This is a genomic window from Gangjinia marincola, from assembly GCF_039523415.1.
GTDB lineage: Bacteria > Bacteroidota > Bacteroidia > Flavobacteriales > Flavobacteriaceae > Gangjinia > Gangjinia marincola.
The window spans coordinates 115,344-173,014 of sequence record NZ_BAAAFG010000015.1 but is presented as its reverse complement, the minus strand read 5'-3'; the positions used below and the strand labels follow the sequence as shown (position 1 = coordinate 173,014).

General features: G+C 38.1%; 54 protein-coding genes and 1 tRNA gene (2 of these 55 cut by a window edge). 27 read left to right on the top strand and 28 right to left on the bottom strand.

Annotated elements, in window-relative coordinates:
* Together ABD000_RS08620 and ABD000_RS08615 are read right to left on the bottom strand one after the other, a co-directional pair.
* Positions 1-618: the 5' portion of an aspartyl protease family protein gene (locus ABD000_RS08620; protein WP_343766048.1), read on the bottom strand. Its footprint begins 366 nt before the window's first position; only the first 618 of its 984 coding nucleotides appear in the window; it begins with the start codon at positions 616-618; its stop codon lies beyond the left edge, outside the window.
* A 496-nt stretch (positions 619-1,114) separates the two neighbouring features.
* Positions 1,115-1,187 (bottom strand) — tRNA-Phe (locus ABD000_RS08615).
* A 132-nt stretch (positions 1,188-1,319) separates the two neighbouring features.
* Here ABD000_RS08615 and ABD000_RS08610 point away from each other — a divergent pair.
* The 8 genes from ABD000_RS08610 to ABD000_RS08575 all read left to right on the top strand — a co-directional run bounded on the left by ABD000_RS08610 (position 1,320) and on the right by ABD000_RS08575 (position 9,735).
* Positions 1,320-2,057 (top strand): type III pantothenate kinase, encoded by a 738-nt coding sequence (locus ABD000_RS08610; RefSeq protein ID WP_343766046.1) that lies wholly within the window; start codon positions 1,320-1,322, stop codon positions 2,055-2,057.
* Positions 2,054-3,289: a BamG family beta-barrel-assembly machinery protein gene (gene bamG, locus ABD000_RS08605; RefSeq protein WP_343766044.1), complete on the top strand. Its 1,236-nt coding sequence runs from the start codon at positions 2,054-2,056 to the stop codon at positions 3,287-3,289. Before ABD000_RS08610 ends, bamG begins: the two co-directional genes overlap by 4 nt.
* A gap of 19 nt (positions 3,290-3,308) precedes the next feature.
* Positions 3,309-4,673: a hypothetical protein gene (locus tag ABD000_RS08600; RefSeq protein ID WP_343766041.1), complete on the top strand. Its 1,365-nt coding sequence runs from the start codon at positions 3,309-3,311 to the stop codon at positions 4,671-4,673.
* A 1-nt stretch (position 4,674) separates the two neighbouring features.
* Positions 4,675-5,259 (top strand): LPS export ABC transporter periplasmic protein LptC, encoded by a 585-nt coding sequence (gene lptC, locus ABD000_RS08595; protein WP_343766038.1) that lies wholly within the window; start codon positions 4,675-4,677, stop codon positions 5,257-5,259.
* On the top strand, positions 5,252-5,458 hold the full coding sequence (locus tag ABD000_RS08590) for a hypothetical protein (RefSeq protein ID WP_343766035.1): 207 nt from the start codon (positions 5,252-5,254) through the stop codon (positions 5,456-5,458). Before lptC ends, ABD000_RS08590 begins: the two co-directional genes overlap by 8 nt.
* Positions 5,455-6,744 carry a hemolysin family protein gene (locus tag ABD000_RS08585; protein WP_343766033.1) on the top strand — a complete coding sequence of 430 codons (1,290 nt, stop codon included), beginning with the start codon at positions 5,455-5,457 and terminating at the stop codon, positions 6,742-6,744. The genes ABD000_RS08590 and ABD000_RS08585 overlap by 4 nt, the downstream gene beginning before the upstream one ends.
* A 92-nt stretch (positions 6,745-6,836) precedes the next feature.
* Positions 6,837-8,951 (top strand): peptidylprolyl isomerase, encoded by a 2,115-nt coding sequence (locus ABD000_RS08580; protein ID WP_343766031.1) that lies wholly within the window; start codon positions 6,837-6,839, stop codon positions 8,949-8,951.
* Between the two features lie 103 nt (positions 8,952-9,054).
* Positions 9,055-9,735 (top strand): DUF6624 domain-containing protein, encoded by a 681-nt coding sequence (locus tag ABD000_RS08575; RefSeq protein WP_343766028.1) that lies wholly within the window; start codon positions 9,055-9,057, stop codon positions 9,733-9,735.
* An 8-nt stretch (positions 9,736-9,743) separates the two neighbouring features.
* On the opposite strand, the gene ABD000_RS08570 is transcribed toward ABD000_RS08575, so the two are convergent.
* Positions 9,744-10,661: a GYDIA family GHMP kinase gene (locus ABD000_RS08570; protein ID WP_343766026.1), complete on the bottom strand. Its 918-nt coding sequence runs from the start codon at positions 10,659-10,661 to the stop codon at positions 9,744-9,746.
* Positions 10,654-11,973 carry a hydroxymethylglutaryl-CoA reductase, degradative gene (locus ABD000_RS08565; protein ID WP_343766023.1) on the bottom strand — a complete coding sequence of 440 codons (1,320 nt, stop codon included), beginning with the start codon at positions 11,971-11,973 and terminating at the stop codon, positions 10,654-10,656. The genes ABD000_RS08570 and ABD000_RS08565 overlap by 8 nt, the downstream gene beginning before the upstream one ends.
* 190 nt (positions 11,974-12,163) lie before the next feature.
* On the opposite strand from ABD000_RS08565, the gene ABD000_RS08560 reads away from it, so the two are divergent.
* The 3 genes from ABD000_RS08560 to ABD000_RS08550 all read left to right on the top strand — a co-directional run bounded on the left by ABD000_RS08560 (position 12,164) and on the right by ABD000_RS08550 (position 16,574).
* Positions 12,164-14,341 (top strand): S9 family peptidase, encoded by a 2,178-nt coding sequence (locus ABD000_RS08560; RefSeq protein WP_343766020.1) that lies wholly within the window; start codon positions 12,164-12,166, stop codon positions 14,339-14,341.
* Between the two features lie 33 nt (positions 14,342-14,374).
* Positions 14,375-15,967, top strand: a complete 1,593-nt coding sequence (locus ABD000_RS08555) for a peptide MFS transporter (RefSeq protein ID WP_343766017.1) — start codon at positions 14,375-14,377, stop codon at positions 15,965-15,967.
* Between the two features lie 67 nt (positions 15,968-16,034).
* Positions 16,035-16,574 (top strand): thioredoxin family protein, encoded by a 540-nt coding sequence (locus ABD000_RS08550; protein ID WP_343766013.1) that lies wholly within the window; start codon positions 16,035-16,037, stop codon positions 16,572-16,574.
* 25 nt (positions 16,575-16,599) lie between these two features.
* Here ABD000_RS08550 and ABD000_RS08545 read toward each other — a convergent pair whose 3' ends face one another.
* Genes ABD000_RS08545 through surE form a run of 5 tightly spaced genes read right to left on the bottom strand, consistent with a single transcriptional unit; the run spans position 16,600 to position 21,405 of the window.
* The gene (locus ABD000_RS08545) at positions 16,600-18,618 is read right to left on the bottom strand and encodes a ComEC/Rec2 family competence protein (RefSeq protein ID WP_343766010.1); all 2,019 of its coding nucleotides are present in this window, start codon (positions 18,616-18,618) and stop codon (positions 16,600-16,602) included.
* Positions 18,619-18,647: 29 nt separating this feature from the next.
* The gene (locus ABD000_RS08540) at positions 18,648-19,169 is read right to left on the bottom strand and encodes a C40 family peptidase (RefSeq protein ID WP_343766007.1); all 522 of its coding nucleotides are present in this window, start codon (positions 19,167-19,169) and stop codon (positions 18,648-18,650) included.
* Positions 19,170-19,221: 52 nt separating this feature from the next.
* Positions 19,222-20,340, bottom strand: a complete 1,119-nt coding sequence (lpxB, locus tag ABD000_RS08535; RefSeq protein WP_343766004.1) for a lipid-A-disaccharide synthase — start codon at positions 20,338-20,340, stop codon at positions 19,222-19,224.
* Position 20,341: 1 nt separating this feature from the next.
* Complete coding sequence (locus tag ABD000_RS08530) at positions 20,342-20,623, bottom strand: hypothetical protein (protein WP_343766002.1); 282 nt, start codon at positions 20,621-20,623, stop codon at positions 20,342-20,344.
* Positions 20,620-21,405: a 5'/3'-nucleotidase SurE gene (gene surE, locus ABD000_RS08525; protein ID WP_343767297.1), complete on the bottom strand. Its 786-nt coding sequence runs from the start codon at positions 21,403-21,405 to the stop codon at positions 20,620-20,622. Before surE ends, ABD000_RS08530 begins: the two co-directional genes overlap by 4 nt.
* Before the next feature lie 152 nt (positions 21,406-21,557).
* Between surE and ABD000_RS08520 the strand changes: the two genes are divergently transcribed.
* From ABD000_RS08520 to ABD000_RS08505, 4 genes are read left to right on the top strand one after another with little or no spacing between them, the layout of a single operon-like run.
* On the top strand, positions 21,558-23,681 hold the full coding sequence (locus ABD000_RS08520; protein ID WP_343765999.1) for a carboxy terminal-processing peptidase: 2,124 nt from the start codon (positions 21,558-21,560) through the stop codon (positions 23,679-23,681).
* Positions 23,682-23,689: 8 nt separating this feature from the next.
* Positions 23,690-24,796 carry an ABC transporter permease gene (locus ABD000_RS08515; RefSeq protein WP_343765996.1) on the top strand — a complete coding sequence of 369 codons (1,107 nt, stop codon included), beginning with the start codon at positions 23,690-23,692 and terminating at the stop codon, positions 24,794-24,796.
* A gap of 1 nt (position 24,797) precedes the next feature.
* Complete coding sequence (locus ABD000_RS08510; RefSeq protein ID WP_343765992.1) at positions 24,798-25,604, top strand: DNA/RNA non-specific endonuclease; 807 nt, start codon at positions 24,798-24,800, stop codon at positions 25,602-25,604.
* A 36-nt stretch (positions 25,605-25,640) separates the two neighbouring features.
* Complete coding sequence (locus ABD000_RS08505; protein WP_343765989.1) at positions 25,641-26,033, top strand: HIT family protein; 393 nt, start codon at positions 25,641-25,643, stop codon at positions 26,031-26,033.
* On the opposite strand, the gene ABD000_RS08500 is transcribed toward ABD000_RS08505, so the two are convergent.
* Positions 26,020-27,186, bottom strand: a complete 1,167-nt coding sequence (locus tag ABD000_RS08500) for a sensor histidine kinase (RefSeq protein WP_343765986.1) — start codon at positions 27,184-27,186, stop codon at positions 26,020-26,022. The genes ABD000_RS08505 and ABD000_RS08500 overlap by 14 nt on opposite strands.
* 94 nt (positions 27,187-27,280) lie before the next feature.
* Between ABD000_RS08500 and ABD000_RS08495 the strand changes: the two genes are divergently transcribed.
* From ABD000_RS08495 to aat, 4 genes are all read left to right on the top strand, one after another.
* Positions 27,281-28,144 (top strand): flavin reductase family protein, encoded by an 864-nt coding sequence (locus ABD000_RS08495; RefSeq protein WP_343765983.1) that lies wholly within the window; start codon positions 27,281-27,283, stop codon positions 28,142-28,144.
* Between the two features lie 10 nt (positions 28,145-28,154).
* On the top strand, positions 28,155-29,159 hold the full coding sequence (locus tag ABD000_RS08490; protein ID WP_343765981.1) for a T9SS type A sorting domain-containing protein: 1,005 nt from the start codon (positions 28,155-28,157) through the stop codon (positions 29,157-29,159).
* 8 nt (positions 29,160-29,167) lie between these two features.
* Complete coding sequence (locus ABD000_RS08485; RefSeq protein ID WP_343765978.1) at positions 29,168-29,542, top strand: DUF3127 domain-containing protein; 375 nt, start codon at positions 29,168-29,170, stop codon at positions 29,540-29,542.
* 242 nt (positions 29,543-29,784) lie between these two features.
* A complete protein-coding gene (aat, locus tag ABD000_RS08480; protein WP_343765976.1) occupies positions 29,785-30,426 on the top strand; it encodes a leucyl/phenylalanyl-tRNA--protein transferase in 642 nt (213 codons plus the stop codon).
* A gap of 7 nt (positions 30,427-30,433) precedes the next feature.
* On the opposite strand, the gene ABD000_RS08475 is transcribed toward aat, so the two are convergent.
* Complete coding sequence (locus ABD000_RS08475; RefSeq protein WP_343765974.1) at positions 30,434-31,009, bottom strand: DNA-3-methyladenine glycosylase I; 576 nt, start codon at positions 31,007-31,009, stop codon at positions 30,434-30,436.
* A gap of 62 nt (positions 31,010-31,071) precedes the next feature.
* Between ABD000_RS08475 and ABD000_RS08470 the strand changes: the two genes are divergently transcribed.
* Positions 31,072-31,683: a thioredoxin family protein gene (locus ABD000_RS08470; protein ID WP_343765972.1), complete on the top strand. Its 612-nt coding sequence runs from the start codon at positions 31,072-31,074 to the stop codon at positions 31,681-31,683.
* Here ABD000_RS08470 and ABD000_RS08465 read toward each other — a convergent pair.
* From ABD000_RS08465 to ABD000_RS08445, 5 genes are read right to left on the bottom strand one after another with little or no spacing between them, the layout of a single operon-like run.
* Positions 31,665-32,354 (bottom strand): hypothetical protein, encoded by a 690-nt coding sequence (locus tag ABD000_RS08465; protein ID WP_343765968.1) that lies wholly within the window; start codon positions 32,352-32,354, stop codon positions 31,665-31,667. The two genes, ABD000_RS08470 and ABD000_RS08465, sit on opposite strands and share 19 nt — an antisense overlap.
* Complete coding sequence (gene truB, locus ABD000_RS08460; RefSeq protein WP_343765966.1) at positions 32,351-33,079, bottom strand: tRNA pseudouridine(55) synthase TruB; 729 nt, start codon at positions 33,077-33,079, stop codon at positions 32,351-32,353. The genes ABD000_RS08465 and truB overlap by 4 nt, the downstream gene beginning before the upstream one ends.
* 8 nt (positions 33,080-33,087) lie before the next feature.
* Positions 33,088-33,885, bottom strand: coding sequence for an undecaprenyl-diphosphate phosphatase (locus ABD000_RS08455; protein ID WP_343765963.1), 798 nt, complete (start codon positions 33,883-33,885; stop codon positions 33,088-33,090).
* A complete protein-coding gene (locus ABD000_RS08450) occupies positions 33,885-34,190 on the bottom strand; it encodes a DUF3098 domain-containing protein (protein WP_343765961.1) in 306 nt (101 codons plus the stop codon). The genes ABD000_RS08455 and ABD000_RS08450 overlap by 1 nt, the downstream gene beginning before the upstream one ends.
* A 2-nt stretch (positions 34,191-34,192) precedes the next feature.
* Positions 34,193-35,071 (bottom strand): cell division protein FtsX, encoded by an 879-nt coding sequence (locus tag ABD000_RS08445; RefSeq protein WP_343765959.1) that lies wholly within the window; start codon positions 35,069-35,071, stop codon positions 34,193-34,195.
* A 136-nt stretch (positions 35,072-35,207) separates the two neighbouring features.
* Between ABD000_RS08445 and ABD000_RS08440 the strand changes: the two genes are divergently transcribed.
* Positions 35,208-38,741 carry a leucine--tRNA ligase gene (locus ABD000_RS08440; protein ID WP_343765957.1) on the top strand — a complete coding sequence of 1,178 codons (3,534 nt, stop codon included), beginning with the start codon at positions 35,208-35,210 and terminating at the stop codon, positions 38,739-38,741.
* A gap of 349 nt (positions 38,742-39,090) precedes the next feature.
* On the opposite strand, the gene tyrS is transcribed toward ABD000_RS08440, so the two are convergent.
* Positions 39,091-40,386, bottom strand: a complete 1,296-nt coding sequence (tyrS, locus tag ABD000_RS08435) for a tyrosine--tRNA ligase (protein ID WP_343765954.1) — start codon at positions 40,384-40,386, stop codon at positions 39,091-39,093.
* 75 nt (positions 40,387-40,461) lie between these two features.
* Here tyrS and ABD000_RS08430 point away from each other — a divergent pair, with 75 nt between their 5' ends.
* Positions 40,462-41,472 carry an NAD-dependent epimerase/dehydratase family protein gene (locus ABD000_RS08430; RefSeq protein WP_343765951.1) on the top strand — a complete coding sequence of 337 codons (1,011 nt, stop codon included), beginning with the start codon at positions 40,462-40,464 and terminating at the stop codon, positions 41,470-41,472.
* Here ABD000_RS08430 and ABD000_RS08425 read toward each other — a convergent pair whose 3' ends face one another.
* Genes ABD000_RS08425 through ABD000_RS08415 form a run of 3 tightly spaced genes read right to left on the bottom strand, consistent with a single transcriptional unit; the run spans position 41,473 to position 44,043 of the window.
* Positions 41,473-41,985 carry a DUF4296 domain-containing protein gene (locus ABD000_RS08425; protein ID WP_343765948.1) on the bottom strand — a complete coding sequence of 171 codons (513 nt, stop codon included), beginning with the start codon at positions 41,983-41,985 and terminating at the stop codon, positions 41,473-41,475.
* A 7-nt stretch (positions 41,986-41,992) separates the two neighbouring features.
* Complete coding sequence (locus ABD000_RS08420) at positions 41,993-43,327, bottom strand: dihydroorotase (RefSeq protein ID WP_343765945.1); 1,335 nt, start codon at positions 43,325-43,327, stop codon at positions 41,993-41,995.
* A complete protein-coding gene (locus ABD000_RS08415; protein WP_343765943.1) occupies positions 43,324-44,043 on the bottom strand; it encodes a polyprenol monophosphomannose synthase in 720 nt (239 codons plus the stop codon). Before ABD000_RS08415 ends, ABD000_RS08420 begins: the two co-directional genes overlap by 4 nt.
* Positions 44,044-44,119: 76 nt before the next feature.
* Here ABD000_RS08415 and ABD000_RS08410 point away from each other — a divergent pair, with 76 nt between their 5' ends.
* Positions 44,120-44,779 carry a DUF4271 domain-containing protein gene (locus ABD000_RS08410; RefSeq protein WP_343765939.1) on the top strand — a complete coding sequence of 220 codons (660 nt, stop codon included), beginning with the start codon at positions 44,120-44,122 and terminating at the stop codon, positions 44,777-44,779.
* A 28-nt stretch (positions 44,780-44,807) separates the two neighbouring features.
* Positions 44,808-45,554 (top strand): uroporphyrinogen-III synthase, encoded by a 747-nt coding sequence (locus tag ABD000_RS08405; protein ID WP_343767295.1) that lies wholly within the window; start codon positions 44,808-44,810, stop codon positions 45,552-45,554.
* 69 nt (positions 45,555-45,623) lie between these two features.
* Here ABD000_RS08405 and pckA read toward each other — a convergent pair whose 3' ends face one another.
* Together pckA and ABD000_RS08395 are read right to left on the bottom strand one after the other, a co-directional pair.
* Complete coding sequence (pckA, locus tag ABD000_RS08400; RefSeq protein WP_343767293.1) at positions 45,624-47,231, bottom strand: phosphoenolpyruvate carboxykinase (ATP); 1,608 nt, start codon at positions 47,229-47,231, stop codon at positions 45,624-45,626.
* Between the two features lie 74 nt (positions 47,232-47,305).
* Complete coding sequence (locus ABD000_RS08395) at positions 47,306-47,695, bottom strand: DUF423 domain-containing protein (RefSeq protein ID WP_343765937.1); 390 nt, start codon at positions 47,693-47,695, stop codon at positions 47,306-47,308.
* 60 nt (positions 47,696-47,755) lie between these two features.
* On the opposite strand from ABD000_RS08395, the gene ABD000_RS08390 reads away from it, so the two are divergent.
* The gene (locus ABD000_RS08390; protein WP_343765935.1) at positions 47,756-49,126 is read left to right on the top strand and encodes a saccharopine dehydrogenase family protein; all 1,371 of its coding nucleotides are present in this window, start codon (positions 47,756-47,758) and stop codon (positions 49,124-49,126) included.
* Positions 49,127-49,184: 58 nt separating this feature from the next.
* Positions 49,185-49,655 carry an Lrp/AsnC family transcriptional regulator gene (locus tag ABD000_RS08385; protein ID WP_343765934.1) on the top strand — a complete coding sequence of 157 codons (471 nt, stop codon included), beginning with the start codon at positions 49,185-49,187 and terminating at the stop codon, positions 49,653-49,655.
* A 384-nt stretch (positions 49,656-50,039) separates the two neighbouring features.
* Here the strand turns inward: ABD000_RS08385 and ABD000_RS08380 are convergent, their stop codons facing one another.
* The 3 genes from ABD000_RS08380 to ABD000_RS08370 all read right to left on the bottom strand — a co-directional run bounded on the left by ABD000_RS08380 (position 50,040) and on the right by ABD000_RS08370 (position 53,544).
* On the bottom strand, positions 50,040-50,726 hold the full coding sequence (locus tag ABD000_RS08380; protein WP_343765931.1) for a zinc metallopeptidase: 687 nt from the start codon (positions 50,724-50,726) through the stop codon (positions 50,040-50,042).
* 161 nt (positions 50,727-50,887) lie between these two features.
* Positions 50,888-51,865 (bottom strand): LuxE/PaaK family acyltransferase, encoded by a 978-nt coding sequence (locus ABD000_RS08375; RefSeq protein ID WP_343765929.1) that lies wholly within the window; start codon positions 51,863-51,865, stop codon positions 50,888-50,890.
* Positions 51,866-51,945: 80 nt separating this feature from the next.
* Positions 51,946-53,544: a lamin tail domain-containing protein gene (locus tag ABD000_RS08370; protein WP_343765927.1), complete on the bottom strand. Its 1,599-nt coding sequence runs from the start codon at positions 53,542-53,544 to the stop codon at positions 51,946-51,948.
* A gap of 240 nt (positions 53,545-53,784) precedes the next feature.
* Between ABD000_RS08370 and ABD000_RS08365 the strand changes: the two genes are divergently transcribed.
* Positions 53,785-54,195, top strand: a complete 411-nt coding sequence (locus tag ABD000_RS08365) for a hypothetical protein (protein ID WP_343765924.1) — start codon at positions 53,785-53,787, stop codon at positions 54,193-54,195.
* Between the two features lie 44 nt (positions 54,196-54,239).
* On the opposite strand, the gene ABD000_RS08360 is transcribed toward ABD000_RS08365, so the two are convergent.
* The 3 genes from ABD000_RS08360 to ABD000_RS08350 form a co-directional block, all read right to left on the bottom strand.
* Positions 54,240-55,145 carry a YihY/virulence factor BrkB family protein gene (locus tag ABD000_RS08360; RefSeq protein ID WP_343765921.1) on the bottom strand — a complete coding sequence of 302 codons (906 nt, stop codon included), beginning with the start codon at positions 55,143-55,145 and terminating at the stop codon, positions 54,240-54,242.
* Between the two features lie 118 nt (positions 55,146-55,263).
* A complete protein-coding gene (locus tag ABD000_RS08355; RefSeq protein ID WP_343765919.1) occupies positions 55,264-57,420 on the bottom strand; it encodes a hypothetical protein in 2,157 nt (718 codons plus the stop codon).
* A gap of 116 nt (positions 57,421-57,536) precedes the next feature.
* Positions 57,537-57,671 carry the 3' portion of a TonB-dependent receptor gene (locus ABD000_RS08350; protein ID WP_343765916.1) on the bottom strand. Its footprint extends 2,685 nt past the window's final position, so the window shows 135 of its 2,820 coding nt (coding positions 2,686-2,820); the start codon falls outside the window, past its right edge; it ends in the stop codon at positions 57,537-57,539.

The window sequence follows — 57,671 nt, the reverse complement described above, 5'->3', positions numbered from 1 at the left end:
GCCATTGAGTACAATGGTATGTCCTTTTAAATTGAAATGTAGGCTATCTGTAATTTTTTCGGCATATACTCTTTTATTTAAACGATCACCATTTGGGTTCACTTTTGTAAGTGTAATTTGATTTAAATAAAGATCAATAAATACCTCATAGTCTCTCAAAACAGTATATCCAATAATTCCGAGAAGGTTAATTTTTTTTGTTTTTTCAATATGAGAAAGATCAATAATATCTGATCTTTTGTTTTTTAAGCTAAAGTTATTGAGAATAAATTCCTGAAGATATTTTTCTCTCAGATCTTCAATTTGATTCAAAACTCCGGCACTTTTTCTATTGACCGTAGCGGTTGAATATTCATTAGAAAAATGAACACTATTTAAAAGAAGCGCCTCACTGCCAGTATCAATTATAAAATCCCCTTTTTTATTCAAAAGCTCTGCCTCAATTACAATGAGGTGATCAACTAACTTAAACGGTATGCGTGCGGTGTGTTCGTTGATTATTTCTGCTTCAGGAAAAACTATTCCTGTATCAATTGTAAAGACATTATCGTTATGCTTAACAGCAATGGCATCAACCCAAAAACAACTTAAAATAATACAGGCGAGGACAGATCTCATATAAATAAGACATTACTTCATCCTGTAAGTTACGTTTTTAAGAATAAAATTGATGTTAAAAGATATGTATCACCTTATTGTACCAAACGCCTAACTAATGTTAGACGCGTAGAATATTAGTATTAGTGGTACCTCCAGCCCTCGATCCCGAAGCGTCGGGACGGGGGAACTAGGGACTATTTTTGTGTCAATATATCATCTAAAATTTTAGGATCATCAATGATTTTTTAACAAAGGCTTTGCTTTTCATTCGTTTGATGAATTTTTCGAGTAAAATGGCATCTTCTTTACAACTGCAGTTGTAATCAAGCACCATTTTCCAATCATTAGCTTGTCGAGTAAAATTAGACTTAAAGTAATGCGTATTGTGTTAATGTAGTCTTGGTTTTGGATCAATAGATTCTCCTACATAAAATCGGTTTAGTTTCCTAGAATATATTACGTAGAGATAGTGAGACATATAAAATAAAAAAGCCCGAACGTTAATTCGGGCTTGTGGTACCTCCAGGAATTGAACCAGGGACACATGGATTTTCAGTCCATTGCTCTACCAACTGAGCTAAGGTACCCCACTACATTTCTGCTTAAAAGTTTATTGGCTTTCAGCGTAGGCGGGTGCAAATATAACGGCATTTTACAAAACCCGCAATAACATTCTCTAAAAAAATCATTTCGTAGTTTTGACCCCTTAATCCAAAGAAATGAATCTGGTCATTGACATAGGGAATTCGCGTGTAAAACTAGGAGTATTTAAAGACAATACGCTGATTTATAAAGAAACCTGCAACATAATTAAACTACATGCAGTCGTTAGTAATGTACAGCAAAAATACCCCTTAATTAAATTTGCACTTGTTTCCAGTGTGGTTAAAAAACATGATGAGCTACTTAAAATGCCTCCTACAATTGAAAAAGTATTCTATTTAGACTCTGATACATTGGTTCCATTTAAAAATGAATATGAAACCCCAAAAACATTAGGTAAAGATCGAATTGCCTTGGTTACGAATGCGTTTTATACCTACGAAAATAGAAACTGTTTAATCATCGATGCGGGCACCTGCATTACCTATGACATTCTTACTGCAGAGGGAAAGTATAAAGGAGGAGCTATTTCGCCGGGAATTTTGATGCGATTTAAAGCGCTAAACAATTACACTGGTAAATTACCGTTAGTAGATCACATTGCAGAATTAACTGTCAAATTGACTGGAAACTCAACGGAAAAAAGCCTGAGAAGCGGAGTCTTAAACGGAGTTTTATTTGAAATAGAAGGGGTTATTAACGCCTACAAAGAAAAATATCAGGATTTAACAGTGATTTTGACCGGTGGAGACCAGCATTTTTTGTCTAAAAACTTAAAAAATAGCATATTTGCCACCTCAAATTTTTTACTGGAAGGTCTAAATCACATTTTAGCATACAATACGAATTCATGATCAAAAAAATAATAGTGCTTTTTATCATCTGTAGCTCCTTAAACAGTGTAGCACAAGAGCGATCATCTTCACCTTACTCCTTTTTTGGAGTTGGCCTTCAAAAATTTAAAGGCACCGCAGAAAATCGTGCCATGGGTGGATTGAGCATATTTTCAGATAGCATACATTTAAATTTACAAAACCCCGCAGGATATGGGCGTCTCAAATTAACAACATTTACTGTCGCCGCTACACACAAAGAATTATCTCTGGAGCAGGTAGACGTAACAGAGACCAGTTCTAATACTTCACTAAATTATCTTTCATTGGGATTTTCTGCTGGTAAGTTGGGCTTTGGATTTGGGCTCATTCCTACCACTGCTGTTGGATATGACATTAGTAATGCAGATGGCAGTAATCAATATTCGGGAGAGGGAGGATTGAACAAATTGTACCTGGGTGCAGGATATGCTATAAATGATGATCTTACTATTGGATTTGAGACAAGTTATAACTTTGGAAACATTCAAAACAGAAGAATAACAGTTATTGAAGATATTTTATACGGAACACGTGTAATCGATCGATCAGATTTACGCGGGTTATCATTTAACTTTGGTGCCCAGTACAAAAAAACGATAAAAGGATTCGATTTTCACACCAGCGTTTCTTTTGCCCCAGAAGCTTCCTTAACTTCTGAAAATATAAAAAATACGGCAACTGTAGTCGTTATCAATGATATAGAAGGAGTGACTGATGAAGATGAACGTCAATTGGATGATACAGATCTTACTCTTCCCTCTAAATTAAGTCTTGGCGCAGGGATAGGTAAAGCAAGAAAATGGTTCGCCGGAGCAGAATTTACACTTCTTGGAGAGGGAAGTTTTAATGCTAATTCTGGATTCAATCCTAATTTTGAACCAACATTTACCACAGGGAATAGTGTAAAAGTTGGAGGATACTTTATCCCGAAATTTAATGACATTACAAATTACTTCAAACGCATCGTATACCGTGCGGGAGCGAGATATGAACAATCTGGTTTAGTGATCAATGGAGAGGACATTAATGAGTTTGGCATATCTTTTGGACTAGGTCTACCCGCTGGACAAACATTCGCAAATACCAACCTCACGGTTGAGTACGGTCAGCGAGGAACAAATCTTTCTGGTTTAATTTTTGAAGAGTTTGTAAATGTATCCTTAAGTTTATCCTTTAATGATAGATGGTTTCAAAAAAGAAAATTTAATTAATATGACTAACATAAGTACCATGAAAACAAAATTGTTATTAGTAGTGTTAGCCCTAGTTGCTATAAGCGTACCTACAAGCGCACAAGAAGATTGTAATGTGACATTATCCATTTTTAGTGAAAGTGCTAAAGTGAAGAATTACGATGCGGCATTACCGATCTATAAAAAATTGATAGAAAAATGTCCTGCAACAAGTATGGCAACCTATCAATATGGGGAACAAATGTTTAAGCATTACATCAAAAACTCAGATGGTTCTCAAGCGACAGAATATGCAAAAGACTTAATCAAAAACTACGAATTAAGATTAGAGCACTTCCCTGCAAAAACAAAAAAAGGGGATTATCTTTCTAAAATAGCACAAGTCGAGTTTGACAATAACATAGGTACTAAAGAAGAGGAATTTAACCATTTTGCAAAAGCCTGGAAAGAGGACAAGGAAAACTTCAACAGTCCTAAAGCATTATATACATATTTTTCGTTAATGGTTGATCTTTATGATGCGGGCAAAAAAGAGCTTCAAGAAGTGTTTGACCTTTATGATGGTATTTCTGAAAAGATCGAAAATGAAGAAGGAAAATTAGCGAAACAACTTTCTATGTTGTCTGAGAAAGAAGAAGCGGGCACTACTTTAACGTCAAAGGAAAAAAGAACATTAAAAAATTCTGAGATTTATCTAAATAACTATGATCAGGTAAGTGGTGGTATCAACGGTAAATTAGGACAGCGTGCTGATTGCGAAAACCTAATCCCACTTTATGAAAAAGATTTTGAAAACAAAAAGACTGATGTAGAATGGTTAAGACGTGCTGCGGGTAGATTGAATTCAAAGGATTGTGAAGACCCATTATTCTTTAAGTTAGTACAGGCACTACACAATGTAGAACCTTCGGCAGAATCAGCACTTTATCTTGGAGTATTAGCAAATAGAGATGGTAAGAGATCTACAGCACTAGATTACTATAATCAAGCGGCAGATTTACAAACAGATGAGAGTAAAAAAGCGGATATTTATGGAAGAATGGCTGGGATCTATAAAAAACAAGGTAGCTATGGTAAGGCCAGAACCTATTATCAAAAGCAATTAGCGATTAAGCCTTCTAAGGGAGAGGCCTATTTGCAGATCGCAAACATGTATGCTTTGAGTGCTAACAACTGTGGTAATACTGTATTTGAGAAAAGATCTGTTTACTGGTTAGCGGCAGATTATGCAGCTAGAGCAGCGCGAGTAAAGCCTTCGCTAAAGTCTACGGCAAACCAGTCTATTGCAAACTACCGTGCTAAAGCACCTAGTAAGGCAGATATCTTTCAGGAAAACATGGCAGGCAAAACGATAAATATTGGATGTTGGATTGGTGAAAAAATTCGCGTGCCTAACTTATAAAATGAATCTAATATCTAGATATGCATTAAAAAGCATTGTAGTGATTACGATCACTACGATGCTTTTTGCATGTACGGGAAAGCTCAGCGAAGTTAAAAACTGGGAATTGGGTCAAGATCGACCTCAAACTTCAGGTAAAGGGATTTTCTTAGTATATACAGATAGTGGTAAGGTACTGGTTAATCTAAAAGCCGAAAAATTGTTGGATTATACCAACCAGGATTTTCCGTATCGAAAATTTCCCGATGGAGTATTTGTGGAGTTTTTTGATGAAGATGGAAAAAAAACCACAATTAAATCAAATTATGCCATCGTGTATGACAGTAAAGATTTGATTGATTTACAAGGAGATGTCGTGATTACGACCAGTGATAGCGTAGTACTCAATGCAGATCAACTCTATTGGAATCAATCAAAAAATTGGGTCTTTACAGATGTTCCCTATGAAGTTACCTTTTCTAACGGTGCACGAAATAAAGGAGAAGGCTTTGATGCTAACGAAACCTTTGATACTTTTAATTCCAGATCTAATGTAGGTATACAGATCGTAGAAGATAAAGAGAACCAAGAAGAAGAAAATGAATAGATACCTTAAGTTTTTTGAATATGCATATATAGTGTTTGCTATTCTTTCTATCGTAGAAGTAGTTCGTAGTTGGGGTGTGGATCAGGATCGTGTCTATATCTTCATGTTTTTCACAGTACTATTTACCTTTTTGTTTTTCTTTAGAAGAAGATTTAGAAAAAAATTTGAAAAGCGTAAACGCGAACAACAAGGTCAATGACTACGGCAATCCTCATTATAATCGCCTCACTCTTATTCTCGGCATTTTTTTCGGGGATGGAAATTGCTTATGTTTCTGCAAATAAGATTCACATTGAAATAGAAAAAAAGAAGGATGATTTTCTGGCAAAGATTTTACAAAAAATCACCAAAAAGCCTTCTAAATTTATAGCCACCATGTTGGTGGGCAATAATATTGCTTTAGTGGTCTATGGATTTTATATGGGCGATGTATTAATGCATTGGTTAAGCGGCATTGAAACTTCTTCGGTCATTATAGAATACGTTATTAGGGATCTTTCCTTATTGACGCAAACCATCATATCCACTATTGTTATTTTGCTGACGGCAGAGTTTCTTCCGAAGGTATTTTTTCAAGTATATTCCAACACCTTAGTAAAGGTTTTTGCATTACCTGCCTATTTTTTCTATGTCCTTTTTGGGCTAATTTCAAGTTTTGTTATTTGGATATCAGATGTAGTACTTAAAGTGCTGTTCAAAACAAAAGGCGATGATGTACAGCTCTCGTTTAGCAAAGTTGAACTAGGAAATTACATCACAGAGCAAATGCAAACGGTAGAAGAAACCGATGAGGTTGATAGTGAAATTCAGATTTTTCAAAATGCCTTAGAATTTTCAGAATTAAAATCCCGCGAGGTCATGATACCGCGAACAGAGATCGTCGCGGTTGATATCCATACTCCGCCTGATGAACTTACCCAAAAATTTATTGAGACCGGCTTATCTAAGATTTTAATATTTAAAGAGTCAAACGACGATATTATCGGATACATCCATGCATTTGAGATGTTCAACCGTCCCCAAAAACTTGGAAAAATACTGCTCCCTGTTGTTTTTGTGCCAGAAACAATGCTCATTAAAGATGTGCTTGACGTGTTGACGAAGAAGCGTAAAAGCATCGCTGTGGTGGTCGACGAATATGGTGGTACCAGCGGGATGATGACTGTTGAAGATATCGTAGAAGAACTCTTTGGTGAAATTGAAGATGAGCACGATGCGGTCGTATTAATTGAAGAGAAACTGGCAGATGATCATTATAGATTTTCAGCACGGCTTGAAGTGGATTATATCAACGAAACTTACAAATTAGATTTGCCAGAAAGTGAACATTATGAAACACTGGGCGGAATGATTGTTGATCACACCGAAGAAATTCCACAGCAAGGTGAACAAGTTAATATTCAGGAAATTCGAATAAAAATCGAAGAAGTATCCAATACTAAAATTGAACTGGTCACCGTAAGAATTCCAGAAGCTGATCAGTAAAACTTGACTACTACATATTTCCTCTTTTTTGGGTTTTAATATTGCTATAAAAACCTTATTTTCGCCCACCTTATAAAAGAAACAAAAGATCAATGGCAGTTTTAAATAATATCAGAAAACGTTCCTTTGTATTAATCATGGTAATCGCATTGGCTCTCTTTGCGTTTATCCTGGCAGATTTATTTAGAAATAGTGGAGCTATTTCAGAAAAGTCAGGCAACCTAATTGGGTTAGTAGGTGATGAAGAAATTTCTCGCGAAGAGTTTGCACGCCAGGTTGAAGCTGCTAACCAGGGAGGTAGAGCAGGTTCAACAACGCAAACAGTAAATCGTGTTTGGGATGCTACGGTACGGCAGTTAGTATTAGAAAATCAATTTGAAGAATTAGGAATTCAAGTTGGTGAAGCGCAGATAAATGCGATGTTACAACAGCAATTAGCAGGGAACCCCAATTTTTCAAATGAAGCAGGCATATTCGATCAAAATAAACTAAGAGAATACGTGAGTACACTTAAAGCTACTTCGCCAGAAGCCTATCAAAGCTGGTTGCAATATGAAGAGAACGTAGCGACTAATGCCAAGTCACAGATTTATTTTAATATGATCAAGGCCGGAATTGGAGCGACACTCTTTGAAGGGGAGCAAGCCTATCAATTAGAGAATAGCAGCGTTGACATTGAATATGTACAATTGGGATACGATACCATCAATGATGAGGAAGTAGAAGTTACTAAAGCCGAAATTGAAGCATACCTTAAAAAAAATGTTGAGCGCTACAAAGCTGAAGCAACCCGAGATATTCAATACGTTTATTTTGAAGATAAGCCTTCGTTAGACGATGATAATCAAACAAAAGCAGGCGTTGAGAGCGTATTAAAAGATAAAATAGAGTATAATGATGTAACAAAACTCAATGATACAGTTCAAAGCTTTGTTGATGTTGGTGACGTAGAGTCATTTGTTAATGAATATTCTGATGTGAAGTATGATGGTAGATTTAAATTTAAAAAAGACCTGCCTAGAGCATTTGCAGATACTATCTACGCACTTGAAGAAGGAGCATTATTTGGTCCGTATAAAGACAACGGTAGCTGGAACGTATCTAGAATCGTAGAAACTAAACAATTGCCGGATTCTGTTCGTTCAAGTCATATCTTAATTGCATATCAGGGCGCAGTGCGTTCTCAAGCAGAGCGTACTAAAGAAGAAGCTGAACAATTAGCGGATAGCCTTTTCAATATAGTAAAAGCGAATAAACGTAAACTAGCAGAACTGGCACCTCAATTTAGTGACGATAGTTCTAATAAAGATAAAGGCGGTGATCTAGACTTTACAGCATATGGTAGAATGGCTCCAGAATTTAATGACTATATCTTTGAAAATAAGATTGGAGACCTTGATTTAGTCGAAACAGTTTTTGGGTACCATATCATTAATATTACCGATCAAAAGAATTTACAAAAAGCACTTAAAGTTGCAACGGTTTCTAGAGCTATTGAATCTTCAGAAAAAACAACCAGTGACCTTTTTACAGAGGCGACATCTTTTGAGATGAGCGCGAAGAAAGACGGTTTTACTGAGGCTTTAGGAGAAGAATATAAAGCCAGACCGGTTAAAGGAGTGAAATCTTTAGACGAGAATATTCCAGGTGTAGGCGCGCAGCGTAATATTGTACAGTGGGCCTTTAACGAAGAAACTAAGGTTGGAGATATCAAGCGATTTGATGTCAATGGCGGGTATGTTGTTGCACAAGTTTCTGCGGCTAAAGAAAAAGGCACACAAAATGCTGATGATGCTGCACTTTTGGTTACACCTATTTTAAAAAATAAGAAAAAAGCAGAGCTACTTAAAAAGCGTATGTCAGGAAAGAGTCTTGAAGAAATTGCTAAGGACGAAGGTGCTAATATTAAGGAGTCCAAATCCCTCAACTTAACAAACCCGTCTTTATCAGGGTCTGGATTTGAACCAAAAGTTGCAGGAGTTGCTTTTGGTCTAGAAGAAGGAGAAATGAGTAATGCTATTGAAGGTACTCGCGGTGTCTATAAAGTGAAAGTTGTTAAGAAAACTGTTGCTCCTGGTTTGGATAACTACCAAGTCTATGCAGTACAACAAACTAACAAGCGTACAACACCAGCAGTTACGAATAATGTGGTTAATGCATTAAAAAAGACGATTGAAATCGAAGATAATAGAGCTAAATTCTATTAGAAAATCAAGATATTCACCTAATCAGCCCTTTTAATTTTAAAAGGGCTTTTTTTATGTTAGACGTGATAATAATATGCAACATATGTAATAAAATGAAGTCTTTTTGAAAATTAATAACATCATGATCAGATTAAAACATATATTTTTTTTGACATTGATAGGGTTACATTTCGTTGCTCTTGCGCAAACAAATTCCCTTAAGGATGTTCAAACTGAATTAGATTCGATTTATACACATGATCAAACGATTAGATTTGAGATCATGAAAATGCAAAAGGAAGGGAAATTACAAACTGATGAGTTTATAGCGTTAGTCACTAAAATGAAGAGGACAGATGCTGACAACCTAAATAAAATAAAGGCTATTTTAGACAGATATGGCTGGCCAAATGATCTCACTGACCAAGGAAATCAAACCATTTTTTTAGTCATTCAACATGCTGATATTGCGACGCAACGTGAGTATCTGCCATTAATTAAAAAAGCAGTTGAGGATAAAAAAATACTTCCGTCAAACTTAGCTATCTTAGAAGACCGAATTGCTTTGCGCAGTGGTGAGAAGCAAATTTACGGCAGCCAGGTTGTCATCGATCAAAATACAGGAATAAAGTACGTAGCTCCTTTAATTGATCCAGATGGGGTGAACCAAAGACGAAAAAGTGTAGGTCTTCCAACGATGGAGGAATACCTAAAGCAATCTTTTCAAATGTCTTGGAGTTTAGATCAGTATAATAAAGACTATATAAAGGCTAATGAAGTTGCACAAAAAATGATAAACCAGTAAGAATATTCTCATAAAACCATATCACAATATTCCACAACGGTAGGATAACCACGCTTCTTAAAATACGTACGGGCGTTTTCATTTCCTGTTGCTAATATAAAATCACCACCCCATCCTCCCAAACTTTTAATGCTTCCATAGGAGTAGTCTTTAAACAAACGTTCCTTTACTGTAGTTAGATTTAAAAAATTAGATAAGATGATTTCGTGATCAATGATAATTTCATTGAAACGCGCTAAGGAATGACATTGAGCAAATTCTTTGGTTAATGCTGTCAGTTGCGTTATAGCTTTTTCTCGTTTTTCTATGGGTTGGCTGCGATAATATTTAATAGCCTCACGACTACTTTTCTTTTGATTAAGATGAACAAAAAAAAGCTTGTCCTTAAAAATAGGATCAAAATTTACGCTCTCCACTACGGGCTTTTTTTCTTGTAAAGAAAAAAAGATAGGATGATTATATTTTGCGCTGGCAATGTCATAACCACTACCTGTAAAGGTTTTTTCTAGAAGCACATAAGCGTCTATTTCTGCCCACTGGGCAAAATTATTTAACAATGTAGAGGATGAACCTAAGCCCCAGTCTTTAGGAAATTGTAATGTTGAAATGAACTCCCAGCCGGTTGAGCTTTTAAAGACACGATCATTCATTGCATACATTGTTTTGAAAATATCAAAGAGACGCTTTACCTCTTTTGATGGATTTTCATCTCTCAAGGTTATGATTTTGTCTTCAAAGCTAAAGATGACTTCCAACCAAAGGCTTTGATCATGCAGAAAACTACTCCACTTAATTATAGGTTCATTTAACTTATTTACGGCTAAAGACTGCCCTTTTTTTGTGGGAATAGCTAAAGCGGTTGCGCCATCAAGCACAAGATATTCTGCGGTGAGTAATAATTTACCATTACTGTAAAATTTATTCACCACGAAGTTGCTTTAGTTGTTCCACCACGGTATTGTGACTCACGTTATGTTTTGTGAAATATTGAATAAGCTGGTCTTTTTCTATAGAAGTTGCATCAAATTGATTCATGATATTCATGAGATGCATTTTCATATGGCCTTCTTGAATTCCAGTGGTGGTGAGCGATTTTAAGGCGGCAAAATTTTGTGCTAATCCGGCAACAGCAACGATTTTCATAAGTTCATTGGCACTTGGATTTTTTAGAACATGCATTGCCATTTTGACTAAGGGATGTAAACTTGTTAATCCTCCAACAGTACCCAGTGCTAGTGGTAAATCAATCCAAAAATGAAAGATACCATCTTCATCAATTTCTGCATCGGTTAAGCTACGGTATTGACCATCTTTTGCAGCATACGCATGAACCCCCGCTTCAACAGCTCTAAAATCATTTCCTGTTGCAAGTATTACAGCGTCAACACCATTCATGATGCCTTTATTATGAGTAACGGCTCTGTACGGTTCTACTTGGGCGATGTTTACTGCTTGACAAAACTTTTCAGCAAACTCTTTGCCTTTATAGTCCTTAAAATTTAATTCTGAAACAGGACAGGAAACACTGGCTCTCACCAAACAGTTAGGAACATAATTAGAGAGAATGCTCATTACTACTTCGATCTGTTTTTCTTTAGAAGAAAAATCAGAATAATGTTGAGCATTTTCGACCAGGGTTTTAGAAAACTGTTCCAAACAGGAATTAATAAAATTAGCTCCCATTGCATCTTTGGTCTCAAAAGTACAGTGCAACTGAAAGTAATTTGCTAAGGCTTCGGTTTTATCAACCAGCTCAATATGAGTAATACCACCACCCCGCTTTCTCATATTCTTTGTGAGAGCTTCGGTATCATCAAAAAAGTGTTTTTTGTGTATTTTAAAGAAAGTCTTAAGCTTTTCTTTATTTCCCTGATACATAAAATGAACTTGACCAACTTTTTCAGTAGAAATCACTTCGGCTTTAAATCCACCTCGTTTCAACCAAAATTTTGCAGCGTTGCTTGCCGCAGCCACGACAGAGCTCTCTTCAATCGCCATTGGGATGGCGTAGAGCGTATCATCAATTAAAAAATTAGGAGCGATTCCTAGTGGCAGGTAATAATTTGTTATGGTGTTTTCTATAAACTCATCATGAAGTTCTTGGAGTTCCTTATCATCATTCCAATATTGACGTAGAATTTTAGAAGCATTGGGAAAATCCTGAAGGTAATTGGTGATGAGCCAATTGATTTTTTCTTCTTTGGTGAACTTAGAAAAACCGTTGACAGGCTTGGTCATAAATACATCTCTATTAAGATACAAAGATACAACCGCAGAATTGTTTATGTATCTAAATATTTAGTACAAAATAGATGGATTGAGATGGAAAGCATCTTTACTTAACATATTCTTTAGATTTAACAGCTAAACCAGCTATATTATGAGGAATTTTCAGTAAACTTGGCTGGCAAAATTTTAAGCAAACTTCATGATAAAATCTTTTTTACGCGGAATTTTTATTTTCCTCATCACTACAGTCACTTTTGCTCAGGAAAAAGAGCTCACGTTAGAAGAAATTTGGGGAGGTGTATTTAGACAGGAGCGTTTGCAATCATTACGATCTCTTGATAATGGAAAAGAATATGTGGTGCAGGAATCTGATCGTGCGACGCGAACGATGAGCATAGAAGCCTACAGCTACGAAACAGGAGAAAAGACCAGAACCATTCTAACGACCGCAGATATTGACGGATTGAATTTCTTTAGTGCTTATCGCATGAGCGAGGATGAGAATCGTATCCTATTAGCCACTGATTTAGAGCAAATTTACCGTAGATCCAGCCGCGGTATCTACTTTATCTACGACTTAGCATCTAAGAAACTTATCCAAGTAAGTGATCGAAAAATACAGGAACCTACGTTTTCTCCAGATGCAACAAAAGTGGCATACGGTTTTGAAAATAATTTATACATTTTTGATGTTGGCTTACGACAAACTACCCAAGTTACAAATGATGGAGTAGTCAACAAAGTCATCAATGGAATTACTGATTGGGTGTACGAAGAGGAATTTGCCTTTGTTCGTGCGTTTGATTGGAATAAAAATGGAACCAAACTGGCTTTTCTTCAATTTGATGAGACCAATGTTCCAGAGTTTTCCATGGACATGTACGGTAACTATGGAAAAGATTTGTATCCTTCTCAATCTGTCTTTAAATATCCCAAGGCAGGGGAGAAAAATGCCGATGTAAGCCTTCACCTCTATGATTTGTCAAGCCAAAAGATAAATGAAGTAAATCTCTTGAAGGAGTATGAATATGTACCGCGTATTGAATGGACTAATGAAAACGATGTGCTTAGTGTACAGGCGATGAATCGCTATCAAAACGTACTGGATTTGATTTTTGTGAATGCCAAGACGATGACACCCACGATAGTTTTGTCTGAAAAAGATGAGGCATATATTGATGTAACTGATAATCTTACCTTTTTAAATGACAATAGCTTTATTTGGACAAGTGAACAGGATGGATGGAATCATATTTATCACTACAATAAGAAAGGAAAACTTTTAAACCAAGTAACTAAGGGACTTTGGGAAGTAACCAACTACTATGGATTTAGTCCAAAGACAGGTAGAATTTATTTTCAAAGTACCGAGAATGGTTCAACCAATAGAGACGTCTTTTCTGTTAATGCTAACGGAAGCAATAAAGTACGTCTTACAACAAGAACGGGAACTAATCGCGCAGATTTTAGTAGCGACTTTAGTTACTTTATTAATACGTTCACGAGTGTAAAAAATCCACCTGAATACACCTTGCACTCCGGAAAAAACGGAAAATTAATCCGAAAAATAAAAGACAATTCAGCGCTTATTAACCAGTTGAAGCCGTATAACCTAAGCAAGAAAGAGCTTTCAACCATCAATGTAAATGGTAATGAGCTCAACATGTGGATGATCAAACCGACAGATTTTGATCCGACTAAGAAATATCCATTGTTCATGTACCAGTACTCCGGTCCCGGATCTCAATCAGTATCTAACAGTTTTGCTTCTGCCAATGATTATTGGTATCAAATGCTAGCGAATCAAGGGTATATTGTGGCTTGTGTGGATGGAAGAGGTACCGGACTCAAAGGAGCCGAATTTAAAAAGGTTACTCAAAAGGAACTGGGAAAGTTTGAGGTCGAGGATCAAATTCAAGCTGCACGCCAATTAGGTGCGATGGATTTCATTGATGAAAACCGAATCGGAATCTGGGGCTGGAGTTACGGTGGTTTTATGGCGGCAAATTGCCTGCTTAAAGGGAATGATGTATTTAAAATGGCGATTGCAGTGGCACCGGTAACAAGTTGGAGATTTTACGATACGATATATACAGAACGTTATATGACGACCCCACAGGAGAATCCAAGCGGCTACGATGAAAACTCACCCATCAACCATGTTGATAAATTAAAAGGGGATTTTTTAATTGTACATGGTTCTGGAGATGATAACGTACACGTGCAAAATACCATGCAGATGATAGAAGCCTTAATTCAAGCGAATAAGCAGTTTGATTGGGCGATTTATCCCGATAAAAATCACGGAATTTACGGAGGCAATACACGACTCCATTTATACACAAAAATGACCAATTTTATCAAAGAAAACTTATAATTACTACGCATACGCTATAAATAATCACACCTTATGGAATTTAAATTTGGAGGTTCAGCAACGAATCAAAAAACAGTTTTAGGTCACCCTTCAGGACTTTTTGTCCTTTTCTTTACAGAAATGTGGGAACGCTTTTCCTACTATGGGATGCGTGCTCTTTTAGTCCTTTTCTTAACCGCGTCAATCTTGGATGAAGGCGGATGGGGTTGGGAACGCTCTGATGCAACCTTATTGTATGGTTGGTATATTGGATTAGTGTATTTGACACCAATCGTTGGAGGCTGGATTGCAGATAAATTCTTAGGCTACCGACGGTCTGTGGTCTTGGGAGCATTTATTATGACCTTAGGCCATGCTTCTATGGCTCTTGAGATAGTAACTGATTTGTTCTTCTATTTAGGATTAGTGCTACTTATTTTAGGGAATGGCTTATTTAAACCAAATATTTCTTCTATTGTAGGGAAACTCTACAAGTCCAACGGAAAAGAAAAAGATGCAGGATACACAATATTCTATATGGGGATTAATGCAGGTGCTTTTTTAGGGATTCTTTTATGTGGATATATAGGAGAAAAAGTAGGTTGGCATTATGGATTTGGATTAGCCGGAATATTTATGTTCTTTGGAATGTTACAATTTTACTTTGGTCAAAAGATTTTTGGCAAAATAGGTCTCTCACCACAACAACTTGTCGATTTTGACGATGCACTAGAAGATTCGGTTGAGGATACCTGGGAGCAAGTGGAAGAGGTTGTAGAAGGAGTACAAAAATCTAAAGTTGATCGTGATCGGATAACTGTAATCGCGGTTTTTGCATTATTTACAACCTTCTTCTGGTGGGCGTTTGAGCAGGCAGGGAGCTCCATGACTATTTTTGCAGCAGATTATACCGATCGCGCTCTTGAGGGATCTGCAGCGACTACTTTTACCGTTATAAATTCCATTATCACATTAGTTCCTTTACTAGTCATTACTTGGGTATTATTGATGCTTTTCAAACAAACCTTTGGAAAATATGCTTTATCCAACATTTGGCTTGGCTCCAGTTTTGTCATTATTTGGGGGATAGTTATTTGGATGCTTATGCGTGAATTCAATGCAGAGAATACCGAGGTGCCCGCATCTTGGTTTTCTGTATTAAACTCATTGTTTATTATTTTGTTTGCACCGGTTTTTTCTAAAATATGGGAGAGTAAATTGAATCCCGCAGGACCAATCAAATTTGGTATTGGATTAATTCTATTAGGTTTAGGATTTGCGATTCTATCTTTTGGATCGGCAACAATACCAGATGGAGCAAAAACTGCATCGGTAAGTATGATATTCTTAATACTAGCTTATCTTTTTCATACGTTAGGAGAACTGTGCATCTCTCCCGTTGGATTGTCATATGTAAGTAAATTAGCACCTTTAAAATTGGTTGGAATGATGTTTGGAATCTGGTTTATTTCTAATTTTTTGGCCGGTGTTATTGGAGGTTGGACTGCCAGTTATATTGATCCTATTTCAGAGAAATATGGATTGGATGTATTCTTCTTAATTTTCACAGTTATACCCATGTCAGCAGGATTGATCATGTTTGTATTCAATAAAAAATTGATTAAAATGATGCACGGTATTCGCTAGATATTGATGTAAGTTTATGTGAACTCTTACGACTACTTTGGTATAATATTTGACCTTTAGAAGAAATATGAAAGCATTTATTTTTTTCTTTTTCATCAGTTTTTCGGTCGTTTCGATGGCTCAGGAAATTAACTGGATGACCATGGACGAAGCTCTGGCTGCACAAAAAGAGAATCCTAAGAAAATCATGGCAGATATTTATACGACCTGGTGTGGACCCTGTAAGATGATGGATAAGAACACCTTTACAAACAAGGATTTGGTCGACTATGTAAATGAAAATTATTACGCCGTAAAGTTCAATGCAGAAGGAACAGAAGAGGTTAATTACAACGATTTTAAATATACCAATCCAAACTACGATCCTAACCGCAAAGGGCGTAATGGTACGCATTTTTTTGCGCATGCGTTGAAATTGCAAGGTTATCCCAGTATCGTATTTTTTGATGAAGAAGGCGGAATCATCTCACCAGTCACAGGTTATCGTACACCTCAGCAATTGGAACTCTATTTAAAAATGATTGCCAGCGATGAATATAAAGAGTTGACTACTGAAGACAAATGGGTCGAATACGAAAAGAATTTTGAACCTAGTTTTAAGATATAACTAAAATAAAGTTTGCTAAGAGGCTTTATTTTATAATGAAAGCTCCATTTTCACGCGTGTTATGAAAAAGGAGCTTTTCTTTTTTACACGTGTTTTCCCAGCGTTTGGTATATGAGATATAATTACTTCCATCAGCAATGATCTGCTTAGGTTGTAATGAATCAATTAAACGTTTTAAATTCACTCTAGGTGAGTTTCTTAGAAGAATAATGGGTGAAGTGTTATTTGTGAAAGGATAATAGACACCAAGGCTGTCTACTACTAAAACAACTTCTTTTTTTGGAGTATAGATGGATGTTATTGGTGCTAGAATTACATCTTTGATATTTGCCCCAGTGATATAATTAGTATACGTATTTAGATCTCGTATATCATATTCATAATTATGGCGCAACAGCAAAGAGTCTTCACGCTTAGAACCTATCATAGTTTTTTGTCCATTATGAAAAATTATAAATTCATTATCTACAGGTTGTGCCTTTTGAAATATCCAGTAGGACTGTAATAACAGAAGGGAAACAAGTAAAGGTTTATACTTTATTTGTTTTAAACCAATGAATAGTGAAACTATAATCAGATAAAATAGCGCTAAATGAATTGGCGTAAAATAGATGTTTCCAAAGATAAAATCCTCTTGTGTGGCTACCCAGCCTACAAAACGGTTGAGGCTATTGAGAATATTCTCAAAGAGATTTACTAAAACTTGGGGTAAATATCCAATGAGTGATAAGATGATGACCACTACTCCTGTGCCTAGAATGATACCCAGCATGGGAATGATAACCAGATTAGAGATAAAAAATAATCCAGGGAACTGATGGAAATAAAATAAACTCAGGGGCAGAACGCCTAACTGTGCCGCCACGGTTACGGTGAGTGTATTCCAACATAATTTATCTAATTTGAATCTTGGCTTGTACCATGTTGCAAATACAGGTTGAAATAAAATGATACCCAAGACAGCCAAATAACTCAGTTGAAAGCCTACTTCAAAAATGATGCGTGGCTGGAGGATGATCAACAACATAAACGAAATACATAGTGTATTAATCGTAGAGACTTTTCGTTTTAAATTTAGTCCTACGCTGAGAAAAGAGAACATGGTAACCGCACGCAGTACAGAAGGTGACAAACCCGCAATAAAAGCAAAACACCATAAACATAAGATTACTAAAATGAGTTTAAGAAGTTTTCCTCGTGGCAATAATTCTAGCGGCTTAAATATCCATTGTAAGAGTAATAGTATGATTCCTACGTGAAGCCCTGAGACAGCTAGGATATGAACCACTCCGGCGTTTGCATAATTTTGATATAAATCTTTATCTAAATCCTGTTTTTGTCCTAATAACAAGGCCTGAATTAATTGAAGGCTTTTCTGATTAAATCCAGCTGCTTGTAAAGAGGCTGAAATTTTAGTCCGAACTTGGTCAGATAGTGCAATTACAGATAAGTCTGAATTTTCAGCCTGTACGAGATAAAGAGAGTCTACTTTGAGTTGTGCATATACTTCACGATTTTTCATGTACTCCCTGTAATTAAATTGATAGGGATTGAGTGGTTGAGGGATTTCACTAAAACTTGCGGCAAATAAAACAGTAGACTCTAACGGAATGGAAGAATTCTTATCATTAATGTTGAGTAGAACTTTTCCTGTGCTGGGAGTTTCGTCGATATGTTGGATTAAGGCGATATAGTTACTATAATAACTGGTGGTTTTAAGCTGGCGTACGATTCTAGCCTCAATATGATGTAGTTGCTTGGCATCATAATGTTGATGAGAATAGTGCAAATTTGAATGCGAGGAACTTCTTGATTCGACACTTATAATTCCCAGTAAAATCAATAAAAGATAAGCTGTTATGCCAAAGTAAAGCGGGTTTAATCTGCGTTTTCGATTTATGACGTAAATAATGCTAAATACCACAAATACACATCCACAGATAATCAGGGCGTGCATTAAGTCAATACCTACAAAAAAACCAAAGAGTACTCCAAGTAGGTAACTAAAAGTTAGTTTTATAAAGGTAATATTCAGCCATTTCATTACTAAATGTACTGAAAATCAAAAATATATCAAATCATCCTCCGCGCCATCACAAAAGCCTTACGCCAGTACTCCTGATCCAGGGCAGAAATAATGACACCACGTGAAGAGGTAGAATGGATAAAATAAATGTGATGCTCATCCAGTTCGACCACCATCCCAACATGGTTAATGACTTTGCTGTTTTTACGAGTACCAAAAAACAACAAATCACCTAAAGTGACTTCTTTTAGTTTAAGGCGCTCACCTTGCAGTGACATATCTCTTGATCTTCGGGGGAGAGTAATATTTTCAGATAAGTAAGATTGACAAATCAATCCAGAGCAGTCCATGCCTTTACGGGTGTTTCCGCCATAGCGGTATTTAACTCCTTCAAATTGTTTGGCATATAAACTAACGCGAGCACCTACTAGCGTATAATCTTCTCCGCTTCCGACAGGAATAGAAGAAGAAGAGGATGTTATAGCGTTGTTTGTCTTGATACTCCTTTTTGAAGAGCCACAAGACACCACCAGGACAGATAAAAACAAAATAGTCAAAAATGCTTTCATGCTACTTCAAAAATAGAAAAATTTAAAAAACCCACTAAAATTCAGCGCCTGCTTATTCCTTAACGGTAGAATTGTAGATCAATTGCGCGGTTGTTGCACTCGCACCTGCGCCGCCTAATTTTTCTCTAAGTGTAGTATAATCATCAAGAATTGCAGCACGCCTTATCCCGCTAAGAATTAATGTAAGTTCCTGCTCAAGTTGTACGGGATTAAATCCTGTCTGGATCAATTCTTTCACCACCTCACGGTCCATAATGAGGTTCACTAATGAAATATAAGAAAGGTTAATAATGCGTTTTGCAATTTGATACGATAAAAAGCTTCCTTTATAACACACCACCTGGGGTACATTAAAAAGTGCAGTTTCCAGCGTTGCTGTTCCTGAAGTCACTAGGGCAGCGTGGGCATGATCCAGTAAATCATAGGTTTGATTTTGGATAAGAGTAATTTCTTCGGAAGAGAAAAATTGCTCATAATATTCCCGATCCTGACTTGGTGCTCCTGCTACAACAAACTGATAGTCTTTAAATATATCTTTCATCTGAAGCATCACCTCAAGCATTTTGGCAATTTCTTGCTTTCGGCTTCCCGGAAGTAGTGCTATAATAGGGCGATCATCCAGTTTGTGTTGTGCTTTAAATGTTTCTTTAGAAAGAATAGTGCGATTTTCAATAGCATCCAGCAAGGGGTGACCTACAAAGTGCACCTGGTAGTCGTGCTTCTTTTCATAAAAGGTTTTCTCAAACGGAAGAATAACATACATGTGATCCACATCTCGTTTAATGGCCTTTATACGATTCTCTTTCCACGCCCAAATTTGAGGAGAAATGTAGAAGTGAGTAGAAAAGCCTTGTTTTTTAGCCCATTTCATCACCGGAAAGTTGAACCCGGGGTAATCAATAAAAATAATCGCATCAGGTCGATAAGCTGCAATATCTTTTTTACAGGCAGCAATATTTCTTAGCGCTGTTCTGATATTTAAAACAACTTCAATGAATCCCATAAATGCCCGCGTTTTATAATGATTCACTAGTATTCCACCTTGCTCTTCCATCAAATCACCACCCCAATACCTAAAGTCTGCAGCGGGATCAACCTCTTTGAGCTGCTTCATGAGGTTAGCGCCGTGTAAGTCTCCAGATGCTTCACCGGCAATGAGGTAGTACTTCATATCAAATGAATTTAAGAACGGCCATCGTTATAGCAGAAAGTAAAGAAGCAATAATAACTCCTCTGGCCTTAAAGAGCATTTTTCGATTTAAAAAAAGAAAAAAAGGAACGAAATTTAGTAATGCGCCCAGCGCAATAATGCTTCCTAGTATTCCTTGGTTTGCGGCATTTCTTAGCGTTTCTTCGATGCCATAATCAGAAAGAGCAAGCACATAGAGAAGAACGCCTATAAGATTAAAAACGATCCCAACGACCATCCCCGTTATAATATTTTTTGCTATCATGATACCTTATTGAGCCCCCAGCTATTCAAATCCTGCACCACGTGATGAGCTGTTAAATCAAACTGTACGGGTACAACCGAAACGTATCCATTTGCAAGAGCCCATTCATCAGTATCTTCTCCTTGATCTTCATTTATAAATTCCCCGGTAAGCCAATAATAATCTCTGCCCTGTGGATTAGTACGTTTATCAAAATTTTCTACCCAATGTGCTTTAGCTTGGCGACATATTTTGACGCCTTTTATGTCGTCCTCTGATAATTTAGGTAGATTTACATTAAGAACCACACCCTTGGGTAATCCTTCTTCCAATACTTTTTGTGTAATTGCTTTGACAAATTTTTTAGTCGGTTTAAAGTCTGCATTAAGTGAATAATCTAACAATGAAAACCCTATGGCCGGGATACCTTCAGTGCCGGCTTCTACAGCTGCACTCATCGTACCCGAATATATTACGTTGATCGATGAATTAGACCCATGATTGATTCCACTAACACATAAATCAGGTTTGCGCTTCATGATTTCTTGTGTAGCCAATTTTACACAATCTGCGGGAGTACCAGAGCAACTGTATTCCTGGTGATCTTCACTAGCCTTTAATTGTACAGGATCGCAATACAGTGCGTCATTGATTGTAATGGCATGCCCCATTCCGCTTTGGGGGCTATCTGGAGCAACGACAACTACATCACCCAGTTCTTTCATAACGTCAATGAGGGTACGAATTCCCGGCGCAGTGATGCCGTCATCATTCGTAACTAATATTAAAGGTTTTTTCACAATGGTTGTTTGATTTAAATAGGCTCAAAAATACATAAAATCTAAGGGATGAGGAGTATTAGTTAGTTTAACAAATTATTAGTATTATTACAGGCTGTTGGCATGGTTTTTAATGTAATTTGAAAGTAAAAATTTCAATGAAATTCGTTCGATATATGAAAAGGCACTATAAAGTTTTCGTACTGGCATTTTTGTTTACTGCCGCGTCATTTGCTTGCACAACCAGCAATCGATTTAATGATCCTGATAAAGATAAAGTTCTATTGGACTTAATCACATTTGTACTTGAAAAAGGGCATTACGATCCTAAAGATATCGATGACGAATTTTCAAAGACGGTATACAAGGATTTTATTACAGAGTTAGATCCTCTTAAACAATACTTCACAGCAAAAGACATCAAAGAATTTGGAGTGTATGAGACTAGTATCGACGATCAGATTAAAGAAAAAGAGATAACCTTTTTTAATGTGGTCTTTGATCGTTTCATGAAACGTCAAGCCGAAGGCCAGACCATCTATAAAGAGATTCTGGCAACCCCTTTTGATTTTTCTAAAGAAGAAAATATCGATACAGACTATGAGAATATCCCATATGCTGAAAATGATAAAGACTTAAAAGAGCGTTGGCGAAAAATTCTAAAGTATATGACACTGGGGACGTATTTTGATAAAATACGTGAACAGGAAGATGCTGAAGATACTGAAGAAAAACTAACGCAGAGCGAACTTGAAAAGGCCTCCAGAGAAATAACCCTGGAGTCAATGGATAATTCATACGAAAACCGAAAAGACTTAGAACGCAAAGACTATTTCACCTTTTACATCAATGCGATTGTAGAAACCTTTGATCCACATACCTATTACTTTGCACCTCAAAATAAGGATAGATTTGACACGATGATGTCTGGAAGACTTGAAGGTATTGGAGCACGTCTTCAAAAAAATGCCGGGAATATTAAAGTGATTGAAATTATATCAGGAGGACCTGCCTGGAGAAATGAGCAATTAGAAGTTGGGGATTTTATTACTAAGGTGAAGCAAGAAGATGAAGAAGAGCCGGTAAGTGTGATGGGAATGCGTTTAGACGATGCGGTAAGTTTAATTAAAGGCCCTAAGGGAACGCAGGTCACGCTTACAGTTAAAAAAGTAGATGGAACGTTAGAAGACATCTCCATAACGCGTGACGTGGTAGAGCTAGAAGAGACGTATGCTAAAACCGCCATGGTTGAGGAGGATGGACAAAAATTTGGAGTAATCAATCTGCCAAAGTTCTATTTTAATATGGAAGATTATAAAGAGCGTAACGCTGCCAGTGATATGAAGCAAGAAATTGAGCGTCTCAAAGAAGAAGGCATGGAGGGTTTAGTGATTGATTTAAGAAATAATGGTGGTGGATCTTTATCTACCGTAGTGGATATCGCAGGATTGTTTATCGAAGATGGTCCTGTTGTTCAAGTAAAATCCAAGTCAGAAGAGCGCGAAGTATTGAAAGACCGAGATAAAAGTATAGTTTGGAATGGTCCTTTAGTGATTCTAGTAAATGAACTTTCTGCCTCTGCCAGTGAGATATTAGCGGGAGCCATGCAAGATTATAAACGTGCCATCATAATTGGAGGAAAGCAAACCTATGGTAAAGCAACCGTTCAAAATGTTGTTGATCTAAATCGATGGATGCGCAATAGTGACTTAGGTGATATGGGCGCATTGAAGGTTACTACGCAAAAATATTATAGAGTAAGCGGGGAGTCAAACCAGCTTAAAGGAGTAGAAAGCGATGTGGTCGTTCCAACGCGTTACAGTTTTATGGAGGTAGGTGAAAAGGATTTGAGTAATCCATTACCTTGGGATGAAATTGAACGTGCAGATTTTACGCCTTGGCAAGGATATATTGATTATAAAGAAACGATAAAAAAGAGTAAAGATCGCATGCAGCAAAATGAGTATTTGGCCTTAATTGAAGAAAATGCAAAATGGATTAATTCACAACGCGATGTCAATGAATTCCCGTTAAGTTTTAATACGTATCGAAGCTTCATAGAACAGACAGAAGAAGAATCAAAACGATTTGATAGTATTTCAGAATACAATAGTAATCTTACCTTTGAGTCTTTAGCGTATGAGAAAGATTTATTTAAAAGTGATGAAGCGCTTAAAGAAAAGCGAGAACGCTGGCATAAAAATTTAGCGAAGGACGTATATATTGAAGAAGCTTTAAATGTATTGAAAGATTTAAAAGCAACCACAAAAAATACTAAATTGGCCCAGATCAAAGACTAACATATAAGATGAAATTATCCAAATCATCTTCATTAAAATCATTAGCGCTTCAAAAATTCAAACAGAACTTTTGGGGCGTTTTGAGTTTTTGGTATATCGTTGTTTGTATTTTGTTAGCTCTCTTTGCTTATATACTCGTACCAGATGATTCTCCAAATGCAAACCAAATGCACTTGGCGATTAATTCTAAAAAACCTGGGTTTAAAGTGACTATGCTCAATATTCCCACGGGGAATGAACCAGAATTCTCTTTGTTAAATTTATTCACAGGGACACAAAATAGATTCACCGAAGAGCCTATTACCTCGTATAAATTCTCGGGTGATGAATTAATAGCTATGCTTTACGCTGAAGATGGTCAGGGTTTAGAGAAGAACTATCCCCTTGCTCAATTCGGGAAAAAACTTTCTACTCAGGAAATTGAGTCAAACTTTATTGAAGAACGCACCTTTATTCTCGGGACAGACAAATACGGCAGAGATCTACTTAGCCGTATGCTTATTGGTATGCGCATCTCTCTCTCCATAGGATTTGTAGCCGTATTAATTTCACTGCTGATCGGGATAACCTTAGGAGCTTTGGCGGGATACTTTGGAGGAAAACTGGATGCCGCAATCATGTGGCTCATCAATGTGACGTGGTCTATTCCAACACTTTTATTGGTAATAGCGATAACACTGGCGCTTGGTAAAGGATTTTGGCAAGTTTTTATTGCAGTAGGGTTGACAATGTGGGTTGAAGTAGCGCGTGTGGTACGAGGGCAGGTACTTGGAGTTAAGGAACTGCAGTATGTTACGGCCGCAAGAGCTTTAGGTTACGGTAATTACCGCATCATTTCCAAACACATACTTCCTAATATTATGGCACCTGTCATTGTGATCTCTGCAGCTAATTTTGCGGCAGCAATCCTGATCGAAAGTGGGTTAAGTTTTTTAGGAATTGGAGCACAACCACCAATGCCCAGCTGGGGAGCAATGATCAAGGATCATTACAGTTATATCATTTTAGGAAAAGCCTATCTTGCTATTATTCCGGGGTTGGCTATTATGTCACTTGTCATGGCTTTTATGTTAATTGGTAACGCGCTCAGGGATGCGTTAGATGTCAAAAGTTAGTATGCGTAAGTTTCTATATCCTTTACTTCTTGTTCTGGTTACAATCGGTTTATTGTATGTCGAAAAGTACGTAGATCATAAACAAAATGAACCCAATCTGATCGAAGGCGAAAAACCTAAATTTGACACAAAAACAGAGTTATTACCTACATCAACAACAGGAAGTATTATTCATCATAATTACTACTCATTATCCTATGCCGAAGATCACGAACAAGCCGAATGGGTGGCATACGAACTCAACAAAGAGCAACTAGTCAATAACGATTTTAAACGACCTTACTTTGAAATTGACCTTGCAGTTCCAACAGGAGCAGCTCACTGGCGTAACTATAAGAAATCAGGATATGATCGCGGGCATTTATGCCCGGCAGCTGATCGGGAGTTTTCAAGAGAAGCCTATGAAGAAACATTCTTAACCTCTAATATATCACCTCAGCTCAATGCTTTTAATGCCGGGATTTGGAATAGATTAGAACAAAAAGTGAGGTACTGGGCAAAAAGTTACGATGGTGTTTATGTAATTACCGGCGGCGTTCTAGAGAACGACTTAGAACAAATAGGAACTGAGGGGGTCAGCGTGCCCCGTGAATTTTATAAGATTCTTTATGACGTGAGAAATGGAGAACATACCGCGATTGCGTTTTTGTTTCCGCATCAGGCGTCAAATGAAGGTCTGTATACTTTTGTAACGTCCATTGATCATATTGAACGACGAACAGGCATCGATTTCTTTTCAACTTTACCAGATACGATAGAAAACGAGTTGGAAAAATCATCTGATCTTAAGAAATGGTCATTAAAGTAAATTTTAATACTTTTAAAGCAACCTAACACCTCCAACATGTCAAGCATATTTTCTAAGATAATTTCGGGAGAGCTTCCTGCGCATAAAGTAGCAGAGAACGACCACTTTTTAGCCTTTTTAGATATTAATCCAAATGCAAAAGGTCATACGCTATGTATTCCAAAAAAAGAAGTTAATCGACTTTTTGATCTTGATGACGAGACTTATGAGGAGTTAATGAAATTTTCAAAGCGTGTAGCACTTGCACTAAAAAAAACGGTTTCATGTAAGCGAATTGGGATGTCAGTCATTGGATTGGAAGTACCCCACGTTCACGTGCATTTAATTCCTCTAAATGAAATGAAAGAAATGACCTTTCAACACAAAGTATCTATGAGTGCGGATGAGTTAGCTTCGCTTGCTAAAGAGATATCGGCTAACTTTTCTTGAGTCTTATCTCGAATGTTGTTCCTTTATTCAACTCGCTTTTTACGATTCGAAGTCTGCCATCGTGATATTCTTCTATGATTCTTTTTGCGAGGGATAATCCTAATCCCCATCCCCTTTTTTTAGTAGTGTAACCCGGTTTGAACACACGAGTAAAATTAGATTTAGTGATTCCCTTACCACTGTCTGAAATCTGAATACTTACCCATTTATCATATTCTTCTACGGCAATGTGGAGTGAACCTTTTCCGCGCATGGCGTCGATTCCATTTTTAACGATATTCTCAAGTGTCCAACCAAATAAAGGCTCATTTAACTCAACGTAAATACTATTCCGCGGCAGCGAAGAAGAAAATTCTATCAGCTTGGAACTTCTGGCTTTTAGATAGTCATACGAATCCTGTGTTGCTCTCACCACATCAGCTTCAATAAGGGTAGGTTTAGAACCTATTTTAGAAAAGCGATCCGTAATGGTTTTAAGCCTGTCAATATCTTTTTCAATTTCTATGATGTACTCAGGTTTTACATGTTCTTGTTTTAGAATTTCGGTCCATCCTACTAAAGAAGAAAGCGGAGTGCCGATTTGATGTGCTGTTTCTTTAGCCATCCCTGCCCATAATTTGTTTTGCTCGCTGGATTTAGACGTAGCATAAAAGAAATAAATAACACCTACGAATAACAGAATAATCACAATTAAAGAAATAGGAAAATACTTGAGCTTTGTAATAATAGGAGAATTACCATAATATAAATATTGCGCCTTCTCTACACCAAGGTCATCCATAATAATAGGCTGATTTTGGCTTTTAATCTTTTCAAGCAACTCCTGTAGTTTTTCAGGATCATCTTCAATGCGTGCTGGGATATTTGTGCTACTCTCTATTTGCCCGTCTTTAGTTGTAATAATAACAGGTATCGTCGTATTATTAGTAAGAATACTTAATTCCAGATTGATATTTGTATTACTTTGATTAGAGGTTACATCAATATCCTCTAAAGACGTCATAGCTTCTGCCCAAATTTCCATTTTTGTACGTTCATCCTCTTTTAACCGATCAAAGAATAGTGTTGTATTCCAGAGTATAAGAGAAATGACGACAATTGAAGAAATTAAAATAAACCAGCGTGAAAAACTTAGATGGGTAAGAAATCTCATGAAGTAGTATTATTGGCTAAATATAACCGTTTTAGGATTAAATTATTGTTTTCATTGCCTTTGGGAAAACGTACCTTTGTCAAAATTTAATTTCATGCTCACGTTTGACCCTAAAAAGGTTAGCACACCAAAGTTGCACGGGTTGCTTTTAGGAGCCATTGGACCCAGGCCAATTGCTTTTGCAAGTACTATTGATGATAAAGGAAATCCCAATCTCTCACCGTATAGTTTTTTTAATGTATTTAGTGCTAATCCGCCTATATTGATCTTCTCTCCTGCCAGACGCGTACGAGATAATAGTATTAAACATACACTAGAAAATGTAGAACAAGTAAAAGAAGTAGTGATCAATGTAGTCAATTACAACATTGTTCAACAAATGTCACTTTCCAGCACAGAGTATGCTAAAGGAGTAAATGAATTTGAAAAGGCAGGTTTGACTATGGTCAAATCTGATCTTGTAAAACCTTATCGCGTGGGCGAATCACCGGTTCAATTTGAATGTGAGGTCAAAGAGATCATCAAATTAGGAAATGAAGGCGGAGCAGGAAATTTGATCATGGCCCAGGTAGTTAAAATACATGTGAATGAAAATGTCGTGGACAGAGAGGGCAAAATTGATCAGCATAAAATTGATCAGGTAGCTAGAATGGGGGGTAATTGGTATACCCGCGCAACTGCAGGAATGTTTGAAGTTCCTAAACCTTTATCCAGTATAGGCATAGCGATAGATTCATTACCAAAAGAGATTCGAGAGAGTACTATTTTAACCGGAAATGATTTAGGAAAATTAGGGAATATAGCATCCCTGCCGACGAATGAAGAGGTTACCGCTTTCGCGGAAAAGAACAAGAATTTTTCTACTTTTACCCTTGAACAGAAACATCAAAAGGCAAAAGAACTCCTTAGTCAGGATCGAAATACCGAAGCGTTGCTATTACTCTTATACAATACGTAATCTACTTATGATGAAAAAATTACTTTTACCAGTTGCATTAATTACCGCTTTTTTAGTGCGGGCACAATATGACGTAACAGTTACCACTGAAAGTTATACAGACATAACTGGAGGCACCTCACTAAATAATGGTGATGTTTGGGATGATCCGGGATTTACTATTCCTATTGGATTTGATTTCTCTTATCAAGGGTTTACATTATCTGAAATTGCGATTAATGAATTTGGATTAGGAGGATGGCTCTCAACAGATCAACAGGGAACAGGGACTAAGCCCTTATTGATCGCTTATGGGGCTGATATCATAGATAGAGGCTATGACGATACGTTAGATGACGGGGGTGATAATTCACTTTCTACTATTTCTTATGTCACTGAGGGAGCCGCCGGAAATAGAATTTTAAAAATTGAATGGAATAATGCAGGCTTTTTCTCAGAATTAGTTGATGATAATATTTCTACAGACTTTGTAAACCTTCAAGTTTGGTTTTACGAAGTTAACGGAGCATTTCAAATTCGATTTGGGCCAAACTCAGTAACAAACCCTACTCAATCGTATGATGGACTTGGCGGACCAAATATCGAGTTAATACCATTGTATAACTTGGACGCCGAAATACCTATTGGTACAGGAATAGCGCTTACTGGAGATCCTGTAAATCCAACAGTGGTAACTTCAAATGATATCGAGTTAAATTTTATATCAGGAACGGTTCCTAATGGCACCGTATACACTTTTACACCAGATAATTTAAACGTTGATGAACAATTACCTATCGCAACTGCGTTATCCCTTTATCCAAATCCTGCTAAAGAATATTTCAACATAAGAACACCTAACCAAGGGCAGATTAAGGAAATTGACATTTTGTCGTTATCGGGTCAGCGAATTGAAACTTTAAACACCTTGAATAAAGAAAAAATTGACGTTTCAGGACTTGCGCAGGGAGCATATTTTATTATCTTAAAAACTGAAAATAACCAAATCATCACCAAAAAATTGATTAAACAATAAGTAGTATTATGGAAGTAGAAGGAAAAATAAAACTAATTGGAGAAACCCAAACCTTTGGAAGTAATGGATTTAGAAAGCGTGAAGTAGTTATCACGACAGAAGAGCAATATCCTCAATTTATTTCCATAGAGTTTGTGCAAGATAAAACAGAGCTGTTAAATAATTTTCAGCCGGGTCAAAAAGTAAAAATTGGGATTAACCTGCGCGGTCGTGAATGGGTAAATCCTCAGGGAGAAACAAAATATTTTAATTCTATTCAGGGATGGAGAATTGAAAATCTACAAGCTGCGAATGCAGGCGGAATGCCACCTGCTGCACCGGCAGATCAGTTTGAACCGGCTACAGATTTAGATGAAGATGAGCACGACGATCTCCCATTTTAATAAGGTAGGTAGAAAATAGTAAGTAAATCAGGATACAAAATAGTGTCCAAAAAAGTCGAAAGCCCGAAGAATATCTTCGGGCTTTCATATTGCAGTTTTAGGTTAACCTTTCAAAAAAAACTCAAAAAAGCAATGATGAACAAAATTTATTTTCAAAAGGTTAATATCAAATATCGTTAAAATTTTATTAATAGGCAATAATTAGACAATATTTAATTTTACCCTTCAAAACAGGCTCCTTTTTGCACATTCTTAGTGATCATATTCAATTTCCAAACCCTGGCGAAGCCACACCAGAAGGGCTTTTAGCCGTTGGCGGTGATCTGTCAACAGAGCGACTTCTTTTAGCGTATCAAAACGGTATTTTTCCCTGGTACAGTGATGGTCAACCTATTTTATGGTGGAGTCCAAATCCTAGAATGGTGCTTTTTCCGCAAGAGTTGAAGGTCTCAAAAAGCATGAGCCGGTTCATAAGACGTACTACATTTGAGGTAACATATAATCAGGATTTTAGAGGAGTTATTTCAAATTGTGCCACGGTAAGACGAATAGGACAATATGATACTTGGATTACAGATGACATGAGAGAGGCTTATATTGCTCTTCACGAAGCAGGCTATGCCCATTCAGTCGAGGTTTGGAAAGAAGGCGATATTGTTGGCGGTTTGTATGGTATATATCTTAAAAACAAAGGCGTTTTCTGCGGCGAGAGCATGTTTTCTACGGTGAGCAATGCTTCAAAATATGCGTTTATTTCGCTTACGCGGAAGCTGGTTCAAGAAGATAATCTAACATTAATTGATTGCCAGTTATACACCGATCATTTAGCGTCACTGGGAGCGAAGGAAATTCCCCGAAACGATTTCTTAACTTATCTTACCTAATTCATATTTAACGGAGTGGCTTGTGCCTAAAACAACTTACTTCGTGATCATTCACCATGCCAACTGCTTGCATAAAAGCATACATCACAGTTGATCCTACAAACTTAAAGCCCTTCTTTTTTAAAGATCTACTCAATTGATCACTAAGTACGGTAGTAGCAGGAGCGTCTTTATACTTCTCCCAATGATTTACAATTGGTGTATGATCTACAAAAGACCACAAGTAATGACTAAAACTGCCAAACTCACGTTGAACTTCCATAAATAGCTTGGCATTTGTGATCGCCGAATGTATTTTAAGTTTATTTCTAATGATGCCCGTATCTTTAAGCAACTCATCAATTTTAGCCTGATCATAGTTAGCAATACGCTTATAGTCAAATTGATCAAAGGCAATTCTAAAATTTTCACGTTTCTTAAGTATGGTAATCCAACTTAATCCTGCTTGAAAGGGTTCTAAGATTAAGAATTCAAACAAAATATCATCGTCATACACGGGCACACCCCATTCATTGTCATGATAACGCTCATATAACTCGTCTCCTTCGCACCAGCCACATCGATTTAAAGTTTCTTTTGTCATCTGTATAGACTTTTTGTAAAGTTAAAACTATAAATTCGACCTAACTCTTTCAGGATTAAAAAATGAAACATCAGAACGAAATTATTAAAGATTCACTAAGCAATGCGATGTCTTACATAGAATACAGAGCATTGATAAAGCATCTCATTACAAAAGAAAAATCTACGGGGAACGAACAGTCGGAAGCCTTACTTCATTACAGTACATTAAATGATAGAAGGATGAATCGCTGGGATAAAACCTTAAAGCTTTCAGCGGAAGCTGAAGAATTCTTCACGTCGATTCAGGAACCACTTACCTGGCTGGTTATTTCTGAAGGTTGGTGTGGCGATGCTGCGCATGTGCTTCCGGTACTCCACACCATAGCCGAAAGTTCACCTGCTATCGATTTGAAAATCGTGTTGAGAGATAAACATCCAGAACTTATGGATCACTTTCTCACCAACGGCAGTCGTTCTATTGCTAAACTTATAATTCTTGATGATCAAGAGCAAGTTCTAGATACCTACGGTCCGCGTCCTTCGACGGCAACACAAATGGTTTCTGCTCAAAAAAGAGAATTTGGTGAGCTTACCCCTGATTTCAAAGAGGTACTTCAATTATGGTATAATAAGGATAAAGGGCAAACCATAGTAAACGATCTACTAAAATTGCATCAAGATCTAAACGTGTAAGAAATACTGCCTTGCTGAGAATTTCTTTTGCCCGTGCTAAAGGTTGCGCGCAGCGCATACTCAATGGCCTGATCAATTAAACATTGATTTCTGGTAGAAGATGCACTTCGATTATAATCTGCTTCTACCACATCACCGTATTGATTTACTTCAATATTAATGACCACTTTACCTGATGCATCGCAGGTGTAGATAGGATTAGGGATTTTCACTTTTTTTCTACCCACCAGTGAAAAAGTAATCGAAGTACCACGGGAATTGCTTCGTTTGGTATTGAGTTTTTTTTCAGTATCATTACCTCTCGATGCCTTTTTTTCTTCTTTCTTTTCTTCCGGGATGGCTTCGCGGCCATCGTTTTTCTTTTCAGCCGCTTGATCCAGTGCGTTTTTATTAAGAATTTCTTCTAGCCTATTTTCAAATTCCTCTTCGGTTTCAGCTAGATCTTCATTAAACGCTTGGTGTGTTTTGAGCTGTTTTTGATACGGTTTTTCCTTTTGAAGTTCTTCGGGTTCTTCCTCTGGTGGTGGCGGGAGCGGAATATTGAGCACCGTAATTTTTTCCAGTGGCTTTCTGTTTTTTCGTGCCAAATGGAGATTTGCCATAGTGAGCAGTAAAATCCCAAAGACCAAAAATGTAATGATAAGGGCTTTATGTCGGTCTAAAAACATCATGAAAGATCTTTCTTTGGCGGTAAGGTTTGTATAAAGGCTTCTATATCAAACGCATTTTCTACCTCAAAAGTACCGATTTTTGTTCGTCTTAGGCTAGAAAGATGTGCTCCGCTTTGTAAGGCCTTACCAAAATCATGCGCCAGACTTCTTATATAGGTTCCTTTGCTGCAAGCTACCTCGAATTCAACCTCTGGCATAGCAACTTTAGTGATCTTGAAATAAGAAATGTTAACACGCCTGCTGGGAATTTCTACTTCTTCTTGATTACGGGCGTATTCATATAAACGTTTCCCATCCTTTTTTAAAGCAGAAAACACCGGCGGATATTGATCAATATCTCCTGTAAAATCCTCCGTAGCTTTTTCAATCTGGGTATCGGTAATTTGATCAATAGGATAGGTTTTATCCACGGCGGTCTCCAAATCATAAGAGGGTGTAGTGGCGCCTAAGGAAAATGTACCTGTGTATCGTTTTTCTTGTCCCATAAATTCTTCTATACGCTTTGTGAATTTACCCGTACAAATAATCAGCAAACCCGTCGCCAATGGATCTAAGGTGCCGGCGTGACCCACTTTGATCTTTTTGATATTGCAATGAGAGCGTATAAGCCAACGCACTTTATTCACTAATTGAAAAGAGGTCCACTCCAAAGGCTTATCAAATAAAAGAACTTGTCCCTCTTTAAAATCTTCCGCCGTAAACTTGTGTTGAGATAAATCGCTCATAGGATACGTCATGAATTAAAATAAGCCATGCCTATCGCAAGTACTCCTACAACAAAACAATAGACAGCAAAATAGCCGAGTTTACTTTTCCGCACCAGCGAAATCATCCATGTACATGCGATTAAACCTGCCAAAAACGCCGCGATAAAGCCAATAATTAAATTTGAGGTGGCGATGGACGAATCCATAACCTCACCACTGCCAATATCCTTTGCTATTTTCCCTAAAATCAGCGGGACTACCATCAAAAAGGAGAAACGGGCTGCCTTACTCTTATCATTTCCCAATAAGACAGACGTTGATATGGTGGCACCACTACGTGAAACTCCCGGTAAAATAGCGATTGCTTGTGCTACTCCTATCACAAATGCATTAGGGAAACTTACATTTTTATTGGTTGCTTTGGCTTTGCCCGCTAACCATAGTAATAGCGAGGTGAGGATCAGCATAAAACCAACTAATACAATATTGCCAGCAAAAAGTGCTTCCATTTCAGCTTCAAACATCACACCTACTGTGGCAGCCGGGATCATGGATAAGATAATTTTAGCTGAAAATTTAGTCTGCTCATTCCATTGAAAAGAAAATAAGCCTTTTACAATGTCGTAGATGTCTTTGCGATACACCACAATAGTGCTCAATGCCGTGGCCGCATGCAGGATTACAGTAAAAAGAAGAGATTCTTTAGGCAAACTTTGATCACCCACGATAGCCTTTCCTAATTCAAGATGACCGCTGGAGGATACCGGAAGAAATTCTGTTAAACCCTGAATGATCCCAAGGAGCAGAGCATCCCAGGTGCTCATTATTTATCTGGATTTAGTAATATAGCGTACACCTCAATCCCAAAGCCTATCAAAACCAGAGTAGGAGCCAAGCGAATACGTCTAAAACTGTAAATTTCTGGATTGAAGACATTTGGATCGTCGCTCCCACCACCTGCCATAAAAATAAACCCTAAGGCAATCACGCCAATCCCAATCAGCATAAAGAGATAGTTTTTTCTACCAAAAATAAATTCGGGTATGTGCTGCGTTTCTTTCGGCGGTTTCGCTTTTACGGGTGTTTCAGTGAGGTTATTTTTACGGTATTTTCTACTTTTTTTAGACATGTCTAGTAGTATAATTCGTCAGTTTTTAAATTTAAGAAGCGCTGGGTAGCAAAAAAGGTGCTGATCCAGGTGATAAAAATTCCAAGCAAAAGTATTGCTGCAAATAGTGCTGCAAGTAAAAGCTGGTCACTAAGCAATTCAAGTTCCGGAAAATTTTCGTTGAGGTAATACAATACCGCAGCTACACCACCAATAGATAATAAAGCTCCAATGATCCCCAAGCGAACGCTTTTCCAGATAAAAGGTCTGCGAATAAAACGCTTGGTGGCTCCTACCATTTGCATGGTTTTAATGATAAAACGTTTAGAATACACCGAAAGTCGTATCGAACTATTAATGAGCAGTACGGCAATAAATAAGAAAATCCCGCTAATGACCAGAACCCAAAAACTCACCTTTTTTACATTTTCATTCAGCATTGAGATTAAGGGCTTGTCGTAAGAGACTTCGTCAATAAATTCGCGCTTTTGAAGATCTCTTGAAATTTCGGCAACCTTAACAGGGGAGACATAATCGGCATTAAAATAGACATCAATCGAATTTTGAAGGGGATTATACCCTAAAAACTCCATAAAGTCCTCGCCTATTTCTTCACTGTGTTCTTTCGCGGCAGTTTCTTTAGAAACATAGGAAGTACTTTTAGTGTACTCTGCCATCGCCAGACTTTTTTGAAGTTGAGTTACTTCGACTTCTTTCGCGGAATCCTTTAAAAATATCGTAAGAGCGATTTGTTCTTTAAAATGATCGGCAACCTTTTTTGTATTTAGTACTAATAAGCCTAAGAGCCCCAATAAAAAAAGCACCAACGCTATACTTATAATAACCGAAAAATACGAAGAAATCAACCGGCGTTTTTGATATCGTTCAAATGATGAACTCATATAAATGTCTCAGATTTGGCGTAAAAATACTAAAGTTAATGATACAACGCACAATAGGAAACAAAGTTGCCTTAACTTTTATAGTTTCCTGCAATAGCCTTACTTTTGCGCTTATTTTAGGCATAAAGTACATCCCATGAAATATCAGCATCAAGAGGTAGAAAAGCGTTGGCAAAAATTTTGGCAAGAGCGCGGTACGTTTCACGCCAGTCAGGAGTCAAAAAAGCCCAAATATTATGTGCTTGATATGTTTCCCTATCCTTCTGGTGCAGGCTTACACGTGGGTCACCCGTTGGGATATATTGCCAGTGATATTTATGCCCGCTATAAACGCCATGAAGGATTTAATGTACTCCACCCACAAGGATACGATTCGTTTGGATTGCCGGCAGAGCAATATGCCATCCAGACCGGGCAACATCCAGCCGTAACCACCAAAACCAACATTAAGCGTTATCGTGAACAATTAGATAACATTGGATTTTCCTTTGATTGGGGCAGAGAGGTACGCACCAGTGACCCATTGTATTACAAATGGACGCAATGGATTTTTACTGAATTATTCAACAGCTGGTATAACAAAAAATCAGATAAAGCCGAACACATTGACACGCTAATCGCGCAGTTTTCTGCGGAAGGTAATCTGCACATAGAAGCGGTTTGCGATGAGGATGGAGCCTCTTTCTCGGCCGAAGATTGGAATAATTTTACCCACAAACAACAACAGGAAATTCTTCTTCAATATCGACTAACATATTTAGCGGAAACTGAAGTAAACTGGTGCCCGGCTTTAGGTACCGTATTGGCGAATGATGAGATTGTAAACGGAGTTTCAGAACGTGGTGGTCATCCTGTTGTTCGTAAAAAAATGACCCAATGGAGCATGCGCATCACCGCTTATGCGCAACGACTGTTGGACGGATTGAACGATATTGATTGGCCGCAGCCCTTAAAAGACACCCAAGAAAACTGGATCGGAAAAAGTAAGGGAGCTACAGTCGAGTTTAGAGTCCTACCCCCAACCCCTTCCAAAGAAAGGGGAGCCTCAGGAGCAGGATATTTAACAGGGGGAAATAATTCCTCAATGCTGCTTGAAAAGGCTAAGGAGATGAGAAAAAGTCCTACTCCCGCCGAAAGTATTTTGTGGGATCAACTCAAAAGTAAGCAGTTAGGTGTTAAATTTAGAAGGCAACATCTTATCGATGATTTCATTCCTGATTTTGTATGTCTTTCAAAAAAGTTGATTATAGAAGTTGATGGCCCAATACATGATCAGCAAATAGAGGAAGACGCTTCAAGAACTGAAATTTTGAGTGGCTTAGGATATAAGGTTATTCGCTTCAAGAATGAAGAGGTTATTGGCAACATTGATGGAGTAGTTTCAAAAATATCACAAGAGCTTAAACAGTTACCAGATTCAGAAGTCCTTCCCTTAGGGGAGGATTTAGGAGGGGATTCAATTGCCGTTTTCACCACTCGTCCTGATACGATTTTTGGCGTCACCTTTATGACGCTTGCCCCAGAACATGAGTTGGTAGCTAAAATTACCACGCTGGAGCAAAAGGAGGCAGTAGAGGCCTATGTTCAAGCTACCGCAAAACGCAGTGAGCGTGAGCGTATGGCAGATGTAAAGTCGATTACCGGAGTTTTTACCGGGGCTTATGCAGAGCATCCATTTACCAAAGAACCGGTTCCCATTTGGATAGGTGATTATGTTTTGGCAGGCTATGGCACAGGTGCGGTGATGGCGGTACCTTGCGGAGATCAACGTGACTATGATTTTGCTAAGCACTTTGATATTCCCATTAAAAACATCTTTAAAGGTGTAGACATTAGCGAAGAAGCGCATGCCGAAAAGCACAACACCTACATCGCAAACAGCGATTTTTTAAATGACCTGGATGTCAAGGAAGCGACTCAAAAAGCTATTGATGCCTTAGAAGAAATTGGTCAGGGGTATGGTAAAATCAATTATCGATTACGTGATACCGTGTTTAGCCGTCAACGCTACTGGGGAGAACCCTTCCCGGTGTATTATGTAGATGGGATGCCACAAATGATTGAACAGCAACATTTGCCTATCACCTTACCCGAAGTAGAAAAATACCTCCCCACAGAAGAAGGTGAACCACCCCTAGGTCGTGCCGATGTGTGGGCGTGGGACACTACGAACAATAAAGTTGTCGCGAATGACAAGATTGATCATAAGACAATTTTTCCTTTAGAATTAAATACGATGCCGGGATGGGCGGGGAGTAGCTGGTATTTTTTTCGATACATGGATGCGCATAATGATGCCGAATTCGCTTCTGCGGAAGCTTTGAAGTACTGGGAAAATGTAGATCTATACATTGGGGGTAGCGAACACGGGACTGGACATTTGCTGTACAGTCGTTTTTGGACCAAATTCTTAAAAGACCGCGGCTTTGCACCGGTCGAAGAACCCTTTAAAAAGCTAATTAATCAGGGGATGATTTTGGGGGAAAGTGCTTATACATATTCTATTGGAGGATTTTCGATAGATTTTGATCATGATATCAGTAAAAATATTAGTGAAGAAGAAAGACAGTTTGTTAGTTCTCTTAAAAAAAAATACGGGGGCATAATAAAAAATGTCTATGTATCTAAAGAGTTAATGGTTTTTTTAAGAAAACCTGTTATCCAACATCCCAAGACAGAGGAAGAGTTATCGTTTAACGAACGGCGAAAAGAACTTTTGAACACGCTGATTTTAGATATTCATAATGAATACTCTCAAAAAGGCTTCAAAAACAAGATAGTCGTACTTGCTCCTGATCAATTGAGAAAAATTTATAAAATTCCTGTTCCAATCGACTATGTTGATAGCAAAAACCGATTGGATGGAAAATCATTTGAGAGATGGATTAAGAATGATATAAGATTAATTGCTGAGACAAAAGAATTTTTTGTTCACCGCGAAGTCGAAAAAATGTCCAAGTCCAAATACAATGTAGTTAATCCCGATGATATCTGCGCAGCGTACGGCGCAGATACATTACGATTATACGAGATGTTTTTAGGTCCGCTGGAGCAGGCCAAGCCTTGGAATACTGCCGGGATTTCTGGCGTATACGGCTTTATCAAAAAACTCTGGAAACTATACCACACGGGTCCGGATGGATCATTTTACGTGACTGATTCCCCTCCTTCGGAGGGGTTAGGGGAGGAATTGAAGACCCTGCACAAAACCATCAAAAAGGTCAAAGAAGACATTGATAATTTCAGCTTTAATACCTCTGTGTCTACGTTTATGATTTGTGTGAATGAATTAACGGCACAAAAATGTAACAACAGAGAAATTTTAGAACCATTGGCGATTTTAATTTCTCCTTATGCGCCTCACATTGCCGAAGAACTTTGGGCGAGATTACGAGGAGTCGATTTAGCTGACTTACCTGCAGATTATCAAGGAATTTCCACCCAGCCATTCCCGGTATTTGAAGAGAAGCATTTAATTGAAAGCACCAAAACCTACCCCATTTCATTTAACGGGAAGATGAAATTCACCATGGATTTATCACTAGATTTATCCAAGGATCAAATTGAAGAAATGGTAATGGCAGATGAAAAAACTCAGCAGTTTCTCAATGGGCGCACACCTAAAAAGGTGATTGTTGTACCTGGTAAGATTGTGAATATCGTGGGGTAACGAATTCCCGCGCCCATATGCCGCCGTAGCTACTTGCGCCTACGTTAAAGATTCAGCGGCATATGGACGGCAAAATAGGCTAGCGGAGGCGCAAAGCATGAATCTTACTCAATTGAAGAAAGGTTTTAAAGTCTTCCGGTTGTCAAACCTGCGCAGGCATGACAGTTACAAACAACAGTCGTCTGCATGACGATAATACACCCCTGATTTGCAAGCAAATCTTTTCCTACTTCGACGCAGCTTAGCACAGGTCTTTCTACAGGAAATTTAAAAGGACTTTTGTTTTGTAAGAGGATGCCTTGCTGGATATACTTCAACCACCTACCACCTACCACTTAATCACTACTACCTACCTCACCACCAACACAAAGTAATTCTTTTTCCCCCGTTGCAGTAAGACAAACTTATCGTTGATCAGATCTTCAGCCGTAATGGTAAAATCTTCGGTTACTTTTTCTCGGTTAACAGAGATGCTGTTTTCCTTTAACGCACGTCGGGCTTCACCATTTGATTTTAAAAAACCTGTTTTTTCAGCCAGTGCCGCTATCATGTCCATACCTTCTTCAACTTCAGTACGCGAGACTTCAGCTTGAGGCACCCCTTCAAACACATCTAAAAAGGTGGTTTCATCCAGCTGTTTCAAATCTTCCGCCGTGGATTTGCCAAACAGAATTTGTGAGGCAGCTTCGGCCTTTTCTAATTCCTCTTTGCTATGCACCATGGTCGTAACTTCTTGCGCGATGGTTTTTTGAAGTAAACGTTGGTGCGGAGCTTCTTTATGTTGTTCAATTGAAGACTCTATTTCAGCTTTAGACAAAAACGTAAATATCTTGATAAAATTTTCAGCATCTTCATCACTGGCATTTAACCAATACTGATAGAATTTATAGGGTGAGGTTTTTTCGGCGTCAAGCCAAATATTCCCACCTTCGGTCTTTCCAAATTTAGTTCCGTCTGCTTTTGTAATGAGCGGTGTGGTTGCTGCATAGGCTTTTCCACCTGTCTTTCGGCGCACTAATTCTGTACCCGTAGTGATATTTCCCCACTGATCGCTACCGCCAAGTTGTAGCTTGCAATCAAAGTTCTCATAGAGGTATAAAAAATCATAACCCTGAAAAAGCTGATAGGTAAACTCGGTAAAGCTCATTCCTTCCTGGCTTTCTGATCCCAATCGTTTTTTGACAGAATCCTTCGCCATCATATAATTCACCGTGAGGTGCTTGCCTATATCGCGGGCGAAGTCAATGAGCGTAAAGTCCTTCATCCAGTCATAATTATTGACTAGAATAGCCGCATTATTATCCTTACTATCAAAGTCGAGGAATTTTGAAAGTATGTTTTTGAGTCCGGCAACATTTTTCGCCAGTGTTTCTTCATCCAGTAAATTACGTTCTGCTGATTTACCGCTGGGATCACCAATCATCCCCGTAGCTCCTCCTACCAAAGCAATGGGTCGATGACCTGCACGTTGTAAATGCATCAATAAAATGATTTGAACCAAGCTGCCAATGTGCAGCGAATCACTGGTGGGATCAAACCCTATGTAGCCCGCAGTTTGTTCTTTTTGTAGTTGCTCTGCGGTACCCGGCATAATGTCATGTAACATTCCGCGCCAGGTGATTTCTTCGATAAAATTGTTGGTCATGAGAACCTGTTTTTTGCAGGGGCAAAGATAGGATAAACGTCCTGTTTTCCTAGATGGTTTGTGTATATTTACCGCATGATATTGGTTACTGGCGCTACTGGACTTGTAGGTTCTCACCTGTTATATAAACTACTTTCTCAAGGAAAGCACGTCAAAGCAATTCATCGATCAACCAGCGATCTTACCGTCGTCAAAAAAGTCTTTTCGTATTATATTTCTCCCCAACAAGCGACTGATCTGTTTAATAGAATCATTTGGGTAGAGGCTGATGTACTCAACGTTCCACAGCTAACCTTAGCCTTTGAAGGAGTTGAAACCGTGTATCATTGTGCGGCAATGATCTCCTATAGTCGAAGCGATTTTGAACGCATGCGAAAAGTGAACATTGAAGGAACGGCGAACATGATCAATTTGGCTTTGTCAAATGATGTCGTTGCTTTTTGCCACGTAAGCAGTATTGCTGCATTAGGGAAAACATTAGGCGATCAACCCATTACTGAAGAAACCGAGTGGAACCAAGAGCAGAACAATAGTGACTATGCCATCACCAAGTATGGCGCAGAGATGGAAGTGTGGCGTGGATCTCAAGAGGGATTGAATATAGTGATTGTAAATCCCGGGGTAATCATTGGACCCGGTTTTTGGGAGAGTGGGAGCGGAGTCTTGTTTAAAAAAGTGAATGAGGGGATGAGGTTTTACTTCCCCATGACTACAGGATTTGTTGGAATAAACGATGTGGTTTATGCTATGACATGTTTAATGGACAAAAAATCCTATGGGGAACGCTTTACGATAGTTTCAGAGAATCTCTCGTTTGACCGTGTTTTAAAACAAATTGCCACTGAACTTGGAAAAACTCCGCCTCGTTATAAACTCAAACCGTGGTTGATTGCCATTGGTTGGTTTTTTCAGCGGGTTGGTAGATTATTATTTGGGACTACACAACAACTTACCAGAGCTCACATTAAAAATTTATTTCTTGATGATGTGTACGATAACAATAAGATAAACCGTGAAATTGGCATTGAATATAAACCAATTCAAGAAGTTATCGCAGTAACGGCAGATTATTTTAAAAAGGAATAATTATTCTTGGTTTTCTTTTTTAGCAGGAGCAAGCTTTGACTCTCTTTTTTGAATCCTTAGATTTTTCTTTTCCTCCTCAGTCAAATTGACATTGATTGAATCCTGTATCTTTTTTTCAATCTTTTTAATAGAGTCTTTTCTTTTATCTTCAATTTTTTTGACTGAGTCTAAGATCTTTTTTTTAGCTTCTAGGCGTTTTTTAACCTTTTCAAAGATCGCGGTATATTGCTCTGGTTGCTCGGAATAGTAATTATTGCTTTGAGCAAATTGAAGACTGTCAACATCATAGCGTTCATAAATATAAAGGGTAGGTTGAATACCTGTCTCTTCCAGCTTTTTTTTACTAAAATTTTTAGCTGCATTAAGCAAGCTTAGTTCGGTAAGGATATCAACCATTTTTTCTTGAGCGATAAGATCATCTGGCTTTTCCATCGTATTGATCTCTTTGCAACCTGCAAAAAATAAAAGTGCAAGGACTAAAAAAAGGACGTTATTTTTAAAGGGTACTATCATCAGACTATTATCGATCAAAGCGTAGTTGTTCGGGTTTTCCTCTTTCTAAAACGATACCGTTATCGTAGATTAATGTCCCGTTGATAAAGGTTTTTTCAATGGTAGATGAGAATGTGGTGCCTTCAAAAGGAGACCATCCACATTTAGAAAGAATGTTATCCTTGGTAACCGTATACGGCTTGTTCAAATCTATTAAGACTAAATCTGCTTTGTATCCCTCTTTTAAATATCCCCTTGATTTAATATCAAACAAGATGGCCGGATTGTGTGCCATTTTCTGTACAATTTTTTCAAGAGAAATTTTACCTTGATGATAAAATTCTAACATAGCCTGAAAAGCGTGTTGTACAAGAGGACCGCCACTTGGAGCTTTGGTGTAGCTGTTTTGTTTTTCGGTTAAGGTATGCGGGGCGTGATCTGTTGCTATTACGTCAAGCTTATCGTCTAATAGGGCCTGAAATAAGGTTTCTTGATCAGCTTTAGCTTTTACAGCGGGATTCCATTTGATAAGTGTTCCTTTTTCACCATAATTAGTATCATTGAACCAAAGATGATGGATACAAACTTCGGCCGTAATTTGTTTTTCGCGAAGCGAAAGCGAATTGTCAAACAACTCCATCTCTTTTGCTGTAGAGAGATGAAAAACGTGTAAGCGCGCTCCTGTTTTTTTTGCCAGTTTTATTGCGGAAGATGATGAGAGATAACAAGCTTCTGCGCTTCTAATATCCGGGTGTTTTTCAATAGGAATATCCTGCCCGTATTCTTTAATATGCTGTGCCAGATTTTCACGTATGGTTTCTTCATCCTCACAGTGCGTACAGATGAGTAGTGGCGAATGAGTGAAAATTTGCTCCAGGACCTTTTCATCATCTACTAACATATTGCCGGTTGAAGAGCCTAAAAATAATTTAAGCGCAGCGGTAGTTTTAGGATCAATTTTTTTAATCTCTTCTAAATTATCGTTGGTGCCGCCAAACATAAAAGAGTAGTTAGCGTAAGCAGTTTCTTGAGCAATATCAAACTTTTTTTGAAGCTCCTCATGGGTAGTAGTTTGTGGATTGGTATTAGGCATTTCCATAAATGAAGTAATACCGCCGGCTACAGCGGCACGGGAACCTGTTGCAATGTCTTCTTTATGCGTTAAGCCGGGTTCTCTAAAGTGCACTTGGTCATCGATAGCTCCCGGGAAAAGGTGTAATCCTTCCGCATCTATGATATAGGCTTCGGGATGAGATAAATCAGCTCCTATTTTCGAAATCAGGGTGTCTTCAATGAGAATATCTTGCTGTTGTACTACACCTTCATTAACTAATTGGGCATTTTTAATCAGAATTTTTTTCATGGTGAACTAAAAATACTTTTTAACTTAAGTTTGATAACACCAAAAATAGCTTCAGAAATAATCCCACCACTCATTTTTGATTTTCCGCGAAAGCGATCTGTAAAAATTACAGGCACTTCAATAATAGTGAATTTTTTGAGGTAGGCTTTGAATTTCATTTCGATTTGAAAGGCATAACCAATAAACTGAATCTTATTTAGGTTTATTGCTTCCAGTACACGGCGTTGATAACAAACAAAACCTGCGGTGGTATCGTGAATGTCCATCCCCGTAATAAATCGAACATATTTAGAAGCCAACCAGGATAATAGCACGCGGCTCATGGGCCAGTTTACGACATTTACGCCAGATACGTAGCGTGAACCTATGCTCATATCAGCACCGTTTTTACACGCCTCATACAGATAATCCAGATCATCTGGATTGTGTGAAAAATCTGCATCCATTTCAAAAATATACTGATAATCACGCTCCAGTGCCCATTTGAACCCGTGAATATACGCCGTGCCCAATCCTTTTTTCTTTAATCTCTTTTCCAGGTAAATTCTACCCGGATTATTTTGAGCAATTTCTTGTACTTTGTTTGCGGTTCCATCTGGAGAATTATCATCAACGACTAAAACGTCGTACTGCTCCATTGCCAATAAACGCTGTAATATTGGAGCAATGTTTTCAATTTCATTGTATGTAGGGATTATTACAAGGGCCTGAGACACGCAAAAAATTTTAACAAATGTAGCGAAATTTTTAGGCGGGATCATTAATTTTACCAGACTCTTAAATCACATTTAATTGGATTTTATTGAACGCACATACACATCTAATGATTGGATAAGTTTTGTGCTGCTATTTATTCTCACTGTATTGGTGATCATCAAGTTGCTAAACAGGGAGCAGTTTCTGGTTTTTGTGCAGCTTCCATTTACAGGTAGATTTTCTGGAATTACCCCTAAAAATTCATTAGCCAATGTCTTTAACGGATTATTTTTTTTGGTACATGTGCTGAGTATGGCCTTATTAGTTGGGTTCTTTATACGCTTGACCTACCAAAATCAAGAGCCACAGCTGCTATCCTTTACTAAATACATTCAGATTGCCGTAGCCTACAGTGTTTTTTTACTGGGAAAGTACCTCATAGAAAAAATTGTCGCGTCTATTTTCAACGTGGAACATCTCATTGATCAATATCTATATTATAAAATTTCCTTTAAAAGTTACCTGTCCTTTATTGTGATTCCTGTATGTATTCTCTTCACCTATACGTTTACGGGGTCTTATATATTAATCGTTATTGGATTAGGGATTGTTGGTCTGTTTAATCTTCTTTTTTTAATCAATTATTTCATCAAAAATCAAGAGGTAATTCTAGTCAATTGGTTGTATTTTATTTTGTACCTTTGCGCTCTCGAAATTGGACCCTATGTTATTTTGTATAAGCTAATTGTACACTAACAGCCATTAAAGACGTATGAAGGAAACATTGAAAGTGAAGACTATCCTGATTTCTCAACCAGAACCAAAGATTGAGAATTCTCCCTATCACGAACTTCAAGACAAGCAGAAGGTCAAGATTGATTTCGTACCTTTTATTCATGTAGAAGGAGTGTCTTCAAAAGAAGTAAGGCATCAAAAAATAGATTTAGCGAATTTTACCGCGATCATTTTGACCAGTAGAAATGCAGTGGACCATTTTTTTAGAATTGCAGATGAGATGCGCTTTAAAGTCCCTGATTCTTTAAAATACTTTTGTCAAAGTGAGGCTGTTGCGTATTACCTGCAAAAATATGTGGTATACCGAAAGCGTAAGATTTATGTAGGTAAACGAACCTTTGGAGAATTAGTGCCTACCATCAAAAAATACAAAAGCGAAAAATTTCTTTTACCGGCATCTGACAAGTTAAAGCCAGAAGTCCCAAATTATCTCAATGAATTAGGAGTAAATTGGAAAGAAGCGGTGTTATACAAAACGGTGGTGAGCGATTTGTCCAACCTACGGGATGTATTCTATGATATTCTGGTCTTTTTTAGCCCTAGCGGAATCCAGTCTTTATTTGAAAATTTTCCGGATTTTGAACAAAAGGAGACACGTATTGCTGTTTTTGGTAATACTACCGTAAAGGCAGCAGAGGAGCATGGTTTAAAAGTTAATATTCACGCTCCAACGCCTGATACGCCTTCCATGACCATGGCACTTGAAAAATATATTAAAGAGGCGAATAAGAAGTAGTTCTCTCATAAACCTAAAAAGCCCGATATGTAATTCAACATATCTGGCTTTTTTTATGAAGTAATTTTTCTAGTTTGGAGGACCGCCGGCTAGAATTTCATCATTAGCATATGCTTCAAACTTTTTGAAGTTCTCTCTAAAAGTATCGGCTAATTTATTGGCCGTTTTGTAGTATCCTTCATCATTATTCCAGGTTTTTCTGGAACTGAGTACGTCTGTAGGAACACCGGGACAGGCTCTAGGTTGTGCAAGTCCAAAGACAGAGTGCACGTGATAGTGATCATACGTAATCTCACTAGGCAGCTTTCCTTCTAGAGCGGCGGTGATCATCGCACGCGTATACTTAAGTTTCATACGCTTACCCACACCATAAGGTCCGCCGGTCCATCCTGTATTAATTAACCATACGTTCACTCCTGCTTCTTTCATTTTTGTACTAAGCATTTCAGCATAGCGTGTGGGATGTAAGGGCATAAAAGGAGCCCCAAAACAAGCCGAAAATGAGGGAACAGGTTCATTCACACCGGCTTCGGTTCCGGCGACTTTTGCGGTATAGCCGCTTATAAAATGATATGCAGCCTGACCCGGAGTTAACTTACTGATCGGAGGTAACACTCCAAAGGCATCTGCTGTTAAGAAAAAGATATTTTTGGGATCCTTTCCAATAGAAGGGACTTTAATATTATCAATATGATAAATAGGGTAACTCACCCGAGTATTTTGAGTGATGGAGGTATCGCTAAAATCAACTTCACCTTCTCTTAGAATCACATTTTCCAGAATGGCTCCCGGTTTAATCGCATTAAAAATTTCAGGCTCATTTTCTTTGGAGAGATTAATAGCTTTTGCGTAGCAGCCTCCTTCAAAGTTGAAAACTGTATTCTCGTTGGTCCAACCGTGCTCATCGTCCCCAATTAATTTTCGGTTTGGATCAGCAGATAAAGTGGTTTTACCAGTACCCGATAAACCAAAAAAGATGGCCGTGTCGCCATCTTCACCTACGTTTGCCGAACAGTGCATTGGTAGTGTGTTTTTTTCAGTAGGTAAAATAAAATTTAAGGCTGAAAAAATTCCTTTTTTGATCTCACCCGTATATCCGGTTCCGCCTATAAGCGCGATTTTTTTAGTAAAATTTAGAATAGCAAAATTATGCTGGCGGGTGCCATCAACGACAGGATCTGCCATAAATCCGGGCGCGTTTAAAATGAGCCAATCCTCTTGAAAAGTTTCGCGTTCCTCCTCATCGGAACGTAAAAACATATTATAGGCAAACATATTACTCCATGGATACTCATTGACTACCCTAATATTTAATCTGTAATTTTGATCTGCACAAGCATACGCATCTCTGGCGTAAATTTCTTTATTAGATAAATAGTCTACCACCTTTTTATGTAAGCGGTCAAATTTATCAGGATCAAACGGGATATTAATATCACCCCACCAAATGTCATCTTTGGTACGATCATCTTTCACGATAAATCGATCTTTAGGAGAACGACCTGTAAATTCCCCGGTATTAACTGCTAGGGTGCCATTATTTGTTTCAACTCCTTGATTGAGATCGAGGGTTTTTTGTTGAAGTTCTTTGGGACTTAGTTGATAATGTACTGTGGCGTCTTTGATTCCGTACTGTTTCAACGAAATCGTTTTCGTAGATGAGGTGTTTTCAACCATCATTTTATGAGTTGTTGTGTTATTAGATGGCAAAAGTATAAATAATACCAAAGAATAATGTTCTTCAACGCGAATTATTCCTCCTTATGTTTAAATGAATATACAAAGAGCATCATCCAGGAAATAATAAGTAGCGAACCCCCTACAGGCGTGATCAATGCGATAGTGGTGAAATCAAAAGAAGAGTATTGATTAGTAGCTAATCCATAAATTGATCCCGAAAATAACACTATCCCCAAACAAATCATATACAATAAGATTCGTTTTTGGCGTGGTAGTATTTTTTGAGATAGACTGAGAAAGAGAAGTAAAAATGCGTGATAGATTTGGTATTTAACGCCTGTTTCAAAGCTTGAAAGCTGTTTTGTGGTTAATAGAGGTTCCAATCCGTGAGTGGCAAATGCTCCAATAATAACTGCGGTCAAGCCGAAAAAACTCCCCAGTAACATTAAGGTTCGATTCATTTTTAGATGTATTGCGGATTACCTACTTTCGTTTTTTATGCTACAAAGCTAATTAAACCTATGCAAAATATTCTCGTTATCGGTGCCGGAAAATCTACCGGAATACTGGTCTCTTATCTACAGGAAAAATCTGTTGAACATCAATTCACCATCACCGTAGGAGATGTTAGACTTGAACAAGCAGAACAAATTATTGGAAATCACGAACAAAGTAACGCCATATCCTTAGATATTTTAGACAAAAATGATTTGACTCAATATGTAGATCAGGCAACTGTGGTTATATCAATGCTTCCGGCGCGGTTTCATATTCATGTTGCCAGGGTTTGCCTAAAACTCAAAAAGCATATGGTTACCGCTTCTTATGTAAGTGAAGAAATGCAGGCGTTAGATCATATGGTTAAAGAATCTGGGTTGGTCTTTATGAATGAGATAGGAGTAGATCCCGGGATTGATCATATGAGTGCTATGCAGGTCATTGATCGAATAAGAGCAGAAGGAGGAAAAATGATCTTGTTTGAATCCTTTACCGGCGGTTTGGTAGCACCACAAAGTGATAACAACCTGTGGAATTATAAATTCACCTGGAATCCCCGCAATGTAGTTGTTGCCGGGCAAGGGGGTGTAGCAAAGTTTATTCAAGAAGGGAAATATAAATATATTCCTTATCAACGTCTCTTTAGAAGAACAGAATTTTTAAATGTTCCCGATTATGGAACCTTTGAAGCTTACGCTAATCGCAATTCCTTAAAATACCGGGATATTTATGGAATTCAAGATGTCTTAACCCTATATAGGGGTACAATGCGACGCGTAGGATTTAGCAAAGCCTGGAATGTATTCGTGCAGCTGGGAATGACAGATGACAGCTACATTTTAGAGGATTCTTCTACCATGTCTTATCGTGATTTTATGAATAGTTTTTTACCGTATCATCCCACAGATTCGGTTGAATTAAAACTTAGACACAATCTTAAAATCGATCAGGATGACGTGATTTGGTTAAAGTTGAAGGAATTGGATTTATTCAACGCCACAAAAAAAATTGGTATAGTTGACGCCACTCCGGCACAAGCCTTACAAAAAATCCTGACCGAAAAATGGTCCTTGGATAAGGATGATAAAGATATGATTGTGATGTATCATAAATTTGGCTACGAACTTGACGGTAAAAAACATCAAATAGATAGTACGATGGTGGTTCAAGGAGAGAATCAGGTAAAAACAGCGATGGCAAAGACTGTAGGCTTACCCGTAGCTATGGCGGCTGTGAGAATTCTGACCGGAGAGATTTCTACTCCCGGGGTTCATCTACCTATCAAGGAAGAAATTTATACTCCAATTCTTAAGGAACTAACTCAATATGGAATTGAGTTTACTGAAACTAAGGTCCCGTATTTAGGTTATAATATGGAAGATGTAACACCATAACATCATGCTAATATCACTTTTTTGTAGTTTTACTTTGAATTTATAAGCTGCTATAGGTATGAAAATAGTCAATCAAAAAGTGACCATTGATGGAATCGATAAAAAGATTTTACGCATGCTGATGGAAGATGCCCGTAAACCCATTCTTGAGATCGCGCGCAAAGTAGGGATTAGCGGAGCAGCAATTCATCAACGATTAAGAAAACTGGAAAAGTCCAAACTGATCGCAGGATCAAAAATAACGATTAATCCCAAGGTATTAGGCTACTCAACCGTTGCGTTTATAGGTGTTTTTTTGGACAAGGCAGTAAGCAACCCTGCAGCGGTAAGGCAATTAAAAGATATTCCCGAAGTTATTGAATGCCACTACACCACGGGAAACTGGTCTATTTTTATTAAGATCTTATGTAAAGACAATGAGCACTTGATGGAGGTGCTTAATAAGGATATCCAAGCCATTCCCGGTGTATCAAGAACAGAAACATTTATTTCCTTAGATCAACAGATAGAACGCCAGCTAAAGATTTAGAAGAAGATCATTTCGACAGACCCTGGCAGACAACTGAATATGCTTCAATTCAAACTAAATGTCATCCTGAGCCTGTTGAAGGATAACCTAAGAAACGAACATTATTTGCAGTTCACAAGCTGTCATCGACAGGCTCTGACTGACAATTAGGTCAAACTCAATTTGTCTAAATTTCATCCTGCACACTTTGGCAATGCTCAGTACAGGGTTATTTAAAGATATTCTAAGAAACACTAGTTATTATATAGATGGACTTTAGTTTCAAAGCCGTCATCGACATGCTCTGACTGTACGTTAGGTGTGGGAAAATTAAAACTCAAGGGCATCTTGAATCGATCAAAATGTCCGCTGATATTCCCAGATCGGTAGCTGAGCCTGCCGTAGCTAGTCTCTGCCTAAGTAAACACTTACAAAATAGAGTAAGGTGGCCAACGATCCAATCGCGGCCACTACGTAGGTGCGCGCAGCCCATTTCAAAGCATCTTTGGATCCTTTCAACTCCTGTTGAGTAACGATATTATTGTCTTCCAGCCAAGCTAATGCCCTGTTTGAAGCGTCATATTCAACCGGTAAGGTGATAAAACTAAACAGCGTTCCTGCGCCAAAGAGAATAATACCAATAAGCAATATGGTATTTCCAAAGCTAGAAGTAACAGATAACACTAATCCCGCCATAATGACCCATTGCGAAAATTTTGAGGCGATGCTCACCACAGGAACTAATTTAGAACGCATGCCTAACCACGCGTAGGCATCTGCATGTTGGACAGCGTGACCAACCTCATGTGCAGCAACAGCAGCTGCGGCCGCATTACGCTGATTATATACTCCTTCACTTAAGTTTACCGTCTTTTTAGCTGGATTATAATGATCTGTAAGCATCCCGGGAGTAGAGATTACCTTTACATTACTAATCCCATGATCATTCAACATTTGCTGTGCTATCTCTGCACCGCTCATCCCATTTTGCAGGTGTACTTTAGAATATTGCTTAAACTTGCTTTTAAGCTTGTTGCTCACATACATGCTCACTAAGAAAATAACTCCCGCAATTACATAATAGCCCATCATAGTAGTTCGAATTTAAGATGATTAAAAGTACTCATTCTTTAGCAAATATTTGACCAAAATCTATTTTGGCAGTTTTTAAATTATAAAGTTAGCAGTTTTGCTTCATGCCTTGAGATAACGATCAGAAACCTAATTTAATTTAATTCAATTCGACTTCGATTTCATAGCGTCATTAGGTTGCATCCACGTATATCGCTTTGATCAAAACGACCATGGACTTCAAAGGATTCATCAGGATAAGATTTACCTAAGTCTTGTGTAGCAATAAAAGAGCAAGAATAGAGATTAGCTAAATCGATCACATTAATTCCACCAGTTTTTCCCAGAGGTTGGTAAGAAAAGGGATCTTCGGGATCACGAATTAGAATTTTCATGGTTTCGCTTGCGCGGAAGATGCCATCACCCGTAGAGTAGGCTTGAGAGAGTAATTCTGTCATGCCGTATTCACTATGAATTTCTTCAACCCCGAAGCCTTTTTTTAAGTGATCGTGAAGCTCTGCCCTTATGAGCTCTTTTCTTCGGCCTTTCATTCCGCCGGTTTCCATGATAGTAGTATGCTTCAGGTTGAGCGAATATTCTTCGGCTATATCCAACAAGGCAAAAGATACCCCTATGAGCAAGGTGGAGCGTTTGTTTTTTTCCGCTTGACGGATACGTTTAACCAATTCCTCTTTTTGATCGAGAAAGAAGCCACTTTGTTCGTCATTACTTTGCATAATAAGATCATTCACCATATGAATAAGCGATGAGCCGGTTCGCTCCAGGTAGGAAGGAAGCAAGGCCAGGATCGTATATTGATCCGGATCGCCGTAAAACTGTTTAAATGCATGTACATAAGATTGTTCGTATAATCGAATATCTGTTATATAATGTTTACTGGGGATCATTGTGGTTGTACCACTACTTGTAAAAATATGAGAGGCATTTTGACCCGTAGAAACATGATGTGTTTTAAAAAACTCAATCGGCAGAAATGGAATTTCATGCAGATGACCAACTGCATCTGGTTTGGTATTGATGAGTTGACAATACCTACGATACACCTGATTTAGTTTGTACTGAAATTGAAATACACGTAAGGCTAGTTCTTCAAAGCCTTGCGCGGTATGAGGTTGAAAGATTTCCTGAATCAATTTCATGGGGTAAAGGTACAATCTTTAACACATTAAAAAAGGCCATCCTCATGGACAGCCTTTTACTATTTTATACCAAAAAATGTTTATTTCACTACAAGCTTTTGAGTAGAAGAAACTCCGTTTTGAGAGACCTTTACCATGTAAATACCCGAAGAAAGATTAGATACATTAATCTGACCTGAAGTGAGGGTTCTGCGAACCACTTCTTTTCCTAATAGGTCATAAATTTGTACAGTTAACGCAGTATTTTCTTTAGCTTCAACAGTTATTGATCCATCCAGTGCGGGATTTGGATAAAGGCTAAATGAACCACTGTTAACGTCAATGATAGACAGGGTAAAACTATTGTCCTCGCCGGGAGTACCCAGGTCACCATCTCCAAAAGAAGTTGTTGCCTCGCCCCAGTTAACTCCAAGATCATTATCTGTGCTGTTATATGCAGAGGCAGCTAACTCCATACTAGCACCACTAGGATCAGGAAAGGTTGCTCCATCATCCCAAACGACCTGATCAATAATACCACCTTGGCATTCTAAAATCACACCATCTGTACCATTACCCAAAGAAATATCGTTCGCATAATCATAATCAAGGGTAACTCCGCCATTGGGTGTTGCGCCGTTACCAATGACTACATATCCTTGAGCAGGTATAATTAAGCTTGACGCAATCGTGTGGGTTTCGCCTGTAGACACATCGTCTTTTAAGACAAATCCTTCTAAATCAATTGAAGCGTCAGTAGTGTTGTAAAGCTCTACATATTCACCGGCCGGATCAGCATTGATACTTGGATTTTGCATAATTTCAGTAAAGATCACACTGCCTTCGGCAACGCAATCAGCAGCGATACAGGTAGGGCTATTTATTGTGATTGAAAAATCACATGTAGCACTTGAGACGGTTAGGACTACATCTGTACCTTCTTCAACACCTGAGATTATAAATGTTCCATCTGCTGTTGTATTTGCATCATCACCACCAAGTGCTCCTGCTGAAACAGTTATGGTATACGCTTCGGTAGCTCCGCCACTAAAATCAATAGTCGTAGTATAAGAATCTACTCCGTTTGTAACAGCATCACATGTAGCCACAATGTTACTTGTTTGTAATGGACAAGTAGCTCCACATACATCATTGATTCCGCCGGGAGTTCCTAAATCCCCATCTCCGTAGGTACTAGTCGACTCACACCAATTAGATCCATCATCATTAGATGTTGCGTCAAGAATATCAGGATTTAAACTTGCACTGGCCCCAGAAGCATCAGGAAAAGTCGCTCCATTATCCCAAATAATTTGATCGATCACAACTGCATTAGGGGCAGTCAAAAGTAATTCATCCGTTCCATTTCCAAGAGTAATGTCACTACCATACGCATAATCTATAGTAACACCTCCATTGACGTTGGTATCAGTGTTTATACCTAGAACGGCATAAGCACCGGCAGGAACAATAATATTAGTAGCTATGGTATGAGAATCTGAACCTAAGTCTGAAATAATCCAATTAATTAAATCAATGTCGGTATCTGTCGTGTTATATACTTCAAAGTACTCGCCCACATCGTCACCTACTGCTGCGGGATTTTGCATAAATTCTGTAATAACAATATCACCAGCACTTTGAGCCAATGCTGAAAGAGTAAAAATAATCCCTAAAAGGGTCATGTAAATTTGTTTCATTATGTTGTATTTAAATTGAATTGCAAATATACTTTTTACCTGCTTTTATGAAAAGAAGAGGGCTTTAATTCTACGTTAAGCCTAAGCATAAAACTGGGATGCAACCTTTTCTAATTTCTTTGATCTTTAAAATAAAATGGACTTCGAAATGTTTGCCGAAGAGTTCAATTGGTTTGATTTATCCCCAGGTTGGTGGTGGACAAGAATAGCCTTAAAGTTTGGGCATTAAATTATATTACTATGAAAATATTAAAAAATATATTGTTTTTTTTGCTTTGTCTGGTTTTGACAGGATGCCCAGATGATGATCCCGATTTTTTCGTTGACTTAAAAAATGAAACAAATGATATTATTTTTTATCACTCCAGAGGATATCAAGATCAAACTGAGATAGGAATGAATAATATCTTGGATTGGGATCCAAGAACAAATGAAAATTTTTCTATCATGCAAAATGATTATGTAACTAAGGAATATGATCTAGAAAATACCACCATTGTGGTCTATAGCTTCATGTTCTATGCATCCTCTACCTTAGAAGAAAACGATTGGGAAACCATACGTGATGAAGGCTTGTACGAAGCACGTTTTGATTTAACCTACGAGGAGTTGGAAGCCATGGACTTTGAGATCGTGTTTACCGGGGAGTAAAGTCCCCCCTCTCCGGCGGGAGAGGGGGCTAGAGGGTGGGGAATCTATTTTTCCATTTCCTTTTCAGGCGTCTTATCAGGATTGTTTTTCTTTAGGGTTAAGCCATAATGATCTGCATAGGCTTTAGTAAAGGCTGCGCCAAAAAACAAAATCAGCGAACTGTAGGATACCCAGAGTAAAATTAATACTACAGTTCCCGCTGCACCGTAGGCAGAACCGGGCTCCAGCTTGCTAAAATATAATGCCAATAAATACTTTCCTAAGGCAAAAAGTGCAGAAGAAATAAATGCGCCTTTCCAGACCATGTGCCAGGTCACCTTGGTATCTGGCAAGTATTTAAACATGAGTGCAAATAATACGGTAATAAATCCAAGCGAAATAATGACATCGAGAAGATAGGCTATGACGAGCATGGTATCCGGAAAAAAGAATTCCAGATATTCAGTAAACGTACTTAGCAATGCTGTGAGTACAAAACTAATGAGCAATAAAAATCCTATGGTAAGGATAAAGGCAAAACTCCGCGCCCGATCAATGATGATGTTTTTGATCTTGCCTTTGTCTTCTTCGGTGACCAACCATACCTGATTAAGGGAGATTTGCATTTGGTAGAAGACTCCGGTAGCCCCAAAAATCAGCATAGCAATACCCACGATCGTAGAGACGGTGGATTTATCTTCAATCAACGATTCTGTGACCATGTCCTGAATAAACTCAGCTGTATCCAACCCAAGCACTGAGGCGATTTCATTGGTGAGGCGTCCCTGAACGATTTCTGTACCATAAAAAACACCCACCAGATTAATCAGGAGGACCAATAGGGGCGGAAGCGATAGAATGGAATAATACGCGATCACCGCACTGGATCGCCAGGGATCACCTCCTAACCAAACGGAGTATGTTTTTTTAGTAAGCGTTGGGATATCCTTAATTCTAAAATCGCGATGCATGACCGCAATATTAGCAGATCGTGCTATATATCAGTGTCAAGGAGGCGTTAAAATAATAACCCCTTCAATGTTTTACGTTGAAGGGGTTGCGTTGGCTAATTTATTTTACTTATTTGTTTTAGTCTTCTTCGCTAAATCTGGTCCATCCGTTTGCCCAATCGGGTACATCAGCTGCGTTGCCAGCACCTATATTATCTCCTAGCGTATAGAAAGATAGATTATTTCCTGTATAATCTGTAGCTTGAAATCCATCTGCAGTTTCATCAAACTGTACGTTATTGATTACTAAGTCTCCATTTTCTATACGATTAGCCGCAGGAATATCGGTATCTTTTACTTTGACTCCTAAATCTATTGCATTAGTATATAAATTGGTGATTGTAAATTCTCCACCTCCTTCTTTGTAAAATAGGGCACCTTCATTAACTGGACCAACAATACTGATATTACTTAATGTGGCGTTTGTAATTGGGGTAATATCTCCATTATCACCATTGTTTGATCCTTCAATCCCTGCTTGTGCACCGCCTGTGATGTACCAAAACTCGCCACTACCATTCCATCCATCTGCAAAGTCGATAGAATCATCTCCACTGTTAGTAGAAACTAAATAGTCTCCGCTTACGGTTCCGCCGAAGAATTCAATACCATCATCTGCACCATTGTATGATTGAATATATTCAAACACAGTTCCTGATCCTACACCAAATAAGGATACCCCATTAAATTCTTTAGAGCCATTAAATGATGCTCCGGTATATTCTACACGTAAGTAACGAATTGAACCTGAGTTATCATCACTTATATCACCCCCATAGGTAAGATCTGCTACTTCGCTAGTTGCTGTGGTTCCTACGTTAGTTGGTGCTTTACCACAAACAACTAACCCACCCCAATCTGCAGGTGCCGGGGATGCTTTACCTGAAGTCATTATTACAGGGTTATCTTGAGTACCATTGATAAAAATTTGTCCACCTTGGGCAACTGCTATGTATGAGCTTGTACCACCTGTGGCATTGATATTTGTTCCTGCAGGTATGGTAAGAGATGCTCCATCAAGTACAACCAACGATCCTACAAGTGAGTAATTTATTGCAGCGTCTAAGGTAACATCTGTTGTAATTTCACCGCTTAATTCTTCGGTAGTATTACTATTGTCTAGACCTATAGTCCAACCCGCAGCCCAATCTGGAGCAGCGGCACCATTACCTGCACCTGTAGTAGGGCCTTCAGTTATAAAAGACTGATTAGCTCCTGTATAGTCGGTGAACTCAAATTCGTCCTCTACGTCACTAAACTGAACATTAGTCATGACTAAATCACCGTTTTCGATTCGTAAAGCCGCAGGAGTATCTTCATCTTTTACTTTTACAGCCAAATCAACGTTAGATATAAATACGTTATTAAAAGTAAAGCTACCCCCACCTTCTTTGTAAAATAATGCCCCCTCATTCACAGGGCCTACAATTGTTATATTGCTTAGGTTGGTAGATGTAACAGGAGTGATGTCTCCATTATCACCGTTATTTGATCCCTCAATCCCTGCTTGTGCACCGCCTGTGATGTACCAAAATTCTCCGTTACCATTCCATCCATCTGCAAAGTCGATGGAATCGTCACCACTATTGGTAGAAACTAAATAATTACCATTAACCGTTCCTCCAAAAAATTCGATACCATCATCAGCACCATTATACGATTGTACGTACTCAAAAACAGTTTCTGACCCAACACCAAACAAAGAAACGCCGTTAAACTCTTTTGATCCGTTAAACGATGCGCCTGTATATTCTACACGTAAATAACGCACTGAACCAGAATTGTCATTAGCAACATCACCACCATAAGCAAGATCACCCACTTCACTAGTGGCAGTAGATCCTACGTTTGTTGGAGCCTTACCGCAAATTACAAGACCACCCCAATCGGCCGGTGCAGGACTATCCTTACCAGATGTCATGATTACAGGATTAGCAGCGGTACCTTGTACAAAGATTTGTCCTCCTTGAGCAACAGCAATGTAAGAACTCGTTCCGCCGGTAGCTCTAATGAGTGTTCCCGCAGGGATAGTGAGAGAGGCGCCATCTTCAATGACCAATGCGTCACTAAGATTATAGGTTATGCTCGCATTTAAGGTGAGATCTTCGGTAATGATTCCTGATAGATCATCCTCTGCGGTAACAACAGTTCCCGCATCATCATCCTCTGTTATACAAGAGGTCGTAAAAGATATTATCATCACTAGAAAGAATATCTTTTTTGATAGGTTTTTCATTTTTTTCTTTTTTAGTTTTTAGTTCCTACAAATGGAAAAAAAATCCATGTGAAACAAAAAGGAAGTATTTTATGTTTTTGTGACCCTAATGTTAAATATCTCTCTTTAGATGTTAACTAAAAGTTGTAGGTCAAGCTCAAACCTAAATCAACCCCTCTTTTAAAGGACAGAACAGTAACCTGTGGAAACTCTAATTCTCTTTCTACCGTAGGATTAAGCAAGTTTTTAGCGTTAAACGCTAATGTAAAGTT

Coding starts and splice junctions, on each gene's coding strand:
- ABD000_RS08450 (WP_343765961.1), bottom strand. CDS start 34,190: ATGTCTAAAAAAAGTAGAAAATACCGTAAAAATAACCTCACTGAAACA.
- ABD000_RS08425 (WP_343765948.1), bottom strand. CDS start 41,985: ATGATAGTACCCTTTAAAAATAACGTCCTTTTTTTAGTCCTTGCACTT.
- ABD000_RS08365 (WP_343765924.1), top strand. CDS start 53,785: ATGAAAATATTAAAAAATATATTGTTTTTTTTGCTTTGTCTGGTTTTG.
- ABD000_RS08565 (WP_343766023.1), bottom strand. CDS start 11,973: ATGACCAAGCCTGTCAACGGTTTTTCTAAGTTCACCAAAGAAGAAAAA.
- ABD000_RS08465 (WP_343765968.1), bottom strand. CDS start 32,354: ATGATGTTTTTAGACCGACATAAAGCCCTTATCATTACATTTTTGGTC.
- lpxB (WP_343766004.1), bottom strand. CDS start 20,340: ATGAAGTACTACCTCATTGCCGGTGAAGCATCTGGAGACTTACACGGC.
- ABD000_RS08600 (WP_343766041.1), top strand. CDS start 3,309: ATGAAAACAAAATTGTTATTAGTAGTGTTAGCCCTAGTTGCTATAAGC.
- ABD000_RS08590 (WP_343766035.1), top strand. CDS start 5,252: ATGAATAGATACCTTAAGTTTTTTGAATATGCATATATAGTGTTTGCT.
- ABD000_RS08390 (WP_343765935.1), top strand. CDS start 47,756: ATGCAAAATATTCTCGTTATCGGTGCCGGAAAATCTACCGGAATACTG.
- ABD000_RS08545 (WP_343766010.1), bottom strand. CDS start 18,618: ATGAAATGGCTGAATATTACCTTTATAAAACTAACTTTTAGTTACCTA.
- ABD000_RS08560 (WP_343766020.1), top strand. CDS start 12,164: ATGATAAAATCTTTTTTACGCGGAATTTTTATTTTCCTCATCACTACA.
- ABD000_RS08445 (WP_343765959.1), bottom strand. CDS start 35,071: ATGAGTTCATCATTTGAACGATATCAAAAACGCCGGTTGATTTCTTCG.
- ABD000_RS08490 (WP_343765981.1), top strand. CDS start 28,155: ATGAAAAAATTACTTTTACCAGTTGCATTAATTACCGCTTTTTTAGTG.
- ABD000_RS08555 (WP_343766017.1), top strand. CDS start 14,375: ATGGAATTTAAATTTGGAGGTTCAGCAACGAATCAAAAAACAGTTTTA.
- bamG (WP_343766044.1), top strand. CDS start 2,054: ATGATCAAAAAAATAATAGTGCTTTTTATCATCTGTAGCTCCTTAAAC.
- ABD000_RS08470 (WP_343765972.1), top strand. CDS start 31,072: ATGAAACATCAGAACGAAATTATTAAAGATTCACTAAGCAATGCGATG.
- ABD000_RS08440 (WP_343765957.1), top strand. CDS start 35,208: ATGAAATATCAGCATCAAGAGGTAGAAAAGCGTTGGCAAAAATTTTGG.
- ABD000_RS08355 (WP_343765919.1), bottom strand. CDS start 57,420: ATGAAAAACCTATCAAAAAAGATATTCTTTCTAGTGATGATAATATCT.
- ABD000_RS08530 (WP_343766002.1), bottom strand. CDS start 20,623: ATGATAGCAAAAAATATTATAACGGGGATGGTCGTTGGGATCGTTTTT.
- ABD000_RS08515 (WP_343765996.1), top strand. CDS start 23,690: ATGAAATTATCCAAATCATCTTCATTAAAATCATTAGCGCTTCAAAAA.
- ABD000_RS08585 (WP_343766033.1), top strand. CDS start 5,455: ATGACTACGGCAATCCTCATTATAATCGCCTCACTCTTATTCTCGGCA.
- ABD000_RS08475 (WP_343765974.1), bottom strand. CDS start 31,009: ATGACAAAAGAAACTTTAAATCGATGTGGCTGGTGCGAAGGAGACGAG.
- pckA (WP_343767293.1), bottom strand. CDS start 47,231: ATGGTTGAAAACACCTCATCTACGAAAACGATTTCGTTGAAACAGTAC.
- ABD000_RS08580 (WP_343766031.1), top strand. CDS start 6,837: ATGGCAGTTTTAAATAATATCAGAAAACGTTCCTTTGTATTAATCATG.
- ABD000_RS08380 (WP_343765931.1), bottom strand. CDS start 50,726: ATGATGGGCTATTATGTAATTGCGGGAGTTATTTTCTTAGTGAGCATG.
- truB (WP_343765966.1), bottom strand. CDS start 33,079: ATGAGCGATTTATCTCAACACAAGTTTACGGCGGAAGATTTTAAAGAG.
- ABD000_RS08500 (WP_343765986.1), bottom strand. CDS start 27,186: ATGAGATTTCTTACCCATCTAAGTTTTTCACGCTGGTTTATTTTAATT.
- ABD000_RS08385 (WP_343765934.1), top strand. CDS start 49,185: ATGAAAATAGTCAATCAAAAAGTGACCATTGATGGAATCGATAAAAAG.
- ABD000_RS08540 (WP_343766007.1), bottom strand. CDS start 19,169: ATGAAAGCATTTTTGACTATTTTGTTTTTATCTGTCCTGGTGGTGTCT.
- ABD000_RS08495 (WP_343765983.1), top strand. CDS start 27,281: ATGCTCACGTTTGACCCTAAAAAGGTTAGCACACCAAAGTTGCACGGG.
- ABD000_RS08375 (WP_343765929.1), bottom strand. CDS start 51,865: ATGAAATTGATTCAGGAAATCTTTCAACCTCATACCGCGCAAGGCTTT.
- ABD000_RS08430 (WP_343765951.1), top strand. CDS start 40,462: ATGATATTGGTTACTGGCGCTACTGGACTTGTAGGTTCTCACCTGTTA.
- ABD000_RS08360 (WP_343765921.1), bottom strand. CDS start 55,145: ATGCATCGCGATTTTAGAATTAAGGATATCCCAACGCTTACTAAAAAA.
- tyrS (WP_343765954.1), bottom strand. CDS start 40,386: ATGACCAACAATTTTATCGAAGAAATCACCTGGCGCGGAATGTTACAT.
- ABD000_RS08420 (WP_343765945.1), bottom strand. CDS start 43,327: ATGAAAAAAATTCTGATTAAAAATGCCCAATTAGTTAATGAAGGTGTA.
- ABD000_RS08510 (WP_343765992.1), top strand. CDS start 24,798: ATGCGTAAGTTTCTATATCCTTTACTTCTTGTTCTGGTTACAATCGGT.
- ABD000_RS08455 (WP_343765963.1), bottom strand. CDS start 33,885: ATGAGCACCTGGGATGCTCTGCTCCTTGGGATCATTCAGGGTTTAACA.
- lptC (WP_343766038.1), top strand. CDS start 4,675: ATGAATCTAATATCTAGATATGCATTAAAAAGCATTGTAGTGATTACG.
- ABD000_RS08505 (WP_343765989.1), top strand. CDS start 25,641: ATGTCAAGCATATTTTCTAAGATAATTTCGGGAGAGCTTCCTGCGCAT.
- ABD000_RS08370 (WP_343765927.1), bottom strand. CDS start 53,544: ATGAAACAAATTTACATGACCCTTTTAGGGATTATTTTTACTCTTTCA.
- ABD000_RS08550 (WP_343766013.1), top strand. CDS start 16,035: ATGAAAGCATTTATTTTTTTCTTTTTCATCAGTTTTTCGGTCGTTTCG.
- ABD000_RS08520 (WP_343765999.1), top strand. CDS start 21,558: ATGAAAAGGCACTATAAAGTTTTCGTACTGGCATTTTTGTTTACTGCC.
- ABD000_RS08485 (WP_343765978.1), top strand. CDS start 29,168: ATGGAAGTAGAAGGAAAAATAAAACTAATTGGAGAAACCCAAACCTTT.
- ABD000_RS08610 (WP_343766046.1), top strand. CDS start 1,320: ATGAATCTGGTCATTGACATAGGGAATTCGCGTGTAAAACTAGGAGTA.
- ABD000_RS08395 (WP_343765937.1), bottom strand. CDS start 47,695: ATGAATCGAACCTTAATGTTACTGGGGAGTTTTTTCGGCTTGACCGCA.